Raw genomic sequence first — 55,188 nt, 5'->3', positions numbered from 1 at the left:
AGCGGCGGCTCGGTGACCGCGAAGTTCGCGTACCCGGGCTTGCGTTTCGCGGGCGCGATTCCGAACAACGCCGAGTAGAACATCACTGCGCTGTCGAGATCGTCGACGTTGAGGGCGAGCTGTAGACGAGACATGGCCGGACCACCTTCTGCCTGTGAGATATATGTCGAATTACTGGCACGACCAGAGTGCGCACCTTTTCGACATATGTCAATAGTGTGGGTACTCTGACAGTCATGCCCAAGACATTGCCGGTGGTCGACATCAGTGCACCCATCTGTTGCGAACCGGTGTCGGCCGCTCCGCTCGACGAGGAGGCTGCGCTACAGATCGCGCTGCGGCTCAAGGCAATTGCCGACCCCGTCCGGATCAGGCTGCTGTCCATCCTGTTCGCCGATGCCGGCGGGGACGGCATCTGTACCTGTGATCTCGCTGCCTCCGTCGGGCTGACCGACGCGACGACCAGTCATCATCTGGGTCAGCTCCGAAAAGCCGGGATGGTTGCACCCGACCGTCGTGGCATGAACGTGTACTACCGGGCGCGCCCTCTGGCGCTTCGAGCGTTGTGCGAGGTCCTGGATGTGGGCGCGGAGTGCTGCTGACCGTGGCGGCCGGCTAGGAATCGTGGCGGCGATCCTTTTTGGCCTGCCGCCGTGCGCCTTTGGCGATCGTCGAAGCTTCGTACTTCTTTCGGCCCGAGGACTCACGCGTCGTGTCGACGCGTGCACGTCCGGCAGACGTCACCTTGCCGTCTCCCGAGGCCCCGCCGCCGAGGTCGGGGGCTTCGGTCCGGGCACGAGCAAGCCTTTCGGCCTTCAGTTCCAGTGCGGCGTCGCGGGACACGCGCGCGAGTCGTCGACTCACTCGGCTGAGGGCGTCCTCGAACACCTCCGCCTTCGCGGCGTTGCGCACGTTGGCGGCTTTCGCACTGCCACGGCCGCCCTTGGATTTCACCTTCTCTGCGCCCGCGCGGCGGTACAGGGTGACGTACTTGTTGCGGGCCCGTCGGATTCGAGAATGCAGATCGATGAGACCGTCTTCGTCGAGGCCGGCCATCTGTGACTTCTTGGTCTCTCGGACCAGTACGTACTCGCTCTCGGACAGGGAGTTCAATGTCTTCTTCACGCCGGTTCCGTTCCGTCACGGTGTCACGGGGTCGAATTCGATGGTAATCGGGGTGATCCTACGGCGGGATCGTTTCGGAAATCGGCTCTTGCATGGTGGAGCTCAATTCCCGACGGGCGGTGCCGGGGGAGCACCCATCGGGCGGGCATATGCCCTTTCGACTTCGGGGCGGAGCCGCGCGTCTTCGGCCTCTTTGCGTGCCGCGGTCGTCCACATCTGGGACACCATGGGTAGGTAGTAGGTCGCGGGGGCGCCGAGAATGTAGGTGGCATTGCCCTCGACGAACGTTTTGTTGGCGGGATCGTTGAGACCGATCATGCTGTAGTCGTTGTGTACCGGACGACCCTCTCCGCGGCCGCCGAATGAATTCGACGCGGTGTGATTCCGCTCGGCTGCGTCGTTCAGACGGTCGCGATTCGGCGCGTCGGCCCAGTAGTCGTATTGACGTGCGACGACTTTGACGGTGTATCGAGTGTCATCGGGAAAGTTGTTGCCGCCGTAGTCTGCTCGGCAACCGCCCTGGTTGGCGCAGCCGTTGTACTTGCTCTCCAGGTCTCCGGTGAGCACAAAGGTCACCATCGCTGGGTCGATGTCGCTCGTGGGTCCGTAGGTGCGCAACCAATCGTCTTGGACCTGAGCGCCCTGACTGTGGCCCACCACGATCTTCCGCCCGGGAATGGCGTGCAGCATCTCGTTGAGTTTGTCGCGCCCTCGGTGTGTATTGGTCGCGCCGGGAAAGTTGTTGTAGGGCACCTTGACGACCTCGTTCGGGGCCGCGAACAGCTCGCCTCGCAGCCAGTTCGTCGGCAGTGATCGAAATGCCGGGTCCAGCGTGAGAACGGTCGCACCGCCGGGGCCGGGTATCGCATATGTGGTCGCCGACGTCCAACTCGCCAGGCCGACCGCAAGCAGAAAGGTCGAGAGAATGCACCAGATTCTTGTCATTTGCTGCCGCCTGCATTTGTCGTCTGTGCCAAATCGGTTGGTTCACCGAATTCGCCTACAAACCACACTGACAGAGACGGACGCAGAACGACGACCTTCCGCGAGAAAAGCTACCGCCGCGTCAGGACGCAGCCTCTTCGGGATAGCCGACGCTCTGCAACCGCCGCAGGGCATGTGCTCGCGCGGAGTGCTGCTTGCCCGCGGGTGGGATGTAGACGCCGGCCCAGATCCCGGTGACGAAGCTGGAGCCGTCGAGGGCGAGACGGGCACAGTGTGATCGGATCGGGCAGCGGATACACCGGTCGAGCGCATGTCGGCTCGCCGCGCTACGTACGTCGGCAGCCTGATCGGGGAACCAGGCCTCGGGGTTGGACGAACATGGGGGAGTAACGGTCTCGGGAGCGGTACCGGCGGTCAGGTCGGGCTGGCACTCGCCATTGCGGCAGTCCTGCGCGCAAACACCAGAACAGCGGATCACCGGAGCTCCCACTCGCCTCCCCCTTCAACTGAGAACGTATGTTGTCAGAAAAGAGGGGGTGGCGCAACGGTCGATCGGCTCGGACGTGTCGGTCCGGGTGGGTCGGTTGATCGAATGTCCTGGTTGCCAGGAGTGCACAGTCCCGGGCAACATTCGACTTCGTCCTATCGGCCGAGTGCGCTCGTGAGTGCTGCACGTGCCGACGTGTACCGCGAGAGATGGCAGGGGTGGGTGGAAGTGTCGGCACGGGTGAGGTTGGCGAGCCTGATCGGGATCGCGGGATGTGCGATCGCGGTGTTGTCCGGGTGTGGCAGTGATGACGGTGGCACAGTGGTGCCGCCGTCGAGTGCATCACTGAGCTCGGCGACCTCGGCGGTCGTCGGGCAGAACGGGGCCGACGAGGGCGGGGACGTCGACTTCCACGCGAAGATCGGTGACTGCGTGACCTTGTCGGGAACCATGCTGGACGCGAACATCGACCACGCCGTCTGCGGTAGCAACGAGGCCAACTACAAGGTCGTCGCGAAGGCGCCCACCCAGGACGGCTGCGCGTCGGACGTCGACCAGACTTATTACGTCACCGTGGCCGGTCGTGAGCAGGGCGCGCTCTGTCTGGACATCGACTGGGTGCCGGGCGAGTGCATGACAATTCCCACGGGCAACGACAGTCCGACGCACAGCCCGTGCACGCCCGGTAAGCCCGACACCGTGAAGGTTCTCGAGATCTTGACCGCCACAACTGACGAGAATCAATGCCCGGACAGCACGACGCAGTACTTCAGCTACGACGAACGCAAACTGGTGGTCTGCGTCGCCGAGGTGTGAGTCCCAGGTGGCTGACCGACTCGGCTGCGGTTCAGCGCGGCAGGCGGGTCATGCCGTATAGCCGTTCGACCCGAACCCGCAACAGACGTCGCTGCTCCTGAACCATCGCGGCGCGGTAGTCATCCCAGTCCGGGTGGTCCTCGCCGCGAAACCGGCGGTACCAGTCGACGAGCGTGTCGACGGTTGCGTCGGTGGGGTGCTCGGCGACGGGACTCAGTTCGCCCATGCCCTCTGCCACGGCATATGCGGAGAAGAAGCCGTCGCCCAGCACGTGCAGGCTGACCCGGGGGTCACGCTCGACGTTGCGGGACTTGGCTCGGGTCGCGGTCACCGAGATCAGCGCCGAGGACGTCTCCGGCTCCCAGAGGTGGATGACGTTCGAGGACTGCGGGCGGCCGTCGCGTCGAATCGTGATCAGGATGGACTCCTGATGGTCGGCCACGATGGACTCGAGAGCGGGGTCGAAAGAGTTGGCTGGCGTCGACATACCTCTGCGAACGCGAGGGTCCGGCGAAAGCTTCCAACGTCAGTCGGCTCATCGCCCGGCCTCGTCGGAGCCCGGCCTGAGTTGACGCGTCATGGATCATGAGGGCATGGAAACTTCTTACGAGGCGTGGCCTGCGCTATCGGTCGAGTCGTGGATCGACACCAGGGACACGCTGCAGCTGTGGACCCAGATCGTCGGGAAGACTCGTCTCGCGCTCGGTCCGGAGGTCAACCACTGGTGGGGGGTGGCGTTGTATGTCGACGCGAGAGGACTCACCACTTCGTTGATGGCCGTCGGGAACCGCGGTCTCGAGATCCGCTTCGATTTCCTCGAGCACGAGCTCCTGTTTCTCGTCACCGATGGCAGCAGTCGTCGGATGGCGCTCGAACCGCGCACCGTCGCCGACTTCTACGCCGAGTACACGCGCCACCTCAGTGACCTCGGGTTCGACATCGACATCGTCGCGACACCCGTCGAATTGCCGGACGCGACCCCCTTCGCCGACGACACCACGCACGCGTCGTACGACGCAGATGCCGTGACTCGGTTCTGGCGGTCGCTGGTCAGCGCACAGCGAGTCTTCTCGATGTTCCGCGGCGAGTTTCGAGGCAAGTCATCGCCAGTCCATTTCTTCTGGGGTGCATTCGATCTGGCCGTCACGCGCTTCTCGGGTCGTCCGGCTCCTCAGCATCCCGGTGGCGTTCCGAACTGTCCCGACTGGGTCATGCACGAGGCCTACAGTGACGAGGTCTCGAGCGCCGGTTACTGGCCGGGGGGAGCCGAGGAAGGCGCCTTCTACGCCTACGCGTACCCGCACCCCGAGGGGTATGACACCCATCCGGCGGTCGAGGCTCCCGCGCGGTGGGACAGCACATTGGGGGAGTATGTGCTGCCGTACCACCTCGTTCGACAGGCCCCGGATCCGGACGCGATGGTCTTGAAGTTCCTTCGGCAGACCCACCAGGCGGCGGCGGAGACAGCGCACTGGGAAGAGTGACGACGAGTCAGGTCTGATCCACTCGGCCGGTAATTGCCGTCTACATGGCGATAGCAGTCATCGGACTGGTCCGGGCTGCTCCTGCATTCGGAGGACTCTTCGCGGCGGCGCCACTGGCGTGTCTCGCACTCATCGTGGCAACCGTTGCGCAGCGACACAGCTGATCCGATCAGGCTTTCGGCGGTAGAGCGCGGACTTGTTGCACGGCGTGGGCGACGAGCTCGGGCAAGTCTTCGGTGTCGGCATCGACATCGAACGTGCGCCAGTTGCGCATGGGCCGACCGGGCATCGCTTCGCCGGCCCGCGGATCGCGCGTGGGCCAGTCGGCGTCAGGGTCTATCCGCGCGAGAAGGCCGCCGTCGCCTACTGCGACCGTCATGTGCCCGGCGATGAGGAATGCGAGCCCGCCGAACATGGACTTCTCCTCAGGTGCTTCGGCTTTCATCAGCGAGCGGACTCGCTCGACGAGTTGGACGTTCGGCGCCATCCGTTCACCCTAGATCAGAACGACTACTGGTTGCGTGGACGAGAAGCCCGGTCTCGTCGACGTTCGAGTCGATCCGACGTCGGGCGCTCGTACAAGCAATGGACTCGGGAAGGGTCTCTCCAGAGCTAGTCGGTTTCACTGAGGTAGCCGGTCCGTGGGTCGATGCCGGCCAAGAAGTCGCGGATCGCTTGGCGATGCCGGCCGATCGTTGGCACGGGGAGAGGCAGTGGGGCGGGCGGAAGTCCGTCGTCACTCCGCCAGGCACACCGAGGAGCGCTCGAGCTGAAGCCGTACCCGGGATTGAGCCCGGAGGTCCAGGAGTAATTGCACCCGCCGTCGTCCCGAACCGTCACTTGGAACAGATGATCGTCCACAACCAGGTCGATCGGTCCATCGGCATGTGTCGGACGCCGATCGTCCGGGTGGCTATCCGGCTGCATGAGATGCGTGGTCTTTCCTCGTTCGTGTGGATTCGAGTGTTAGCGGGAACTGTTGCGTCGGTGAAACATAAACTTTCCAAGTCAGTGGCGCACCCGATTTTGTGTCACAGCGAGGCGCGAGTATCGACCTTTCAGAGCTGCCGCTCGACAAAACACCATAACGAGGACGAAACGCGACGCCAGTCTCCACATCGGTCGTCCAATCTGGGCTTCGGCCGATACACTCACCGTCAGCCGGCGCCAGTTCACGGCCGCCGAACGGTGAGGATGGCGTATGGCGGAAACCGGTAAGCCGGCGTGGGTCAAGGGTGTAGCTGTTGTCGTCGGCGTCCTGGTCGTCTACATCGCTGTGCTGGTGGCCTATGCCGCAGGCGATTCCGGCGACGGTTCAGATCCACGGAAACCGGCGGCCAACGAAGTCTTGGTGTACCTCGACATCAATGCAGTCAACGGTGCCGCGTTCGAGATCGCCGGCAATGTGTCGATCTATCCCGGTCGTGATCTGGTCGATGCTCGAGGAGAGCTCAAGGAGGATCTGACCGTCGACGTCTCACCGATGGTTTCGGCCACCGAACTCACGTTCAACGCAGGTACTCGGCCAGGTGTCCTGCCGGTGTCGTTGTACAGCGACGGCGACATCAGGCACTGGCCGTTCGACACCTATGTATCGGAGTCGGTCACGGTGCAGGCGTACGGTCCGAACGAGGCCGAGGTGCCGACTGAGGTTGCGTTCACCAACTCGCTCATCGGCTGGGACGTCAACGCCGGGGATACCAGCGCTGTCGGTGGGAATGCCTTCACGATCACGTCGTCGCGGACGGCCGGATCCCTGACGTTCGATCTCGCGCTCTGCGTGATGCTGGTCGTCCTGCCGGTTTGCACGCTGTTCGTCTCGATACAAACTGTTCGACGCCGCAAGGCGTTTCAGCCTCCGATGGTCACCTGGTTCGCGGTGATGCTGTTTGCGGTGCTGCCCCTGCGCAACATCTTCCCTGGTACGCCTCCGTTCGGGTCGTGGGTCGATTACACGGTGATGCTGTGGGTTCTCGGCGGACTCGTCGCGTCGCTCACCCTGTATGTCATCGCGTGGTGGAAGCAGGCTCCCTGAGCCTGACCGAACGCTGCGAAGGCTCAATGGGGTAGCAGTCTGTGCAATCTCGGTTGCATTCATCAGTGCCGGACCGACGATGTTCTGCGACGATGGGGTGATGCTGCGTCACTCGCTCGACCACAGTGGTCCCACACATCCAGGGTGGGGAGAAACGCCGCTCTCGAGTTGGTCCGGGCGATGAATCGTCTTGCGGCGTCGCAACTGGTGAGGTCGACGCTGCGGGTTCGCACTTCGTTTCGACACGGCATGCCGACAGCCGAATTGCGCATGAGCCTGCCCGTCGAAGCGGTATGGGCGACCATCGTCGATGTGCGCGTGTGGCCGAGATGGGGGCCCACCGTCACGGGTGCACGTGTGGATGGAGGCTTCCGGGTGACGTCCGGGGCGCGCGGAACCGTCACGACTCTCGCGGGGGTGCCCCTGCCCTTCGAGATCACCGAGTTCGTCGAGGGACGGTCGTGGGCATGGAAGGTGGCAGGGGTGAATGCGACGCGACATGAGGTGATTCCGGTCGCCGGTGGTTGCGTCCTCAGCTTCGGAGCGCCGGTGTGGGCGGCAGCCTACCTGCCCGTCCTGGCCGTCGCATTGCCGCGTATCGAACGTATTGCGGCTGGGCTCACAGCGTGAGTCGGCACGCCTGACCGACGTCGAGGACGCGCAGGGCTCGTCCCTGCCCGAGCCACAGAGCGCATGACAACGTGAGGTCTGTGATCTCCTCGTCGCTGAACAACGCGTGCGCGCGTGCCCAGAACTCGTCATCCTCGCGAAGGCTTACATGGTCTTTCGCGAATCGGTAGGCGAATTCGGCAGCGAGCCGCTCCGCCGCCGAGTACCCATCCCAGGTGCGCCACTCACCGGCGTGTTCGTAGAACTCCTCGTCGAGGCCGGCCGCCTCGCCGTCGGCCAATCGAGTGTTACGGCAGACCTCACACTCGTTGTCGAAAGCGACTGTCATGCGCGCGATCTCGCGGACTCGTGGGTTGAGCTGACCGCGGTAAACGGCGTCGGCGTATCCGCCGAGGGCTGCACCGATCACCGGCGAGAGTTCCATCCACCCGATCAGATCGTCCGGTTCGAAGTCACCTATGCGCGACATGGAAGCAACCTTACACCGAACTAGAACCTGTTCTCGTTGTTCGCAGCGGTCACGGTAACTCGTGACCGAGGGAATAACTGCTCGATCAAACGCGTGCGACGCCTTCGTCGACCGCTGAATGCGTGCGACTCGGCTGGAATCGCTTCTGGCCTGCGCGAGTGTTCCTTCGAACGGTGTCTATCCGTTCGGTTTCGGACGTGAAACCATGCGCGGAGGTCGACGCTGGTTCGAAGCGAAGGTGGTGCGCAAGCGGTGTTGTCGGATCTGATGCTGATCGGTAGCCCGGCGTTGCCCTATTCCTCGGTGATCGTGGGTCTGATCCTGCTGGCGTGGGTGATCGGGTTGATCGATGTATTGTGCCGCGACGACACCGGTGTGCGGTTGCTGCCCCGGTGGGGATGGCTGCTGGTGGTGATCGTGGTGCCGATCGTCGGGACGGTGGTGTGGCTGCTCTTCGGCCGTCCCCGTGCTCGGCGGCGAGGCCGCGCGCGACGCGGTCCGGGAGAGCGCCGGGCGTCGCGGGCGGTGGTGTCAGAATTTCCCGAATACGACCGGCCGGGCAGGTTCGTGCCGCAGGACCCCGTCGCCGATGCCGAGTTCTTGCGTCAGTGCCGCCGGCGAGCGGAGGAGCAGCGCCGGGAAGCGGAGATGCAACGCCGGCACCGCGATACCTGACCACCGCTACATGGGGCGGGGTCCTAGGAGAACACCTCTGCCGCGGTGTCGTCGAAAATTCGCATGGTGGTGATGACGAACTCGCGCCGCGACACTCCGCACACGCACACGGCCCGACCGTGGTCGAGCGCGACGACAACGATCACGGCCGCCGCCATGGCACGCCAGATCTGCCTGATCGCGAACCGCGCCGGCGCTGACGTGTCACGGAAGCCGAGGCGAAGGCGCCTGGTCTGAAACGGAACGTGATGCACCTCGTCAGCGAGAATGCGTTCGGACACGTCGACCAGAAGCCGATCGCCTCCGCCGTCGGCCAGCGCACGGTAGTAGCGCAACGCGACAACCTCGGCGATGGTCAGAATCATCAGTTCGAGCCGCAGCCCCAGCAGTCGCCGAAGGCGTACGAAGACGCTGTCAGACCAGTGCCAACGTTTCGTCTGCGCCCCACCGGCGTCCAGCAACAGCGCCAGCATTCGCGCGTGGTTCTGTTCCTCCGCGACGAAGAGTCGCACGGCGGCCTCGTAATCGCGGTCGCCCGCGGCGGCCGCGTTGGCGATCAGATGCGCCCCGTCACCACTCTCGCCCACCTGGAATTTCTGCAGACTCCGGACGATCGCCGGGTCGAGCTCACTGCCGGCCGACCACTGTGGATCGCCATTCTCGGACCGTTGCGCAGCCCGCAGAAGAAATCCCTCTGACCAAACCCCTGGTTCTACCTGTGAACCCATCGGTGCTTCCTCCATTGCTGCGGGCGTACGGACCCAGTCTCCTCACTCACGGCTTCGTGTCAGCGGTTTCGAGCAGTGATGGGCTGATCGGCGTGGCGGCGCGTAGGACGGCGTCGAAGGTGGCGGTGAGTACGGAGCGGTCGATACCCCCGACCCAGCGCGAACCGCGGTCTGTGCGGAACTCGACCATGGTGAGCGCTCTGCTGTCATTGCCGGCCCGCACACTGCTCTGATGCAGAGTCAGCACATCCACGCGCAGACCGTGCGCTGCGAGTGCGGCGGTCAGCGCTTCGACCGGGCCGACACCGCGATGGTGACTGGAGAATTGTTTTCCGTGCAGTTCGAGGGTGACGTCGGTGGCGGCCTGTCCGGCTTCGTCCCGCGAGTCGAAGCGCACCAGTGACACCGAAGCGTCGGCCGGGGGAGCGAGGTAGGTCGTCTGGAAGATCTCCCACAGTTGTTCGACCGACATTTCGGTGCCGGTCGCGTCGGTGTGCCGTTGCACGTGGTGGGCAAGGTCGATCTGCAGTCGACGGGGAAGCTCGATGCCGTACCCGGTTTCCAGGAGGTAGGCGATGCCACCTTTTCCTGATTGTGAGTTGACTCTGATGACAGCGTCGTAGGAGCGGCCGATGTCCGCGGGGTCGATGGGCAGGTATGGAACTCGCCATTCGATGTCGCGGGCAGGCAGGCCCTGCTCGGCGCCGCGGGAGTGGTGTTCGGCCAGTCCCTTCTTGATGGCGTCCTGATGGGTACCGCTGAAGGCGGTGTGCACCAGGTCTCCTACGTAGGGGTGGCGGGGGTGCAGCTCGAGCTGGGTGCAGTACTCGACGGTGCGGCGGATCTCGTCGATGTCCGAGAAGTCGATCATCGGGTCGATGCCCTGTGCGTGCATGTTCAGTGCGAGAGTGGCGATGTCGACGTTGCCCGTGCGTTCACCGTTGCCGAAGACGCAGCCCTCGACGCGTTGCGCACCGGCCAGCATCGCCAGCTCGGCGCAGGCGATGCCGGTGCCGCGATCGTTGTGCGGGTGCACCGACAGGATCACGCTGTCGCGGCGGGCGAGATGGGTGTGCATGTACTCGATCTGGTCGGCGTACACATTCGGTGTTGCCACCTCCACCGTTGCCGGCAGGTTCAGGATGACCGGCCGCTCCGGTGTCGCATCCCACAACGTTGTCATGGCATCGCAGATCTCGAGAACGTAGTCGGGCTCGGTCAGATTGAAAACCTCGGGGGAGAACTCGAACCGCACATTCTCCATACCGCCGGCGAGCTCGAGAACATCGCGCCCGCCGGCGAGAATCAGTGACTGTAGTTCGGCGGCGGGATAGCCGAGAACGACGTCCCGCCATGTTGGTGCGGTGGCTGTGTACATGTGGATCACGACGGGGTTGGTGATGCCGCGAATGGAGTGCACCGTACGTTCGATCAGATCTCGGCGTGCTGGGGTGAACACCACGATGGTCACGTCATCTGGAGCCAGATCGCTGTCGGCGAGCAACCGAACGAAGTCGAAGTCGGTCTGAGACGCAGAGGGGTATCCGACTTCGATCTCCTTGTAGCCCATCGTGATCATCAGTTCGAAGAACCGTCGCTTGCGCGCGGGGTCCATCGGCTCGGGAAGTGCTTGATTGCCGTCGCGAAGATCGACCGGCACCCACAACGGTGCTTGGATCAAACGGCGTGTCGGCCAGGTGCGTTCGACGAGACCGATATCGACTCGCTCGTAGACGTCACGGTAGCGATGCGAGGGCATCTGAGAATGGCGTTGCCGGTTCCAGGCCGGCGCCTCGGACGCAGGCGGCCCGACTGGTGTCGAGATGGTGGGGAATGCAGACATGGCACGTTCCTTCTGTCACTACGGAAACGGGCCGGCGCATGGTTGATGCTCCACGGAGGGGAGCCGACCCGACTAGGCCCCGCCGTGGCAGCTAAGGAGAAGAGCCACCCACGTCTGCACGCGAGCACCGTAACACAACTCCTCAGACAAGTAGAGGAGTAGGGTCATCGCTGTGGAACAGGTTCGACGTGCCTCGCTGGCCGATCAGGCATCCGAGCTGCTGCTCGCCAGAATTCGTGCGGGGGAGTGGCCGCTCGGCGCCAAACTTCCGGGCGAGACGACTCTGGCGCCGCAACTCGGGGTGGGGCGCTCGACTGTTCGCGAGGCGATTCGGCAGCTGGCCGGCCGCGGGATCCTCCACACCCGCCAGGGCGCAGGGGTTTTCGTCCTCTCCCTGACCGCAAAGGATGACTGGGACTCGGTTCTGCGGCGGGCAGACATCAACTCGGTCCTCGAAGCCCGCCTCGCCATCGAGGGAGAGGGGGCCGAGCTCGCGGCCACACGTCGTACACCTGCCGACATCCGCGCGATGCGCGGCGCGCTTCGTGACCGTGGCGAACGACGATCCGACATCGAGGACCACGTCGACGCCGACATGGCCTTTCACCGCAGCATCGTCGCCGCCTCACACAACGACATCCTCGTCGGACTCTTCGACAACATGGTGCCTCGCCTTCGGCAAGCGATGATCGACATGCTCCGCATTCACCATCAGTTCGGCAGCGACGGCGATCAACAGGCCCATGCTGACGTACTCGACGCCATCATCGCCCGCGACACCCACGCCGCCAGGGACCTGAGCCGAGCCCACCTGCAGGCATTGAAAGACGGGCTCGCATGAGCTCTGGGTTGTTGCCGAAAAGGCATGCTTCTGTCCGTCCGAAGGATGGCGGTGAAACGCGGCGGCTTGGCTCAGCCGCACCGGCAGTCCGCTGAATAATGCGATTGCTGACTCCCGCAATGCGTTGAGAGTCTGGTCGAGTGGAGGCCATTGCGTCGAGGGAGAAGAATCAGCCGGCGCCGCCGCATGTGGTTTTCGACGACCTCGTCAGCCCGAATCGGCAACCGTCACGCCCGTGGCTTCACCTCCTCGACGACGAGGTCGCGCCCGCTGTCCTCGATTCTGATCGACCCACTCGTGTGGTGTGGTCGTCGTTGTGGACGAAGCGCCCGGACGCTCAGGTGGTCTTCGACCTGAGCGGAGGGCGCAGTGGTACCAACCTGCGGTGGACGCTGCTCACCGAGCAGCCGTCACCGGATGACCGCCAAATGCGTCATCTGTGTCAACGCATCGGGACCCTGATCAACGCCAACCTGCGATACACCTACGGTCAGTAGGTTCGCCCGCCCGCCGACCGTGACGTCTGTGCCATGGTGGGGTCTGGTCGTAGAACGGTCGAAGCCGGGAGCGGTAGCCGTATACAACGTCGATGTCTTCACAGCGTGCGAGCGCGCGGCCGGCGGTCAGCACCACTACGCGGGGGAGGCTGCACGACTGTGTCAGATCGGCCTCCCGGCTGGCAGCGCCCAGCGCAGACCGGTCGGGCCGGTAGTGTAGTATCACTAATATCATCTGTAACTTAAGCCACTTGAGCACCACGATCCGGAGCTACTGAATGCGCATGCCGTACGGCCGCAGCCCCCGCCGACGCCGCGGCATTCGAACTGTACTGACCGCGGTGGCCGCCGCCGGAGCTCTCGTCGGCGGACTCGCGCAGGCTGGTCAGGCCCAGGCAGCAGACGGATACCCGTATGTGAATCTCGGTGACAGCTACAGCGCGGGCGCAGCAGTGTTCCCCCAGGCCACGAGTGCGGCGACCTTCTGCTCGAACTCGCTTGTCAACTACTCCAACCTCGTCGCGGAGCGACGCGGGACCCCGGTGGTCGACGTCAGTTGCGCAGGCGCGACGACCGATCACCTGGACCGGTCTCAATACCGGTGGCAGGGGCCGCAGATCAGCGCGGTGGGGCCGGCCACCCGTTTGGTCACCCTGACGATCGGCGCGAACAACAACGGGTTGTTCGCCGACTCGACCTCGGCCTGCCAGCAGGCCTGGTTTTCGGCTCCGTTGTCGGCAACCCCGTGCCGCGACAAGTTCGGCAACTCGCTGGTCGACAAGATCAACACCTCGACCTACCCCGACCTCGTGGACGCGTTGCGTCGCATCGATGACGCTGCGCCGCACGCCCGCGTCGTCCTCGTGGGGTATCCGCAGATCTTCCCGGCCGCGGGGACTGCGCTCTGCTCGGCGTCTCTGCTCACGGCGCCCGGAGACATCGCCTACCTGCATCGCGTCTTCGCCGCTCTCGACGCCGCCATGCGCCGCGCCGCAGAAGCCACCGACACCACCTATGTCGACATGACCAAGGTCTCCGCCGGCCACGACGCCTGCGCGGGTGACCGGCGCTGGGTTGAGCCGACATTGGGTGCGGTCGCCTTCCCGGCGATGCACGCCAACGCACGTGGTCAGCAGGCAATGGCAGCTGAGGTCGTGGCTGCGCTGCGCTGACAGTTCGGCATGACGCGCGGAATCGGGACGCGCCGAGCCCAATCGTTGCGCCGTGTCGTTTGCAGTTCTCGTTGTTGGCAACTCTCGCAGACGGGTCGACGGGGTCATCGCCGCAACGGCGTCGTCGAACTTAACCCGCGCAGAGTTGACCAATAGGTCTTCTGCCGTCGGTGATAAGTGCCGGCCCAGCGCTCATTGGGCGGGGCGCCCCAGTCACGCCGAGAGGGAACCGATCATTGCTTGCTCGCCGCCGCCCCTACGATTACGCCATGTCTAAACCGCAGGTCGTGTCGTGGTTCATGATCGGGATCGCTGTAGCGATTGTTGCAGTAGGGGGCTTCAGCAGCCGCGAAATGAGCGACCGATTTCTAGTTGTCGCGCTGGTGGCGGCGGTCGTTTCTGCGTTGCAGGTTCGAGCCAGCCGCGACGACAAAGTGAAGCCTGGAATGTGACCGGTTTCGTGTAGCGGGCAGCAGTTGATCTGTGCGCTTTTCGAACGCCCACGCCCGGGGGCACGCCCCCAAACGGCATGAGCAGACAGGGGAGTAGGCCCCGGGCGGGACGTGAGCGGACTAGGACGGCCTCTCGCGACGCGTCACCCAACGCTTGACCGAGGTACGGAACCCGTTTTGACTAGGGATGTCGCAAACGGCGGGTGCCTATGGCGATCGTGGCGGTTGCAACCCCGACCAAGAGGCCGACCACGGGAAACGATAGGTACGTCGGACTGAGGTCCCATAGCGGCGGCGCGCCGTGCACCAGAAGGTGGCCGTCGAGGTTGTTGTAGTCAATCGAGGGCGGTCCATCGGTGTTGAAAATCCCGATCTTGGGCTGCTGCAGATGAGCAAACACTGCACCGGCCACACCTGTGAGCGCACCGACGACGCCGCACCCCAGCACCGCTCCACCCGCACGCATGCGGGCACTGCGACCTCGGACACAACGCGCGACCAGAATCCCGACGATGAGCCCGGTGGCAAAACCAATAGCGGGTAAGAGCGCGAAAGCCGGCCACCATGTCGGCCCGGTCACCCACTTCAGTGAGTTGATTACGACCATGTACCCAATTTTGCCTTCTGGCACCTGCGGCGGGGCGGTGTCGATAAGCAGACGCGGAACGGTGTAGCGCCATCCAACGGCCGCTAGAAAGCCCAGCGCGAGGCCAAGCGTCGCGAACGGAAGGGACAACCGCAGCGCGGTCAGCACTGACGATCTACTTGCGTCTTGATTCACCAACGGAATCTAGCTCGTCCGGGGTGGGTTGTTGTTTCGGCGGGCGCCATACCGGGTGCTGCTAAGCCTGCATATTCGACCTCTGTATATTCTCAGCAGGGAACGAGGTGGTGCGCCTCAACGGCCGTGGTGCTGCCCCGCGCGTGGCCTCATCGCCGTCGCTTCCGACACCGAGGGCAGATGCATCGGCCAGTGACGCAAACGCTGGGCACAAAGGCATTTGGCAAAGGTTTCCACCTAACTACCAACTATTTTCAGCACCTCAATGAGGCTGGGGGAGAACGGTTCTCGGCGCTGTCTGACGTAAGGTTTGTTGGTCGTGATCCAAGGATTCGACTGTCGGACCTTCATGAGGTCGGGGATCGATCAGTCGGAGTAGCGGGGCACGACGGCGAACACCTCGATGTCGCGCGGTACCCCCTTGGCGCGGAATCGCCGCCGACGAGTGGCGTACCGATCGGCGCCGGCCGCCTCGACGGTCGGTCCGCTGGCCAACAGCTCGCCGGCTCCCGCGGCTGCCGCGACCCGAGCGGCGACGTTCACATCGACACCGAGGAAATCGTCACCGACCGCTCGCGGTTCGCCGGTGTGGAGACCGGCTCGCAGCTGTGGCCGGTAGTCCCCGACCGTCAGGGCACTGACGGCGACGATCACCTCGTGACCGGCCTCTATCGCCTCGACACCGTCGATGAACACGGCCATCGTCCCGTCGCCGAGATGTTTGACGATGCGTCCGCCGCGGCTGCGCACGATGTTCTCGGTGACGTCGTTGACGTCGCGCAGGAGTCGGAGGACCTGGTCGTCTCCGGCATGCAGGGCCCACGTCGAGAATCCGACGAGATCGGTGAACAAGATGGTGGCGGGGACTGGGGTGCGATCGGATCGACGACGCCGTGTGGTCACCAACGCCTGCCACACCTGGACCGATGCGAGGCCGAGCTCTCGTATGGCACTGGGTTTCTCGGGCCGGGACTCGCTGATGAGGCGTGCCACGCGGTCGGATGCGCGCGGCCCGGTGATCGGGTTCTCGTTGTGCGGGATCAGATCTCGTGCGGCGCGAGCCGCCTTGACGACCCCGGCGCTGGAGTCGGTGCGGGCCAGCAGGTCGGCCATCCGGCGCCCGGGTCCGGGACGGTCGGGATCGTCGCGTCGGACGGGAAGCCGGTCGCCCCGACGACGGGTCGATCCACCGGTCCTGTCGTTCGCTGCGGAGGGGTCGCCCGGGCCGTCCGCGGCGGATGTCGCATCGTCGTCGGTCGGACCGGGATCCGGGAGACCGTCGCGGTCGCGGTCACGTGTCGAGTCGTCGGCTCCGGTCACGCCTTGAGTCTAGTGGCCGTGCTCATCGCGAGACCGACACCGCCGCGTCCTAAGTTGCATCAGATGGATTATGCAGTCGTTTACTTGACATAATGTATCTTATCGGCACATCGTCGATCGGCCGCCTGTCACGTGAGCGCACGTCCTCCAACGGCACGCGCTGACCGTGCGGTGTTGTCGGCTCCGCAGAGATATCCAGCGAGCGCTCAGTCCTCGTCGCCGATGGTGAGCAAGACCAGCGGGATTGGGCGGTCTATTTTGGACTGGAAGTCCGCCAGCAGTTGGTTGTTGGCCAGCACCCAGGCGGCGAACTCGTCGTAGTCGGCGCCCTCGAGCACCCTGCCTGTGCCCTCGTGAGTTTCGCCCCGGAACTCGATGGTGACCTGCGGATTTGCCTTGACGTTGTACCACCATGCCGGGTATTTGTCCTCGATAAACGAGCTCACGTACATCGAGTCGCCTCGGTAACACGGTCCCAGTGGAGTCGTGTGCGGCTTTCCGCTCTTGGCTCCCGTGGTGGTGAGCAAGATGAGATCCACGCCCGCGTAAGCGCCGCCCACCTTGCCTGAGTTCTCCCGGAACTCCTTGATCACATCGTCGTTCCAGTTCGCAATGCCTGCCTCTTCGTCCCACGCCTGGTTCCACGGCGCGTTCGGATCGTCGTAGTCGGTGATACTGCTCTGGTCGGGTTGCCCTGCAATCGATTCTGTTCCACTCATGGCTTGAGTGTGCCTCGGAGATAGGACAGATACGGTCCTGATTCGATGGCTGAGACAAACTGTCCGCGTTACAAACAAAAGACAAAGGCATCGAGTTCGCCGTCACTACGCCGCGTCCGCTACACCTTCATACTGGTCGAATCGTCACGTGTGACGATTCGAAGGCCAGGGTTGGGACGTACAGGCTCGCCCTCAGAACCGTTCGCGCTCACGTTCTTGTTCGAGAACTGCCTCGAGGTCGTTGAGCCGGTTCATGTTCGAGACTTGTCTGCGAGTTCGATTGTTTCTCGCAAGGCGGTCCTGATGCTTATGGGTGAAGGACCAGTAGCCCGCGGTGAACGGACAGGCGTCGTCGCCGAGTCGCTTCTTGGGATCGAATTCGCAGTCACCGCAATGGTTCGACATCTTGTTGATGTAGGCGCCACCGGAGGTGTACGGCTTCGTGGCCATCAGTCCGCCGTCTGCGTGCTGGCTCATGCCGACGACATTCACCGGCATGACCCACTCATAACCGTCGACGAAGTTGGCGGTGAACCACGCCGTGAGCTCTCGTGGATCGTAACCCCGTTGCAGCGCATGGCTTCCCAGGACCATCAGACGCGGGATGTGGTGCACCCATCCGCGATTGCGGACACCCGACAAGGCGTCGGAGAGACATCTGGCGGTCACGGCGTCCGCGTCGAGGTCACGGAACCACTCTGGCAGCGGTGCGGTCGCGTCGAGCCTGTTGTTGGTCACGTAGTCAGATTCGAAGTGCCAGTACAGATGCCAGACGTACTCTCGCCATCCCAAGATCTGTCTGATGAACCCTTCCGCGCTGGCGAGGCTCACCTGGTCCTCGCGGGCGGCCTGCTCGGCGGCGTGGACGACGTCCAGCGGATCCAGCAGTGACAGGTTGAGCGGCACGGACAGAAGGGAATGCGACATCGTCCAGTCGTCGGCCATGATCGCATCTTCGTACGGGCCGAAGGTCGCAAGCCGATGGTCGATGAATGTCCGGAGTGCATGGCCCGCTTCGTCGGCGGTCACTGCAAAGAGTCTCGGCCCATCGACGCCCGACCACGGGACATCCATCGAATCGAGGTCAGCGCGGACCGCGTCGTCGATCGCGTCCTCTTCGGGCCACCACGGGTCGTCGACGCCGAGCGTGCGCTGTTTCGGCGGAGGCTCGCGATTCTCATGGTCGTAGTTCCAGGTTCCGCCCGCCGGCTGGTCCCCGTCCATCAGCACGTCGAAGCGCGTGCGCTGCCGGCGGTAGAACGCTTCCATACGGAATGTCGAGTGTTCCCCGGCCCACTGCGCGAACTCGTCGCGCGACAACGCGAACGACGGGTTGGGCAGTATCTCGCTGACGAGACCCTCCTCGTGGAGGCGATGAACGAAGTCGTGCGCAGCCCGCGACGTGGGTTCATGAACAGCAACCGGGCCAGGCAGTTCCTGCAACACGTCGCGGTATCCGACTCCGCGCACATATCGGGCCCGATCGCCGAGCTCGTCCGCCAGGTGCCGCATGCCGGACAACAGCAGGTGTGCTTTCTGCCGGTGTCCGGCTCGCCGGTGCAGTGCGGCGGCCGATTCGATCAGAACGATGTCCCGGTCGATGTTCTTGTCCGACGAATGGATGTGCGGCCCCAATTGGTCGGCGAAGAGCCACAGCGGGGCTGGGCGTGCAGACACTGTTTCAGGTTACGCGGACACGCGTACGACCACCTTGCCGCGCACGTGGCCGGACTCGCTGCGCTCGTGGGCGCCCGCGGCGTCAGCGAGGTCGAACACCTCGGCGATCTCCGGCTTGAGCTCGCCGGTGTCACCCAGCCGGGCGAGTTCGGCGAGGTCTGCGGAGTCGGGTCGCACCCAGACGTAGTGTCCCCCGAACTCGTCGCGGGCCCGGGCATCGGTGATGGATGCGACCGTGCCGCCTTCGCGCAGCACTTCGGTCACCGAGTCGAGTGCGTCACCACCGACATAGTCGAGGACGACGTCGACGCCCTCGGGCGCGAGTGCGCGAACGCGGGCGCCCACCCCGTCGCCGTAGGTGATCGGCTCGGCGCCGAGGCTTCGGAGGTAGTCGTGGTTGGTCTCCGACGCGGTCCCGATCACTCGTGCACCCAGAGATCGCGCGATCTGGACCGCAAAGGATCCGACGCCACCTGCAGCGGCATGAACCAGGACCGTGTGCCCTGACTGCACGCCTGCCCGTCGAATGGTCTGGTAGGCCGTCAGTCCGGCGAGCGGAGCGGCCGCAGCCTCTTCGAACGACCAGCTGGCCGGCTTGCGTGCGACCGTGCGTACCGGGGCGGCGACCAACTCGGCGAACGTACCGCCCGCCACTTCCCCACCGACCACGTCTTTCCGGACATAGCCGAACACTTCGTCGCCGACCTGGAACTCCGGTGTGTCCAGACCGACCTGCTCGACCACCCCGGCGACGTCCCAGCCCGGGATCACGGGGAAGACGGTGTCCATGATCTCGGCGAGATAGCCCTCTCGCACCTTCCAGTCCACCGGATTCACACTGGAAGCGCGTACTCGGATGAGCACGGAGTCGGGACCCACCTTCGGCGTGGGGAGGTCAGTCAGCTTCAGGACATCGGCACCGCCGAAGCGGTCATAAGTGATTGCTCGCATGGTGGCACCAACGGGTGGCTCGACGGAATGATTCCACCAGCACGTGATGTCTGCCCGCGCCACATCGTGACGAAGGCATGCGCGACCGAACGCGCCCCCCGCCCGCCGGGGGCGGAAAAGCGGTCCCACGTGGGAACAATCGATGCAAGTCCCGCCTCGAAGCTGCGGTATGGAACCCGGTCGCAGTATGAAAGACGTTGTGTCGTAGTGTTTTCACCCGTGAATCTCGCTGCTGCCGATGCCATCGTGACCGACCACACTGCCCGCGCCTGCGTGTGGTGCTCATCCAGCGACGACATCGCAGAACTCCGCGGCGAACCGCGGTGCGGGCGTTGCCGCGACGCAGAACAGGCCATCTCGGCCGCCCGCGAGTTCGTGGGGTTCTATGGTCTGCGACCCATAGGCGCGTCTCTGACATCCGACGACGACGACGAACGCGAACACCGGGTGGCGGCTCGTGATGCCAGAGCAGAGCTGAATCGGACCCGCGCACAGCCCCCGCAGCGCGCGCGGTCAAAGCAGCGTGGCAGCGCACGATCCGCATCGACCACCACAGCGGCGGACAGGAAAGCGACGGCCCTCGAAGCCAAGAATGTCGGGTCCGGAAGCGCCCGGTCGGCGGACGTCTCCCGACCCGGCCGCGAGGAACTCCTCAAGCGTGCCCAGTCCTTACTCGTGCAGCTCGCCGAGATCGAGGAACGGCTGGCAGTCGCGCGGGCGGACTCCGGACTGAGCGGCAAGGCCAAGGTGTCCGACCTGACCGCCAGGCGCGATTCGGTTCTGCGTACGCTCGCCGCACTGGAAAAGGCCAAGCGGGCCCTGGAGCCGGCCTGACACTTCACGTGCCAGGACCGTTGTGATCCGAAAGGCAGTGAGCGACTCCGCGACCGGAATCAACCGGGCGCTCGACGAGACCCCGGACACCGTCTCGTCGAGCGCCCGGTTGAGCGTTGCGGCAACCCGTCTCCGCACGCTCAGCCGGTCGATGTGGGTGCGTGTATGCGACTCTTCCGGTTCATGCCCGCACCCCTTCGACCACGCGATACTCCCAGTCCAGTGCGATCCCGCCGGTGACCGATCGCTGGTGCGACTGCGCGAGCGCGATCAGGTCGGCACGGAGCGCTGTCCTGCCGTCGTCGTCGAGCTTCGACGCCGCGGAGAAGGTGGGTCCGTAGTAGCCCAGGAACAGGTCGGCGAATGCGGCTGCGTCGACGAACCGAACGGTCAACGTCCCGGTCCTCGAACCGACGGATTCGACGCGGTTGCCGAACAGCTCCGCGACGTAGGCCTGGTCGCCCCAGCGAGTGGCGGGCCGAGCGCCGGGCGGCGGAGTCACGTGCTTGCCGACGGTCGCGAGCATTCCGCCGACGAAGCCGTCCGCGGTCCAGCTCGTGACCACGATCCGACCGTCCGGGCGGACAACACGCGCGAGTTCACGCGCGGCCTGTTCGTGGTCGGCCGCGAACATGATGCCGATGGTCGAGATGCCGACGTCGAACGCCGCGTTGCCGAACGGCAGGATCTCGGCCGGAGCCTCGACGTAGTCCACGTCGAGGTGCTCGGCGTCGGCTCGGTGGCGGGCTATGTCGAGTAGGGCGGGCACGTAGTCGATGGCGGTCACCACCGCTCCCTGGCGGGCCGCGGCGAGTGCCGAATGTCCCGTACCGGTCGCGACGTCGAGCACACGCTCGCCGGGAATGATCGAGGCCGCGGCGACCGTCGCCTCGTTGACCGGAACGGTCAGTGCCGCGATGCGGTTGTAGTCGCCGCTGCTCCACACCATCTGCTGCTTGGCACGCAGCGAGACGAGGTCCGGGGTGATGGATGTCGTCATGGGATTTTTCCGTTCTCTGGTGAGGAACGACCGGGTGTCGTCCCTGGCCGGTCTCGATCACCGGCTCGTATCCACAGTCGGTGACAGGGCATGGGGAGGGCATCGGTGAGGACCTCCCATCTTTCGCCGCATGGGTCCTCCGAACGCATGAGCAGAAACACCTATGCAACGGCTGGGCGGCCTACACTCGGACGGTGCGCTTGTTGGAGAGGGCGGAGCAGTTGTCGCAGATCACCGCGGCATTCTCCCGCCTGCCGGAGGGAGCGGCATTCTCCATTTCGGGCGAGAGCGGCGCCGGCAAGACCGCCTTGGTCGGACGGGTGTGTGAGGCCGCGTCCGGAGTACGGGTCTTGCACGTCCGATGCGACCCACTCGACATCCCCCGGCCACTGGGGCCCATCAAAGACCTGGGACTGGCGCGCGAACCCACGATGCTCGCCGAGGTGTGTGAGGTCGCGTTCACTCAGTTGCGCTCGGAGCCGACCCTCCTTGTCGTCGAGGATCTCCACTGGGCCGACGCCGCGTCGTGCGATGTGCTGCGCTTCTTGTGTCGGCGCATCGAGTCCATCCCGATGGTCCTGCTCCTCACCCACCGGGAACTCGAGCCTCAGGCGCCGGCGCGCACGCTGCTCGCCGAGGAGGTCGGTCGCATCGAACTGCCGCCGCTGAGTCTCGAGGCCATTGCCGACCTGGTCGAGGGAACCGGCCTCGACCCCGAGCGCGTGCACGCGGCCACCGGCGGCAACCCCTACTTCGCGACCGAGGTCGCCCGGGAACCCGCACTTCCGATTCCGTCGTCGGTACGTGACGCGGTACTCGCCCGGACGACGAAGGTCAGTGCCGCGGACTTCGAGGCGCTTCAGGTCCTCGCCGCGTCGCCGGACGGCGTCGCCGACACCGCCCTGCACGCTCTCCACATCGACTACGCGACCGTGCAGCGGCTCGTCGAGACGGGGTTGTTGGAGTGGGGGGTCGACGGTGTTGCGTTCCGTCATGAATTGGCCCGGCGCGCCATCGAATCCACGATTCCGCCAGGCGGCGTCGTTCGTCTCCACGTACGCCTGCTCGATGCGCTGGAGGAACTGGGCGCCGTCCATCCGTCGGTCCTGACGCATCACGCGGTGGCTGCTCGTGATGCCGACCGTGCCGTGCGACATGCACTTGCCGCCGCGGAGGACGCGATCCGCGGCGGTGCGCACACCGAGGCCGTCGCCTACTACGAGATCGCGAAACGCAACCAGTACAGCGCGTCTCCGCGCGAGCGTGCCGAGTTGTTACTCGCGTTGGCCAACGAGCAGTACATGGTCAGTCGGCTACGCGATGCAATCGCCAGTGTCGACGCGACCTTCCCGCTGTGGACCGAGCTGGGCGACGACACCGGGATGGCGACGGCGCACGTCGCCATCGGCGTGTACGAGTACTACAGCGCGCATCGTCGGAGCGCTGAATCGCACCTCGCCCGCGCGTCGGAGATCGCTCGGCGAGCAGGTGCGAGCGCGGTCTACAGCCAGGCCCAGATCCAGCGTGCGTTTCTCGCCTTCATGCGCGGAGACGCCACCCACGTCAAGACTCTCCTGGCCGACTCGAGCGCGGCATCCGATGAGGAGTTACGGCTGTGGAATCTGGTCGTCTCCGACTCTGCGGCTCTCTCCGGAGGTGACACATCATCGCGGGCAAAGCTACTGGAGCACATGAAGATCGCGCGGTCGCTCGGTTTCGACGAGCTGGCGTCCACCGTCTACTCCCAGGTCGCCAGTCTCGATGTCGAGCAGGGCAGATACCGCGACGCCGACCATGTTCTGGATGTTGCCCTGCCCTTCACCGTCGAGCGCGACATACAGATCTGCCGTCACTGGCAGACCGCGGTCCGCAGCCGGCTACAGCTCACCCGTGGACATTGGGGCGGCGCGCTCGAGGACGCCGGGGCGGTCATCGATGCCGATGGCATGCCGATCGCCACACTTTGGCCGCTCCTGGTCAAGGTCTTGGTGCCCCTTCGGTGTGGTGACCGGTTCGACCGGACGGGAGTTGAGGAGGCATGGACTCTCGCCGACCAGATCGACGAGCCTGCGCGTCGCCTCGCAGTCCTGTCGGCGCTGGCCGAGATCAGCTGGATGACGGGCGTACGGGACCCCAGGGTCGAGGCCGCCATCACCACCGGCGACGACGATGGAACGAGTTGGGCAGCAGGACATCTGGCGGTCTGGAGAATGCGCCTGGGTTTGGACACCGCCACCGTCCGGTTGGCGGAACCCCACCAGATGTCACTCGAGGGACGGCATGCCGATGCCGCTGTGTGGTGGTCCGAGGCTGGCGACCCGTTCTGCTCGGCGATGAGTTGGTTCGACTCCGACGATCCCGGGCGCGGCGTGACGATGCTCGACGGGCTCGGTGCCGTCGGGACCGCCGACCGTGCACGTGCGGTGTTGCGCGACAGCGGCCGCGGCGTCGTACCGCAGCGTCCTCGGCACACCACCCGGGTGAATCCGGGCGGACTCACCAACAGGCAGCTGGAGGTGGCCCGGCTTGTGGCGCAAGGTCTCTCCAACGCGGATATCGCGACCCGGCTCTACATCTCGTCGAAGACCGCCGACCACCACGTCTCAGCTGTGCTGGCGAAACTCGGGTTGACCTCGCGCCGGGAGGTGCTGGCACACAGCGCCGAACTGGGTCTGCGCTAGACAGGAACGGACGCGCAGGCACGAACGTCAGTCCTGGGCAGTCTGACCGTCGAGATGCGCGAGCGCTGCGCGTGCGGCCTCCAGCTCGTGGCTGAGTTCTTCGATCCGCTTCTGCGCCGCCGTACGGGCGGACTCGATGACGTTGTCGACGGCCGCCATCGCGGACTCGTCCCCTAGCTCGCGCATCGCTCGTGCCACCCGATCGGCCGTCACTTCCGTTGGCTTGCCTTGTTTCTTGGCACCGTGGGACACCGACACCGTCCAGGTGCTCTCCCCCGCGGCCGTGACAGTGACACTCACCGGCGCGGTCGGCGTCTTGGGCCGCCGCGATGTCTTGGCCGCCGGTTTGGGGCCGGCCTCGACCGATTGCGTCGATTCTGCCGGCGGGTTCGTGCTGCCTTTCGGCGGATTCGTGCGCGGCGGTGTATTCGTCTCCGGCCGTGAACTCGTCTCTGGGCGAGCCACATCGGTTGTCTGTCGAGTGGTCGTCAACGAGGTGGGTGGTGTGCGCCGCCGAGTAGTGGGCTCTGGGGCGGGTGTCGCCGCGCGGGTCCTGGACAGCTCGTCGGCCTCGAACGGCAACTGGTCGTCGACCCCCTTGGGGCTCACCATCACCGTGGAGCCATCGACGGACACCACCCGCGCCGAGGTGCCGGCCGCAAGATCGAGTGACGGCATGGGATCGCGGAGATAGACGGTGGCTCGCTTGCCGGCCGCGAGCGCTGCGGACAGGGCTTCCAGGTCGCCGGGTGTCAGCCCGGCCCGTGTCTGCGCTTTCACGCGAACAGTATCGCACATGTGTGCGATACTGTTCGACATGCCGCCCGGCGAAATTCGTCGACCACGCGGGCGGGCGCCAACCGTTCAAACCTCTTCAGAACACACCGTGACCATTCTGTGATCGGCTGCTACGGCCGGCATCGGTGCAGCCTCAGCTGCGCGTCGGCGACGGGTCACGCGCGTTGCGCGACTTACTGTTCTGAGGTCGGTGATCAGAGATTTCCAGAGGAGTGCTGCCGGTGACCAGCTCGACTGTGCACACCACCCAGGCGCGGGGCGCCGCCGAAGAGGCCCCGGTCGTAGCCGACCATGCGTATGCGGGGGTGACGATCGGATTGATGCTCTGTGCCACCTCGATCCTCACCTTCACCACCCTGTTCTCGTGATCTCTGCTGATCACACCCACACGTGAAGTGGAAAGCATCACAAGTGCTCATGCCGGTGTGTCACCTGCGTCGACCCCAGGTCCGCAGGTGGCACACACCACTTCTTCCATCCGCGTGGTCAACGGGTCCGGCGCCGCCGGTCGACCCGGATCGCTCGATGTGACAAGGGTTCAGACTCCCCATCGCTGAACCATCCGGTGGCACCGAAATCTACGTCATCGCACGGACGACAATTCATGTCGAACCGTTCACGCTTGAGTCGGCGAGTACGACGACGGAGCGAGGAGGGTGCGCATGCGGGTCAGATCGCTCCCTCCCGTTGCAGTGACCGGCGCTCGCACCGTTCGTGACGTGCTCGTCGCATCGCTCGCACCGACATCCAGACCGCTGGCATACGCGGCAGCGGCCCGAGCCGTGGTCGCGGCCGGGGTGATCGCCATCGTCGGTGCGGTCGTCGGCCACCTCGATGCAGTGGGCGTCGCCTACCTCGGCGCCGCATGTGCGGTCGCGTTCATCCCGCCCGGTACCTACCGCGCACGGAGTACGGCTCTTCTGGCGCAACTCTGCGGTGCGGTGGTCGGCATCGCGATCGGAGCGTGCACCGCCGACCACGGGATGGTCGTGCTCCTGGTGGCCGTCGCAGCCGTCGCGGGGATGGTGTCCGGAATGGTCGGCGGCGTGGGTCCGCACGCACCGGCGTTCGGCATGATGTTGAGCATCGGCGTCGCATTCGGTCAGTTCGGTGGATCCGGCCTCTCGCCACTCGGACAGGCCTCGATGTACTCGATCGGAACCGTGATCGTGGCGGCCGCGACCATTGCCCCATGGCCGTTTCGGCGCGGCACATTCGAACGCCTCACCGTCGCCGAAGTCTTCGATGCCGCAGCGGTCACGTGCGACCACCCCCGATCGTCGAGGGCGCGGGCGGCGCTGGCGGCGGCGTCGGCTGCCGCGCAGATCACCGGACGCGATTCGGTGGCCCGTCGTGTGGCCTACGCTGCGGCGGCTGTCCATGCGGACGGAACGCCTGCGCCCGGTACGGTCGTCGACGCCCTCCGGCAGCAGGCCGACCGACTTCGCCGTGGGGATCCAACCCCCGTCGACATCGCATGGACTCCTGGTACGCCCGCGCTACGGGCCATGGCTGCTGCCCTGGATCCGACTGCTGTGCCAGACCACCAGCCCGGCGGCCGGGCGGCGGGCGCACTGGCCCGTAGCCTCGTGTCCGCCGAAGCGCTGATGAACGGCCTGCGGATCGCGTTGTGTATGGCCGCAGCGACCGCGGTCGCTGCCACACTGCACGAAGCATCGCACGCGTTCTGGCTCCCGTTGACGGTGGCTGTCATCGTCCGGCCCGAGTACGCGACCGTGATGACGCGCACCGTGAACCGGCTCGCCGGGACGCTGGCGGGAGCCTTGCTCGCCGCGCTGGTGCTCGCGATCTGGCCGTCGGGTCTGTCGGTGGCGGCTGTAGCGGCAGCGGCTTTGGGGTTCGCCGTGCTCACCGCCCCGCGGTCCTATGCTCTCGACGTGGTCGGCGTGACCGTGTCGGCGCTGCTCGCGAGCTCGATCGGCGGCCCCGATCCGGTCGGCCCGGAACTCCGGCTGGTCGACACGGTGATCGGCGCGGCTGTCGCCGTGCTCGTCGGACACCTGTTGTGGCCCGACTCCTGGCGTCTGCCCCGTGCCGCGCGGATCAACGACTGCGTCACGGCTGCTCACGCCTATCTGCTCGAGGCGAGCAGGCCCTCGGAGTTGCGAGCGCACTGGATTCGGCGCGGCGACGACGCCTACCGCCTGGCGCATCGCGCGCGGGAGGCCTGTACCGCCCTGCTCGCCGAGCCCCCGCCGGTCGGCCGACTCGCCGAGGATGCGTTACCGCGTGCCGTCGAAGTCGAGGAGATCGTCGACGCCATCACCGCAGTGGCTGTCGCGGTGGATGCCGGTGAGGACGGGACCGGACGCTCCGAACGACTACGCGCACAACTGAATGCGCTGCTGGCACCCGACCCGCCAGCCGACCCCCTTTCCCGAAAGGCTTCTGATGACCACGGAAGACACCCACTCCACGACTGACGCCGACGACACGGTCTCCTACGTCCAGGCGATCCGACGCCGCCTCCTCACCGACGGCACCGGTGTCGTACTCGTCGACGAGGATCGCGGGTACACCGGCCACGAGTTGCTCGGCCTCGTAGCGCGTCTCGCGGGCGCCATGACGACTCACGATATCGGCCGGGGGCATCGAGTCGCGCTGGTCGCGCCGGCCACCGGCGAAGCCGTCGCCGCCCGCTATGCGGCGTCGTCGCTGGGTGCGGCCACGGTGTTCTGTCCGGACGCCGGATCGCCGGAGCGGTTGCGCGTGTTCCTCTCCCGGACCAGTGCCGACTTCGTGATCGTCTTCCCGTCGACGGCGCACGCCGTGTCAGATGTGGTCGACGCGCGAGTGTTGTCCGTCGGGCCGGTCGACGGGTTGCCGAACCTGATGCTCGACGCGGCCGCCGGCGGCATTGATCGCGCTCTGCACGTGGAGATCTCGCCCGACGACGAGTGTGTTCTGGTCGCGACCGGCGGCACCACCGGCGTCTCCAAGGCGAGTGTGCGAACGCAGCGCGAATATCGACGTCTCGTCGACCTGGGCCCGACCCCCGGCAGACGGCAGTTGATCTGCACCCCACTGGCATACATCGCCCAGACGCTCATGGACACGGTTCTCCTCGGCGGCGGGTGCGTCCACCTGCACGACGGATTCGTACCCACGCAGGTCCTCGCGACGATCGCGCAAGCCCGGATCACTCACCTCGCACTGGTCGAGCCGTTGCTCGTAGATCTGATCGACAGCGATGCCCTTCCCGGGACCGACCTGTCCTCGGTGATCGCCATCAGTCATGTGGGTGCCGACGCCGCGGCCTCCCTCCGGCGGCGCCTGGTGCTCCGGATGGGCCGGAGTGCACTCGCCAACCCCTACGGCGCAAGCGAATTCGGAGTGGTGAGTGTGCTCGCGGGTCCCGAATACTCGGCCGGGTCGCCGCACCTCGGCACGTCTGGGAGGCCCCTGCCGATGGTCGATCTCGAGATCCGTGGCGACGACGGCGCACTCTGTCTGTCCGGTGAGCAAGGAGTGATCCACGTGCGGACCCCGGCACAGGCGCACCGTTACAGCGTGGCCCCGCCCCGCCCGGGTTTCACCGACGACGGATGGTTCGACACAGGCGATGTCGGTGTTCTCGACGTCGACGGTTATCTGACCGTGCGGGGACGTTCAGGTGACATGCGACGCACCGACGCGGGAGACACCTTCCCCGTCGACCTCCAAGACACCCTCTGCGCGCACGCGCAGGTTCGGTACGCCGTGGCCGTGCCCGCGCCGGACCGCGCCCCCGGAGCGTTCGGCGTGGTCGTGACGCTGTGTCCCGGCGCCACCGTGACGACTGACGACCTGAAAGCCCATCTCGACCAGGCCCGGCCGGGTCTCGGCGACGTGACCATCGTGATCGTCGACGCCGTACCGGTCACCGAGCAGGGGAAGCCCCACCGCGCCGACATCACCTCGCTGCTCTTCTCGTGACCGCGCACGGTCCGATCGAGGCGTGACGGTTCATCACCGGACAGGTCGCTGACGACTGTGCGTCGCCGCCACCGCACCCGCCAGCAGCATCAGGCCCGCGGTGATGAAGAACCCGACAGCGGTTCCCGTGTCGTCGGGGTGGCCGGCAAGAACCGCCGCGAACACGGCCACGCCCACAATGCCGCCGAGCTGCCGGCCAGTGGTGATGAGTCCGGAGGCCTGGCCACGCCGGTCGGGCACAACGGCGGCGAGTGTGGCGGCGGTCAAGGGACTCAGCAGCGTGCCGATCCCCACGCCGATCGGACAGAGTCCGATCGTCACGACCAGAACCGACGAGTGGGCGAAGCCGAGACCTGCGACTGCCATTCCGCCTGCCATACAGGCACATCCGGCGACCGTGACGCGGCGGAGTCCGTATCTCTCGTAGCGGGCGCCGACGAGCCGGGTGGCGATCAACAACGGCACCACCAGAGGCAGCAGGGCGATCCCGGATTCGAAAGGCTGCAGGTGCATTGCCTGCTGCAGAGCCACCGCACCGTAGATCGTGGCGACCGTCATCGAGAATCCGAGGGCAGCGAGGAGTCCGGTGCCGACAGCGAACGGGGCTTCCCGTAGCAGCGCGAGGTCGAGGACCGGATCGACGGAGCGACGAGAGTCCCAGACGAACGCCGCCAGGGCTGCGCTCCCGCCGGCGAGGAGAGCGAGCACCGCGGGCGAACTCCACCCCCAGGCGGGGCCCTGTAGAAGTGCCGTGACCACCGCGCCCATCCCCGCGACGACTAGCACGATGCCCGCCCCGTCCCAGGACTGCCTGGTGGGTGGGCGGGTGCGAGGACGCGCCATCGAGACAAGCACTAGGGCAGCGACGCCCACCGGGACATTGATCAGGAAGCCGACCTGCCACGTGAGGAACTGTGCGCATACGCCACCCAGAGCAGGACCGATCAGGGCAAACCCCTGGCCGACTCCGGTGTACACCGCCATGGCGCCCGACCGTCGGGTCTCGTCCACCGCCTGCATGATCAGCGAGAGGGAGGCCGGCATGAGCACGGCACCGGCGACACCGGCGACGGCACGGCCGATGATCACCCCGGCGAACGAGGGGACCAGAGCGATGATCAGCGATGCGACGGTGAATCCGATCATCCCGACCCGGAACATGGTGACCGCTCCCCGCGCATCCGCGAGACGCCCACCCACAGGCGCGAACACGGCGAGCATCAACAGGTAGACCGAGACCAGCCACGACGACTGTGCGACATCGAGATCCAGGTCGCGGGTGATGGTCGGCAGCATCACGCCCACGATGCTGGAGTCCAGGACCAGCAGGACCATCGTCGAGGTCACCGCCGTCACGACGAGTTGTTCGCGTCGACGAGGCCTCGGGTCGTCCGCGGCGTGCGTTGTGGAGCCGGTCACCGGCTCTGTTCCGACGCCCGCCCGGTGGCGCCGATGGTCGCCGCCAGTGACCGGGCGACGGCCCGGGTCTCGTCGAAGTCCAGCGGGTGGGTGAGCAGACCCTCGATGACGAAGGTGGCGATGCGGCACTGTGCCTGCACGACATCGGGTGTGAGGCCCGGCGGCAGCATCGCCCGGGTCAGCTCGTCCGCGAGTGTGTGAAACCTGGTGTGCCAGTCGTCGATGAGCGTCGACGAAAGCCGTCGGGTGTGGACGGTGTCCACCAGTGTGCTCATCGACCGGAGTTCGTCGACGACCCAGACGATGCGGTCGGTGGGGTCGGTGTCGGCGAGCTCGTCGAACCGGCCGAGCGAGGTGGTCAGCACACCGTCGAGTACGGCGACGAGCAGCTCGTCCTTACCGGAGAAGTACCAGTAGATCGTTGTCGACGTCACTCCGGCAGCGGCCGCGATCTGCGTGATCGACACGTTGTCGAATCCGACGGCGAGGAACAATTCGCGAGCCGCGTCGACGATCTCGGCACGCTTCTCCTCGCGATCGCGGGGTCGTCGATTCCGGGGCACCCGTCGACCTTATCTTGACTGCTGCTCAAGATGCGCTACCGTCTTGAACGTCGTTCAAGAAGACTGTCGAAGGGTGGCGGAGATGGGTTCCACGGTGGGTGACGGGTCCTTCGCGACCGTCGAATCGGCATTCGAGTCTCGCGGAACCCGGTGCGCCGCGCGCATCTATCTGCCATCCGGCGACGCGTCGGTTCCGGTGATCGTCATGGCGCATGGTTTCGGAAGCGTGCGAGAACTACGTCTGCCCGCCTACGCAGCTCGCTTCGCCGAGGCCGGGTATGCCGTGGTGCTGTTCGACTACCGCACCTTCGGGGACAGCGACGGGACGCCGCGACAGGTACTGGACATCCCGTCGCAGCTCCAGGACTGGCGTGCGGCGATTGCATGGGCGCGCCGGCTCGATCGCGTCGACCCGACAGCGGTGGTCGCCTGGGGCACGTCGTTCGCCGGCGGTCACGTCCTCACGATGGGGGCAGACGGCGAGGACCTGGCCGCCATCATCGCGCAGGTCCCGCACACCGACGGGCCCGCCGCCGTGCGGGCAACCGGGGTCAGGGCGTCGCTGCGACTGCTGCCGGCAGCCCTGCGCGACTCATGGCGCGCGGTGCGCGGAGCCGAACCGGTCTACGTCGACTCCATCGGTGTGCCGGGAAGTGTTGCCGTGATGACGGCACCCGGCGCGGAGGACGCCGTCGATCGGATGGTGGCCGCATCGGGCTATCGGCGCGGAGATCACGCCGAGACGGTGGCTGCGCGGGTTGTCCTGCGGGTCGGGCTGTATTCGCCGGGTCGCCGCGCCGGCACGATCACCTGTCCGACGCTGATCCAGGTCGCTGATGGCGATGACATCGCGCCGGCGCGATCCGCGCGGAAAGCGGCACGACGTATCAGAACGTCAACGGTGATCGCTTATCCCGGCGGGCATTTCAGCCCGTACCTGCCGCCGCTCTTCGATTCGGTGATCGCCGATCAGCTGACATTCCTGCGTGGGGTCGTGCCCACCGGTCGTCCGGACCAGTCCGCCTAGTCGCCACGACCAGCCAGAGCCGGGCCTCAGAAATCGAAGCCGCCACCGCCGAAGTCGCCGAACCCGTCTCCGCCACCGCCAAATCCAGCGTCGCCACCGAACCCACCGTCGCCACCGAACCCGCCGTCGCCACCGAACCCGCCGTCTCCGCCGCCGTCTCCGAAGTCGCCTTCACCGGCGGCATCCCCGCCATCGAGGGCTCCCGCGTCGGAGGCGTCACCCGCTCCGCTCTCGAATCCCTGGGCGTCGTAAGGGACCCCGGCCATGCCGGAGAACATCGCCGAGAACAAGAACATGGATCCGAGTCCCCACGCGCCGGCCACGAGAGCCGGCTTCCACCACGGCTCGGAGTACCAACCGGCAGGTACCGGTCGACCGGCGACACGACCACCGGGGTAATAGTTCGGCGTCCGTTCCGACGGTGTCGGCGACGCCGCCACCTGTCGGCCCTCGAAGTCGACCTCGCGTTCCTCGGTGACCGCTCCGGCGCTCCGCTGACCGTCGAGCTCGGGAATCGCCGGACCGGGATCGAGGTTCATCGCGGTGCGGGCGGCCCGGATGTAGTACAGACCCTCGATCGCAGTCTGCTTGGCCAGTCGGGCCTGCGCAGGCGAATTGGCCTGTTCGATCTGCGAACCCGCGGCAGTGTAGCGCTCACCGGCGTCGGCCAGTGCTTGCTTCGACGCGGGTCCGTCACCGACGAGCATGAAGACCTGACCACCGAGCCGCTCGATCGCCTGCCGCGCATCGGCCTTCGCGTCGTCGAGCGTGCGGGCCGCCGATACGCCTGAGCGCCGTTGCGCGATCACCACCACGCCGACGACCACCAGAACGATGACCGCGATCAAGATCAGTCCATCCATGCCTACCTCCAAGCTCTTCGGTGTCCGACGATCAGCACGGCGACGACGGGCCCGTACCGGCAAACCGGACACTCTCGAGCGTACCGACGCCGGAGATTCGCCAGACGGGGCCGAGGTGGCGAGACGTGACGGGCGTCGCCGCGAGCGGAGCGAAGTCGAGCAGGCCGCTGCGGCGTCTCTCTACGATGATGGGGTGTTCTTCCTCTTCGGCTACGGCCGCAAACAGCAACGACTCGGTGCCGGGCAGACCCGAACGTGTCCGCGTTGCCACAACACCACCCAGTGGACTCGCATGCGCGAGTTCACTCAATTCACCGTCTTCTTCATCCCGATCGCCCGGTGGGGCCGCAAGCAGTTCGAGGCCTGCGGTATCTGCGGGACGGCCGTCGCGATCTGACCACGTCGTCGACCGCGAGCACCATCGTGTGAGGCCGCGTCGTTCCGGGCGGTTTGCCGACCGTCGAACTGGTTACTCTCGACACTGTGGCTGCCCCCGACTCCCCCGCCCGCATCAGCACCGCGATCAGCGGGTTCACCCGCACGTTCGCCGACGCGCTGACTCCGCTGACCGTGCCGTGGCGAAGCGCGGACGCACCTGATCCCACGCTCCTCGTGCTGAACGAGCAACTCGCCGAGTCCTTGGGACTGGAGGTCGAGGCACTCCGCTCCGACGACGGCATCGCCATCCTGTCGGGCGCAGCGGCGCCGGCCGACGCGACGCCCGTCGCCACCGCGTACTCGGGTCACCAGTTCGGCGGGTACACACCGCTGCTCGGCGACGGCCGCGCGCTGCTTCTCGGCGAACTCGTCGACACCCACGGAACGCGGATCGATCTGCAGCTCAAGGGGTCTGGGCCCACGCCGTTCTCCCGGGGTGGTGACGGGTTCGCGGTGACCGGCCCGATGCTGCGCGAGTACCTCGTCAGCGAGGCGATGAACGCACTGGGTATCCCGACGACCCGGTCATTGTCGGTCGTGGCAACCGGACGAGGCGTGCAGCGCAACGGGATCGAACCCGGCGCGGTGCTGGCCCGTGTGGCGGCCAGCCATCTGCGGGTCGGGACCTTCGAGTACGCGGCCCGCAACACCGACCTCGTCCAACCGCTCGCCGACTACGCGATCACCCGGCATTACCCCGAACTGTCGGAGATGCCCGAGACCGGCGGCGGCAATCGTTACCTGAAGTTCTTCGAGGCGGTTCTGGAACGCCAGGCGCAGCTCCTGTCCGATTGGATGCTCGTCGGCTTCGTGCATGGCGTGATGAACACCGACAACACCACCATCTCCGGCGAGACCATCGACTACGGCCCCTGCGCCTTCATCGACGCCTTCGACCCGTCAGCGGTCTTCAGCTCGATCGATCACGGCGGGCGATACGCATTCGGCAACCAACCCGTCGTCCTGAAGTGGAACCTCGCCCGATTCGCCGAGACTCTCTTACCGCTGGTGGGACCGAACCCCGACGAGGCCATCGCCGCGGCGACCGCAGCACTGACGACCTTCGACACCCGCTACGACCGCCACTTCATGGCCGGGATGTCCGCCAAGATCGGACTCTCCGAAGCCTTCACCGACCCCGAGCTGATCGATGACCTCCTCACGCTGATGAAGGAACATCGCGCCGACTGGACCACCACGTTCCGCGCACTGGCCGACGACCTTCGCGGCGACGACGTGCCCATCGCCAGTGCCGTACCGCGTGAGCACATCGGGCCCTGGCTCGAGCGCTGGCGCTCATCCCTGCAACGCATCGGCCGGCCGCCGCAGAGGACCGCCGAGGCGATGGACCGCGTCAATCCGCTCTACATTCCGCGAAACCACCAGGTGGACGCGGCACTGCGAGCCGCAACCGATGGAGACATGGAGCCGTTCGAGCGCCTGCTGGAGGCTGTCACGCGTCCCTACGAGCGACGCACCGAGTTGGCCCACTACGCCGCGCCGGCCCCTCAGGCCTTCAGCGACAGCTTCCAGACCTTCTGCGGGACATGACGTCTTCGGACGGCGCGGATGCATCCGACTCCCCGCGGTTGTCACGGGATGCCCTGACGGCCGAACGTGCTCGGACGGCCGCGCTCATCCATTCGCTGTCGTCGCGGCTGGATGCCGTGATCGAGGCGACCGCGGATGCCGCCGCGGACGACGAACACGACCCCGAGGGATCGACCCTGGCCGTCGAACGCGGCCATCTGGTGGCGCAACTCGAACGTTCTCGGGTGCGCCTCGACGAGATCGACGCAGCCATGGAGCGCCTCGGGCACGGATCGTACGGTCGATGCGAGACCTGCGGCGTTCCCATAGATCCCGAGCGTCTCGAGGTCTTACCGGCGGCACGGCAATGCGTCGACTGCGCAGTCCGGTATCCGATGCGGCGATGGTGAGCGTCGCGACCGCTGGGTGACCGCGCGATATGTGCCCGGAAAATGGGGCGCGCCGGCGAGCCCGTCAGTGGTAGCGTCGCCCACGCCTGACAAACAGTCGACAACGAAGACATCGGAGGTGAGTCGATGACCGTCATGGATCGCACGTGTGTGCGCTGTGCCCGAATCATCCTCATCCCCAGGGCCCTCATTCCAGGCGTCGCAGCCTGATTCGCGCTCGACCCCACCGCCTCGGTGGGTCGGAGACGCCTTGCGAGCCGGGCCCGCTCCGACGAAGGTCTCTACGTTGACTCACTCCGACACCCCCTCATCCAATTCCTCGTCTTCACCGGTTCCCTCTCGCCCGTCGCCGACTCCCACTCCCGCCGAACTCGGGTGGGATGACATGCGAGATGAGGCGTTCGGCCCGTTCCGGGCCGACGGTCTCGTGCCCGGACGGGTCGTCCGCGCCGAACGCGGATTCTGCGATGTCGTCGCCGACGGCCGGCGCCTCCGAACGGCACTTGCTCCGCACTCGGACGACGACAACATGACGCCCTGCACCGGCGACTGGGTTGCCGTGCGACCCCCGACCCCGACGGTCGAGGCGGCCGTCGTCCGAGTACTCGACCGCCGCACCGCGGTTGTCCGGGCGACCGCGTCGCGTAACTCCCGGGTGCAGGTGCTGGCGGCCAATGTCGACACCGTCGTGGTCGTCGCCTCGCTGGCAGATCCGATCACACCCGGCCGGATCGAACGGATGCTCGCCCTCGCCTGGGAGAGCGGCGGCATGCCGGTGCTCGTCCTGACCAAGGCAGACCGTTGTAGCGATGTGCCGCAAGCCTTGTCGGACGTGACGGCGGTGGCGCCCGGCGTGGAGGTCGTCGTGACCAGTGCCGTCACCGGCGACGGATTCGACGCCCTGGCGGCCACCCTGCGAGGCACCGTGGTGCTCATCGGCCCATCCGGTGCCGGGAAGTCGTCTCTCGGCAACCGGTTGCTCGGTGACGAGATCCTGCCGACGAACGCGGTGCGTGAGTCGGATGGCAAAGGTCGACACACGACCACCTGGCGGGAACTGGTGCCGCTCCCTCGGGGCGGGGTGCTGCTGGACACCCCCGGACTCCGCGGCGTGGGCCTGGCGGATGCCGACGACGGCATCGACACCGTCTTCGCGGAGATCACCGAACTGGCCGCACGCTGTCGGTTCACCGACTGCGCACACGCCGGCGAACCCGGTTGCGCCGTCGTGGCGGCCATCGAATCCGGCGCCCTCCCCCGCCGTCGCCTCGACAGCTATCACCGTCTGCAGCGAGAGAACGAGTACGCGGCGTCCCGCTCCGACGCGCGCCTGCGGGCCGAGCGGGAACGCCGCAGGAAGCAGATCTCGCGAATGCAACGAGCCATGTACCGGTCGGATGGGCGCTAGATGCCGCAACGTATGCGAGCTTCACCATGTGCGGGTAGACCGGAGGAGGGGTCGACACGGACGACAGAAATGAAAGGTCTCATTGCATGAAAGCCATCCAGATCGTCACACCAGGTCAAGCTCCCGAACTGCGAGAAGTGGACAAGCCGACCCCGGGCCCCGGTCAAGTGCTGCTGAAGGTCACCGCAGCCGGCGCCTGCCATTCCGACGACTTCGTGCTGAACATGCCCGCCGAGGGCTTTCCTTATCCGCTGCCGATGACCCTCGGTCACGAAGGCGCAGGTGTGGTGGCAGCTGTCGGCAGTGGGGTCACCACGCTCTCGGAAGGAACCTCGGTCGCCGTGTACGGGCCGTGGGGCTGCGGCGTGTGCCACTTCTGTTCGCGCGGTCTGGAGAACTACTGCCCCCGCGCGGCCGAACTGGGCATCGCGCCGCCCGGCCTCGGCAAGGAGGGTGCGATGGCCGAGTACTTGATCGTCGACGACGCACGCCATCTCGTTCCGCTCGGCGACCTCGACCCGGTCGCCGCAGTGCCGCTCACCGATGCAGGTCTGACGCCCTATCACGCGATCAAGCCGTCGCTCGGGAAGCTCGTCGGTGGCACGACGGCGGTGGTGATCGGCGCCGGCGGGCTCGGCCACATCGGGATCCAACTGCTCCGGCATCTCACTCCAGCACGGGTCATCGCGCTCGATGTGAGCGAGGACAAGCTGAGCTTCGCCCGGGAGGTCGGTGCCCACGAGACCGTCCTCAGTGATGCGGATGCCGTCGCCAATGTTCGCAAGATCACCGGAAATGAAGGCGCCACAGCTGTATTCGACTTCGTCGGACTCCAACCGACCATCGACACGGCGATGGGGATCGTCGGCACGATGGGCGATGTGGTGATCGTCGGTATCGGCGACGGTGTGGCCGCGGCGAAGGTCGGGTTCTTCTCGCAGCCCTACGAGGTCTCGGTCCGGGCTCCCTACTGGGGTGCGCGCGACGAGCTCATCGAGGTCCTCGATCTGGCGCGCGATGGCGTTCTGGAGGTCGCCGTCGAGAAGTTCTCGTTGGACAACGGGCTCGAGGCGTACCGGCGACTCGCCGCGAATGAACTGCGTGGCCGCGCCGTGGTGGTCCCCGACTGAGTTCTTCGACCGAGGTCTTCGTGACCCGGGTCTTGGTGACCCGACGACGCCACGGTCGGCCGAACCGGCCGTGGTCCGCACGAACCTACGGTACCGTAACTTAGGTGGACGTCACCCTCCCCGACTCTCGAGCGGTATACGAGCACTACCTGTCCCATCAACAGAACCGGACCCGGGCTCGGATGATGTACGGGTTGCTCGCTGCGCGCATCCGGCCCACGGTCCGCCCGGCCGATCGGGATGCCCTGATGCGTGCCGTGCGGGGTGGTGCGCCGCTGCTCATCGCCGCCAACCACGTCTCCGATCGCGATCCGTTGGTACTGGCGGCAGCCGGATTCCGGTCTCCCCTGCGCGCCCGGATCGGGCGCATGCGGGTCCTGGCGAAGGACGAGCTGTTCGAAGAGCCTCGACAGCGCCGGAAGATCGACACCCTGGGCGGGATCCCGGTCTTCCGGACCAAGGATCACGGGATACGAGCCGCTGCGGACGCGGGACGCCAGATGATCGGGGTCTGCGTCGAACGGATGGCACGCGGTGACAGCATTGCCGTCTTTCCCGAGGGCACATGCAACGAGGTCGACCCGAGACACGTGCAGAAGCTCGGAACAGGGATCGGGCACATCGCACACCGCGCTCTGCGGAACGGTACGCAGGTGTGTCTGGTGTCGGCGGGCATCGCCTACCCGGGCGACCGCCGTGCCCCCGTGGTGACCCTCGGCGCTCCTGTCGACCTGATGCCGCTGGTGCAAGAAACCCCGGCGGCCATCACGCGCAGGATTCAGGCAGACCTCCAAACCACTGTGGATGCGGCCTTTCGCATCGCCGGATGATGCCAGGTTGAGCGTCGGACAAGGCGTCGCCCACCGCGGAAAGTTTGGCGTCGACGTCCCGGGGTTATGACCCTGGGGTGAAGCGCGAAGACGATGCTCCCCCAGTCGACAAGGACGTACGCGACGATCCGGAGTCCGCGGACCCGGACGATCCGCGTAAGCCCGACTCGCCCACCGACCTCACCAAACCGTCGTTGTTGTTCGTCCTGCGGAAGACGGCCCGCGAGTTCTCCCGCGATCAGTGCACAGATCTGGCGGCAGCCCTCACCTACTACGCGGTCCTGTCACTGTTCCCCGCTCTTCTCGCCCTGGTGTCACTGCTGGGCGTGTTCGGTCAGGGAGAGAAGACGACAGACGCCGTGTTGAAGATGGTCGACGACCTCGGTCCGTCGTCGGCGGTGGACACCCTGCGAGGTCCGATAGAACAACTCGTGTCCGCACCGAGCGCGGGCTTCGCACTCGTCCTGGGCCTGGCCGGCGCGCTCTGGTCTGCGTCGGGGTACGTCGGTGCATTCGGTCGGGCGATGAACCGCATGTACGAGATCGACGAGGGCCGTCCGGTCTGGAAGCTACGTCCGCTCATGCTGCTGGTCACCTTCGTGGCGCTGGTTCTCGCGGCGGCGGTGGCGCTGATGCTCGCGGTCAGCGGACCCATCGCGCAGTCCATCGGCGACGCGATCGGCCTCGGTGACACCGCGCTGACCGTGTGGAACATCGTCCGCTGGCCCGTGGTGCTGATCTTCGTGATCCTGATCGTGGCCATCCTCTACTGGGCAACACCCAATGTGCGCCAGCCGAAGTTCCGCTGGATCAGTGCCGGGGCGGTGCTGGCCATCGTCACGTGGATCGTGGCGTCGGCCGCCTTCGCCCTGTACGTCTCGAACTTCGGCAATTACAACAAGACCTACGGCGCACTGGCCGGCGTGATCGTCTTCCTGCTGTGGTTGTGGCTGACCAACCTGGCGTTGCTCTTCGGGGCGGAATTCGACTCCGAGCTCGAGCGCGGCCGGCAACTCCAGGCCGGGATGCCTGCCGAAGAGCACCTGCAATTGCCTCCTCGAGATACCAAGGCGTCGGACAAGAACGACGAGAAGGACCGCAAGTTCGTCGAACAGGCGCGAGAACTCCGCAACCAGCGGGGAGAATGAGCGAGATGACCCACAACCAGGTGACCGGCGCGGTCGACCGCGCCACCGACAGCCCGTGGTTCGAGCGGTTGGCCCGCGCCGGGCACGCCGTCAGCGGTGTCCTGCACCTGCTGATCGCCTATATCGTCTTGCGAATCGCGTTCGGCGACACCGGAAATGCCGACCAGTCCGGCGCCCTGGGCATCTTCGCGGACTCATCGGGCGGCCGGGTCGTGTTGTGGATCGCGGTGGTGGCCTTCGCGGCGCTCGCCCTCTGGCGGCTTGCCGAGGCGATCGTCGGCCCGCATGCCACCGAACCCGGTCAGGACAATGACGGTGCCGAGCAGTGGTTCGACCGCGGCAAAGCGCTGTCGCTTGCCGTCGTGTACGTCGGGTTCGCGTGGTCGGCCATCCGATTCGCGACCGGTCAGGGCAAGTCGAGCGGCCAGGAGAACGCCGGACTCACCGCGCGGCTCCTGCAGTCGGGCGGTGGAAAGTTCGTTCTGGTGGCCGCCGGACTGATCATCATCGGTGTGGGGATCTACCACGTCTACAAGGGTGCGAGCCGCTCATTCCTCGACGATCTCAAGATCTCGGACGACAAGGGCGCCACCCTTGCCGGGATCATCGGCTACTGCGGAAAGGGTGCCGTTCTGGTGGGCACCGGGATTCTCGTCATCGTCGCGGTCGCGACTGCCGACCCCTCGAAGGCGACCGGTATCGACGGTGCGGTGAAGTCTCTGGCCGGGCTACCCGCCGGCCAGGTGCTGATGGTCGCCGCGGCAGTCGGGATCGCCGCCTACGGCGTCTACTGCTACTGGCTCGCTCGGTTCGCCCGGATGTGACCACCGAGCCCGCGTCGTCCCGGAATGGGTCCGAGTCGGCCCCATCCGGGCACGCGGCCCGCTCAGATGTGCGTCTCAGCCGGGGTCCGTGAGCGGTCTCCTGCTCCCGAGAACCGGAGATTGTCGTCGACGACGCTGCCCCGGAACAGTCGTCGATCGGTGTAGTAGCTCATGGACATGACCCACGGGGCCTCAGGACCCTGCTTCGGCAAGGTGTCCAGCGCTCGCTGGACATATCCGGCGCCGAAGTCGAGCAGCGGACGGGTCGGCATCGACGGATCCGCTACCGCCCAGACCGTGTCATGACCGTGAGAGTCCATGTGCGCGAGCAATTTGCAGAAGTACTCGCACAGCAGGCCGATCTTCAGCGTCCACGAGGCATTGGTGTAACCGATGGCGAGCGCGAAGTTCGGGACGCCCGACAACATCATTCCCCGGTAGACGACGGTGTCGGGCAGAAACACGGGATCACCGTCGACGCTGAGGTCGATACCGCCGATGATCTTGATGTTGAGGCCGGTGGCGGTGACGATGATGTCGGCCTCGAGTTCCTGGCCGCTCTCGAGCAGGATGCCGTTCTCGGTGAAACTGTCGATGCGGTCGGTGACGATCGACGCCGTGCCGGACCGGAGGGTGCGGAAGAGATCCGCGTCGGGAACAACACAGAGGCGTTGATCCCACGGGTTGTATGGCGGTTTGAAGTGCTCGTCGACGGGATATCCGGCCGGGAGCTGTGACTCGTTGATCTTGCGGATCAGCCGTCGAGCGACCTTCGGGAAGCGCTGACACAGTTCGAACAGGATCCGCTGCTGCGCGACGTTCTTCTGTCGTGTCAACGCATAGCCGCGTTTGTCGCCGAGGACCTTCTTCAAGGTGTTGGCGATCGCGTCCTCGCGCGGCAACGGGATGATGTAGGTCGGTGTGCGCTGCAGCATGGTGACGTGCGCAGCTTCCTCCGCCATCGCCGGTAGCAGGGTCACCGCGGTTGCCCCGCTGCCGATGACCACCACTCGCTTGCCTGCGTAGTCGAGGTCTTCCGGCCAGTGCTGTGGATGAACGATCTGACCGCGGAACCGCTCCTGCCCCGCGAACTCTGGTGCGAAGCCCTTCTCGTAGTCGTAGTAACCGGATCCGCAGAAGATCCATCTGGCGCTGATCTGGACGCGCTCCGGCTCGTGTCCGCTCCCGCCCTGATCGGTGTCGGTGCGTTCGGTGTCGGTGCGTTCGATGTCGACGAGCCAGCGGGCCCTCTCGGAGGACCACGCCGCCGCCACGACCCGGTGGCCGTACCGGATCTTGCCGGCGAGCTCGTTCTCGTCGATGGTCTCGTGCAGGTAGTCGAGGATGCGCGGTGCGTCGGCGATGGCCTGTTTGTCGGTCCACGGCTTGAACTCGTAGCCGAAGGTGTGCAGATCGGAGTCGGATCGGATTCCCGGGTAGCGGAACAGATCCCAGGTCCCGCCCGCGTTGTCGCGAGCCTCGACGATGATCATCGACTTGCGGGGATGCTCGGTTCGCAGGTAACGCGCTGCACCGATGCCGGAGATGCCGGCCCCGACGATCAGCACATCCACTTCCTCAGGCGTCGTGGCCACCCGGTTCTCCTCTGCTCGACGACATACGTGCTGTGTCCAGGATGCACCACCTCGGAATCCATGGGTACGGACCGGGGCGGGATGACACCGGCCCGCACCGTTCCCGCCCCACTCGCCGTCAGTCCGTGCCGGGACGGAACCGCCCGATGCTCTGCTTGGCCACGTTCTCGACGACGGACGACGCGTCCTCGTCGCCCTTGAGGAGGGACTTCCCGAGGGCCAGGACCTGCTCGCGCGTCGTGTGTGGTGGTATCGGCGGCACCGTGGGATCGCACCGGACATCCAGCAGGGCAGGCCGGTCTGCCGACAACGCGGTGTCCCACGCGGCACCGAGGTCATCGGGGTTGTCGACGTTGATCCCGACGAGTCCGATGCTGCGAGCGAACGCTGCGTAGTCGACATCGGGAAGATTCTGCGAGGGAGCGAATTTCGGGGACCCGGACATAGCCCGCTGTTCCCAGGTCACCTGATTGAGGTCGTTGTTGTGCAACACGGCGACGACGAGGCGGGGGTCGGTCCACTGCCGCCAGTAGTGGGCGACGGTGATCATCTCGGCCAGCCCGTTCATCTGCATCGCCCCGTCGCCCTCGAAGGCGATGGCGGGCCGGGACGGATGTGCCCACTTGGCACCGATGGCGTACGGGACAGCAGGGCCCATCGTGGCGAGCGTCCCCGACAACGAACCACGCATCTCGTTCCGGAACACGATGTGCCGCGCGTACCAGTCCGCCGCGGTGCCGGAGTCCGCCGTCACGATCGAGTCAGCGGGAGCCCTCGCGGAGAACTCGTGGAAGATCCGCATCGGGTTGATCGGGTCCGCGTCGGTCATCGCCTGCTCGGTTGCCGTCGCCCACCACTGTTCGACCGCGGTTTCGACCTCGTCCCGCCACGTCCGGTCGCTCTTGGTCTCCAGCAGCGGGATGAGGGCCTGCAGCGTTGCCCGGGCGTCGCCGACGACGTTGAGCTCATTCGGATATCGCATCCCGATCGTCTTCGGCGAGTGATCGATCTGAACTCCTCGTGCCTGACCGAAGGACGGGAGAAATTGCGAGTACGGAAAGTTCGACCCGACGGTGAGCAGGGTGTCGCACCCGGTCATCAGGTGGTGACTCGCCGTCGTCCCGAGCAGCCCTATCGATCCGGTGACCCACGGCAGCGTGTCCGGTAAGACGTCCCGCCCCAGCAGCGCCTTCGCGCACCCGGCACCGAGTGCGTCGGCGACGGCCGTCAGTTCGGAAACGCAGTCCTTGGCGCCCTGCCCCACCAGCATCGCCACCCGCTCGCCCGCGTTGAGGATCTCCGCTGCCTGCCGGATCGCCGCGGCGTCAGGTGCCTGCGTCGGACGCGTCATCCCGAAACTGGACGGCACCTGCTTGAAGGCCTGCTGCGGCGGCTCGTAGTCCAGATCGAGCACGTCGGAGGGAAAGATCAGCGCGGTGGGCGCCCGCTCGGCGACAGCGACGCGGATGGCCCGGTCGATGAGATTGGGAATCTGCTCGGGCACCAAGCACATCTGGACGAAGTCGCTGCAGACGTCTTTGTACAGCGCCAGCATGTCGATCTCCTGCTGATACGCACCGCCCATCGCCGAACGTTCGGTCTGTCCGACCAGCGCCACCACCGGCACATGGTCGAGCTTCGCGTCGTACAAGCCGTTCAGCAGATGGATGCCGCCCGGGCCGCTGGTCGCGGCGCAGACCCCGACCTGGCCCGAGAACTTCGCGTACCCGACAGCCTGGAACGCACTCATCTCCTCGTGACGCGACTGGACGAACTGCGGGTCGTTGCCGGCGCGGTCCCACGCCGAGAGCAAACCGTTGATGCCGTCTCCGGGGTAACCGAAGATCTGGCGAACCCCCCACTCCCGCAATCGGTTCAACACGACGTCTGCAACGGTGTCGGACATGGCACTCCTCGACGGTGGTGGCTGGTGGCGCCGTCGCCGACACCGTGATCTCGCACGACTACCCGCAGGACGCCACTCTGACACCACGCGCCGCCCCGACAGCGAGCGAGTCCGGGTCTCAGACCGTCGGGTCCCCCTGGCGGGGGTCCCCCAGGCGGTCGCCGGGACCGAACCCGGCCGGAACCCGTCCCTCGACCACGGTCCGTGCGAGGGCTTCGCCGATGACGGGCGCATGTTTGAACATGTTGTGGCCAGCCACCGCGACGACCGATCCCGTGCGCCAGATGGCCATACCGTCGTCGCCCCACGGCAGCCTCGTCACCCAGCAGTGCACGGTCTCGAGCGGGGTGGGATCGAGACCGGGCAGTGCGGTTGTCACATACCGCGACGCCGCAGTTGCCAGATCCCCGAGCCTGCCCCCATCGACGATCGCTCCGTCGTCGAGGGCGTCGACGTCGTCGGCAATCCCCAGGCCGTAGGCCGACCGGTCGGGGTACACCGCGGCATAGACACCTGCGGCACCGAAGCAACCGCTGGCGTCCTGCAGCGTCGGAAGCCGAAGTGTGTTGTCCCGCACTCGAAAAGACACGCGAACGTGCGCGCCCAGGCGCAGCGGGAGCATCAGGCCCACTCCGCGTGCGAGCGCCGCGGTCCCGCCCCGCACACACCACGACTGTGCCGTGTTTCCCCAGTGTGGTGGGTGTCCGGACGGAGACGGCGTCACCGTCCTGGTGGACGGCGATGACCTCCTCGTGGACGAAGTCGTCGCGAAACCTGTTCGCGAGCCCGGATATCGCGGCTCGGGTGTCGATGGAACCGCCGCGGACGTCGAGCATCGCCTCACCGTCGTACTCCGCGAGCACCGGCAGGATCTCCAGAAGCGACGCGGGGTCGAGCGATACGACTTCCACGCCGGCGCGTTCGAGAATCGCGTGTCGATCGGTGACCGCGCCGCCCAGTGCGACGGCACCGTCGGAGGAGATCAGTGGGGTTGGGGTGCCTAGGTAGTCGGACCACTCGTCCCATTGATGGCGTGCTCGAACGGCCAGCTCGACGAGTCTCGGGTCGTCGTGTGCGTGGCGGAAGATGCGGGACTGCCCGGCCGACTGGCCGTACCAGGGCCGGCCCGACTCGTAGAGAGTGACCGAAAGACCCTGTCGGGCAAGGTGATATGCGGTTGACAGGCCGATGATCCCGGCGCCGACGACCGCAGCGTCGGAGGTTGTGGACATGGCCACACGCTACGCCCGTGGCGGGTCAGCGCGCGCCGTGCCAAACCGCGTCGAAGGGGGCGCGAGAGGCGAGGCGCCCGACGATCCCGTCGTGGGTGAACTGCTTGGCGGTCCGGATGGCGTCCAGCACGTCGGCGCCCTTCGTCAGTTCCGCGGTGGTCGCGGCCGCGAACACGCAACCGGCGCCCGACACGCGTTCGTCGCCCACCTTCGGCGCCCGCAGCACGGTCACGTCGGTGCCGTCGAACGCGACGTCGACTGCGTCATCGCCGGGGAGTCCGACGCCACCTTTGACGACCACGACGCCGGGGCCGAGGTCATGGATGCGGCGGGCGGCCTCAGCGAGGTCATCGACCGAGGTGAGCTCGTCCATCCCGGCGAGTGTGGCCGCCTCGAAGAGGTTGGGCGTCACCACGGTGGCCAGCGGCAGGATCTGCGAGCGCAGTGCGTTGTCGGTGTCCAATCCAGCTCCGGGCTCCTGGCCCTTGCAGATGAGCACCGGATCGACGATGACGTGTCGCCACCGCCGGGACGCCAGGGCTTCGGCCACCGTCGCGATCGTCGCCGGGGTGCCCAGCATGCCGATCTTGACCACATCGGGTTCGTGGGCCGCGGTGGCCACCTCGATCTGGTCCGCGATCACCGCCGGGTCGATCGGCACAAAACGATGACCCCAACCCGCCTTCGGGTCGAAGGACACGATGCACGTGATCGTCCCGACACCGTAGGTGCCGAGCTGTGCGAACGTACGCAGATCGGCTTGGATACCGGCACCCCCGGTCGCCTCGGACCCGGCAATCACATAAGACACCACTGACATCGACGGTCCTCTCCCGGGGCGGTCTCGTACTCGGGTTACTTTTGTACACCTCATTCCGAGGCTCGACGAGCCCGCATGCGGGGGTGGCAACCGACCCGGCCACCTCGCCACCAGGTTTGTCGATGTGACGCGAGGGTAAGCCTTCGCGCATGAGTGCTGACACCATGCGGGCGATGGTCTACCGCGGTCCCTACAAGGTCCGCGTCGAGGAGAAGCCGGTGCCCCGCATCGAGCACCCCAACGACGCGATCGTCCGGGTGACCCATGCGGCAATCTGCGGGTCCGACCTGCATCTGTACCACGGCATGATGCCCGACACCCGTCCCGGAATGACCTTCGGGCACGAGTTCATCGGCGTCGTCGAATCGGTCGGGGGTTCGGTGCGCAACCTCGAGGTCGGCGACAGGGTCATGGTGCCGTTCAACGTGTACTGCGGAACGTGCTACTTCTGCGCCCGAGGCCTGTATTCCAACTGCCACAACGTGAATCCGAACGCGACGGCGGTCGGGGGCATCTACGGGTACTCGCACACCTGCGGCGGCTATGACGGGGGTCAGGCGGAGTTCGTCCGTGTTCCGTTCGCGGATGTCGGTCCGACCATCATCCCGGACTGGATGGACCCCGAAGACGCCCTGCTCCTGACGGACGCGTTGTCCACCGGATACTTCGGTGCACAGCTCGCCGACATCCGGCAGGGCGAGACCGTCATCGTCTTCGGAGCCGGTCCGGTCGGCTTGTACGCGGCGCGGTCGGCATGGTTCATGGGCGCCGGCCGGGTGATCGTCATCGATCACCTGCAGTACCGGTTGGACAAGGCGGCGCAGTTCGCGCACGCCGAGACATACAACTTCGCCGAGTACGACGACATCATCGTCCACTTGAAGAACATCACCGACAACATCGGTGCCGATCGTGTGATCGACGCCGTGGGCGCCGAGGCCGACGGCAACTTCCTCCAGCATGTGACCGCCGCGAAGTTCAAGTTGCAGGGCGGCTCCCCCATCGCTCTGAACTGGGCGATCGATTCGGTGCGCAAGGGTGGCACCGTCTCGGTCATGGGCGCCTACGGGCCGATGTTCAGCGCGGTGAAGTTCGGTGACGCGATGAACAAAGGGCTGACGCTGAACATGAACCAATGCCCGGTCAAACGGCAGTGGCCCCGCCTGTTCGAGCACATCCAGAACGGCTACTTCAAGCCGAACGACATTGTCACCCATCGCATCCCGTTGGAGCACATCGCCGAGGGCTATCACATCTTCTCCGCCAAGCTCGACGACTGCATCAAACCCATCATCGTGGCCGACGCCGGCTGAGGAGGACCCATGCCCGCCTATCCCGCAGACCGACCCAACGACCCCGACACCTCCGCCCTCGTCGATCGGATTCCCGGCTGGGGTGTCGACTCGGACCCCGCCGATCGTCCCGCCTTCCCGCAGGAACTCGCGGTGGGCCCGGCGCCCGGCGTCCACTGGGAGGTGCCCGAGGACCAGCCGGAACGATGGCCGCGCGAGAGGTCGAACGAACATGCCTTCCTCACACCGGTTTTCGGCACCTCGACGCCGCCACGTGGCCTGTCCGGAGTGATCCGGCGTTCCGCGTACCGCTTCAGTGAAGCGCGTGCGGCACATTGGCTCATGTTGTTGGGAGCCGATCGGGTGGCGTCCGTCGAGGCCCACCTTGTGTCGCTGGCCACCGGACGTCCCGACAATCCGTTCACCGAGACGGGCATCAAATCCGAACTCAGCCACCACGGTTGGTCGTCACGCGTCGGTCGCAAGCGCGTCGACAACAATCACGCCTGGATCGACCCACTCCTCGTGGGCGGGCCATGGGTGATCACCGGCGCCGTCGCCGGGGTCGCCGTTCGGCGGGCGGTTCGATCGCTACGACGAACCGGCTGACCAGGAGGACCGCTCGGGGCAATTGTTCGTCGGACCGGCCGGGACACTGTTCGACCGCGCCCTGGAGGCCGCCGGCATCGACCGCGAGACCACCTACGTGACGAATGCGCTGATGCAAGTCAGGTTCACCGAGTAGCGGGTCAGAGCGACGGATCATATCTCCGTTCCCCGACGCATGTCTGGACGGCTGTCTATAGTGCCGACAGAGCGGGGCGACGCCGGTACGGGATGTACCCGCGTCGCTGCGTCGCCCCAGTGTTCGGACAGGAGAACGATGGACCTGCAGGAGATCAGTGATCGGTTCGGCATCGCGGACACGTTGTCCCGGTACTCGCGGGCGGTCGACACCAAGGACTGGGGGCTGTGGCGATCGGTGTTCACCGACGACGCGACGGTCGACTACACCTCCACACCGTTCGGACAAGCGGGTCATCGCGACGAGATCGCTGCATGGCTCGAGGAGAGTTTCGCGTTCGTGTCGGTCAGCCAGCACTTCATCACCAACATCGAGTACACCTTCGACGGCGACCGCGCCGAGGTGCGAGCCATGTTCTTCAACCCGATGCGGTTCGTCGGCATGAGCGAACTCAGCACGTGCGGCGGCAACTATCACCACTCGATGGTCCGCACTTCTGAGGGATGGAAGAGCAGTCGACTGCTCGAGGACTGCCAGTGGTTCGAGAACATGCCCGGCGCGACGGACGGGAACTGACGGCCGGCCCGTGGGCAAGGACCGACGGCGACCCGCAGGCTCATCGTTACACTTCCGTGGCCGGCCGGGAACGATCGTGCACCGACCCGCTGCATAACATCTCCCGCTCGGGATGGCACTCCTAGATTGGAGACACCCGAGCGTCAAGGAGTGAAGTGAGCGAGTCTCTGACCTGCCTGGTCACCGGTACGACCGGCTACGTGGGGGGTCGACTTGCGCCTCGCCTCCTGGAGCGTGGTCACCGCGTACGAGCCCTGGCCCGAACCCCGTCCAAGCTCTCCGACGCCCCGTGGGCGAAGGAGGCCCACGCCGAGGTGGTCCGCGGTGATCTCTCGGACCGGGACTCACTGATCAAGGCGTTCGCGGGTGTCGACGTCGTCTATCACCTCGTGCACTCGATGAGTACCGACTCGGACTTCGCCGCCGAGGAGCGTCGCTCGGCCGAGAATGTCGTGGCCGCTGCGAAGCACTGCAAGGTCTCCCGGATCGTCTACCTCGGCGGGCTCCACCCCACCGGCACCGAGCTCTCCGAGCACCTCGCGTCCCGCGCCGAGGTCGGGGACATCCTGATCGACTCGTCGATAGAGACGGTCGCACTACAGGCGGGCACTCTCATCGGCTCCGGTTCGGCATCCTTCGAACTCATCCGTCACCTCACCGAGCGGCTACCCGCGATGACCACGCCACGGTGGGTGCACAACAAGATCCAGCCGATCGCCGTCGACGACGCGCTGCACTACCTCGTCGAGGCGGCCACCGCCTCGGTCCCGTCGTCGAGAACGTGGGACATCGGTGGGCCCGACGTCCTGGAGTACGGCGACATGATGCAGGTGTACGCCGAGGTTGCCGGCCTCCGCCCACGGGTGATGGTCGTGCTCCCCTATCTGACGCCCGCTCTGGCCAGTCGGTGGGTGCGATTCGTGACCCCCATACGCGGCAAGATCGCACGGCCGCTCATCGAATCGCTCGAGTGTGATGCGGTGTGCCGTGATCGTGCGGTCGACGCGATCATCGACAGGCCACGGGGCGGACTCACGCCGTATGCGCTGGCCGTCGCCCGCACCCTCGAGCGATCGCAGCGCGGTGATGGCGCGGCACCGTGGACGAACGCATCCCCGGACATCTCGGCAGCCGAGCCCATCCCCACCGACCCGGCCTGGGCCGGCGAGGAGATGTTCGAGTCGACCACCCGTCGGACCGAACGGGGCACGGCGTCGACGGTCTGGGACGACCTGCGGGCCACGGCACGACGACGCGGCGAGATCGTCGATGCCCGACGGCCCGAGTTCCTACGGGTTCGGTTGTCCGACACGAAGTTCGGTCGTGCTTACGTCGATCACACGGTGGTCGAGAGTCGTGGGTCCCGGACCACGGTAGACATCGTCACCACCACCCGCTATTTCCCGCGCGGTCTGGCCGGACTCGTCTATTGGCGGGTGGGGTCACCTCTCCGAGCCCTCGGCGTGCCCGGGTTCGACCCGTTCCGTGAGGAACCGGCCCGCCGCGCGTGACGTATCCGGCCAGTCACGAGGGATACAGTCGCACCAGCAGTCCTCGCGCACGGGCTCAGCACACGAGGACGGTGGGAGCGGGATCGTCGACAAGGAGGTAACCGGATGTCCTTGACCGAGCGCGTCGACCGATTCCAGCGGCGTCATCCGGCCACCGGATTCCCGCTTGCCGTCATCTACAAATTCGTCGACGACCAGGGTGCCTATCTCGCGGCTCTGTGCGCTTACTACGCCTTCATCTCGCTGTTTCCGTTGCTCCTGCTCTTCGCGACGATCCTCGGGATCGTGCTCGCGGACAATCCATCGCTGCAGGAGAGCATCCTGGACTCGGCGATGAGTCAGATCCCCGTCATCGGAAGCCAGCTCGAAGAGCCCGAGAAGCTCAGCGGCGGTGTCACCGCCATCGTGATCGGCGTGGTGGTGTCCCTGTACGGCGGATTGGGTGTGGCGGTGGCGGCACAGAATGCCATGAACACGATCTGGGCGGTCCCGCGCAACGAACGACCGGATCCCATCTTCGCGAGGCTGCGCGGGCTGCTGCTCCTGTCGACCATCGGTGTCGCGGTCATCGGTCTGACCATCGTGAACGGCCTCTCGGCGGCGTTCGAGCTCGGCATCGTCGGCAGGTGGCTGGCGATTCTCGGGTCGGTGGCCCTCAGCACCCTCGTGTTCACCGTGGCCTTCCGAGTGGGCACGGCTCGCAATGTGTCGGTGCGGGATGTGCTGCCGGGCGCGTTCGGAGCCGCCGTCTGCTGGCAGGTCATCCAGACCTTCGGTGCCGTGTACGTCCAGCACGTCATCGGGAACGCGAGTTCCACCAACGGTGTCTTCGCGATCGTCCTCGGGCTTCTCGCCTTCCTGTACGTGGCGTCGATCGTCATCGTGATCTGCCTGGAGGTGAATGCGGTCCGGGTCGACCATCTCTACCCGCGTTCCCTGCTGACGCCGTTCACCGACAACGTCAGTCTCACCGAGGGAGACGAGGCGGCCTACGCCGCCCAGGTTCTCGCCCAGCGCAACAAGGGGTTTCAGGAGATCGACGTGTCGTTCGACAATCCGCGCGACAACAACGAGCCCGAAGGTCGACGCGACACCCCGGTGGATCAGGGCTGAGTCGAGAGTTCCGACGCAGCAGTGCCGCAGGGCGGCGGTGTCAGTGGAGCGCGCCCAGCTCGACCAGTAGGACGCCGAGGATGATGATGCCGATGCCTGCCACCATCCGACGGTTCAGTCGCTCGCGGAACAGGAAGTGAGCCGCGACCGCGGTGACGGCCACGCCGGTGGCCGCCCAGATCCCGTACGCGACCCCGAGCGGGACGCCGTTGCGCAGTCCCAGGGTCAGGGCGGCGAACGCCACGGCGTATCCGACGACGACAACGGCGTAGAACCGCGGTCGGCCACCGGCTGCGGCACGTAACGCCAGCGTGCCGCTGACCTCGGCGATGATCGCGACGACGAGGAAGACGTATCCCACGGTCACACCTCGCCGGGGTCGGATTGTCCCGACGGCCGGTGTCCGGTCTCGACGAGGACCACGCCGACCATGATGCAGGCGATTCCGATCCCCATCAGCACGGTGAAGGACTCACCGAAGATCCGTGTCGCCAACGCTGCGGTGAGGGCGACACCCGACGCCGACCAGATTCCGTATGCCGCACCGATGCCCATGCCTCGCTTCAGGACGGCGGCCAGCAGCACGAACGCGACCGAATAGCCGACGACCACCACGACGTACAGCGCCGGTACGTCCTGAGAACCCTTCAGCGACAGAGTCGCCGCGACCTCGGAGAAAATCGCGCCGATCAGCATCAACCAGGTCATGTCCCTCACCCATCGACGGAGGCGGCGTGCTGCCGAACCACTATCGTGCCCGCAGGCTCAACGACGACGCCTGCCCTCGGACTGTAGGCGATACCGCCTGAGAGTCGATACGCGCCGCGCAGATACACCGAGACCCCGCACACGCGGTGTGCGGGGTCTCGAGGTTGTGTGATTGTTCCCTCAGCGGGACGCACCGGCGAGGTCGCGCGACCGCGCATCGTCGGTGGCGAGCCAGCCCAGCTTGGTCCCCAATGCGGCGTCGACGCTGAACCGGCCCGCGCCGACGACCGCCAGCAGAAGGGAACCGGCTGCGAGTGCGAGGACGAATTCGTATCCGCCGTCGGAGACCCAGATTCCGCTGTCGACGTGGGCGATGAACAGAGCGCCGACCATGTCGAGGACGAACAGTGCGGCGATGATCGGGGTCAGCAGACCGGCGATCAGGGCGATGCCCCCGAGGATCTCGAGCCACGTGACCACGAAGGCGGAGAACGACGCGGCGGGAACACCCATCGCGTCGAATCCGGTTTGCGGTCCCGACCACCCGTTCTGCTGGAACTTCTGCAACCCGTGCGCCAAGAAGATCACGCCGAGCGCCACGCGTCCGATGAGGATGCCCGCGCTGCGGACGAGGGGGTTGGTCATGACAAAGCCGCCTTAACTGCGAGTGATGTGACTTGATGAATCAAGTGAAGGCTAGTGGCTGACACTTGATGCGTCAACAACGACGGAGCTGTTCACTTCGGATACACTGCGCAGATGCCCACTGCGCCCGAGCCGAGGTGGCTCGATGACGAGGAGATGGATGCCTGGATCCAGATGGCGACCACACTCGCGCATCTGCCCCATGCACTCGATGCACAACTCCTGCGGGATGCTCAGATCACGCACTTCGAGTACGAGGTGATGTCCGCGTTGTCGGAGGCGCCTGAACGCACCCTCAGGATGAGCGAGCTCGCCGAGCTCTCCTACGGTTCGTTGTCGCGCCTGTCGCATGTGGTCGGACGGCTAGAGAAGCGAAACTGGGTGCGCCGGCACCCCTGCCCGGAGAACGGACGGTTCACCAATGCCGTTCTCACCGAGGCGGGTTGGGAGAAGGTCGTGGCGACGGCTCCCGGTTATCTCGCGAATGTCCGCGAACTCGTCATCGACCGGTTGACACGTGCGCAGCTCCGCCAGCTCTCGGCGATCGGCCGCCGGATCAACGTTCGGCCGCCCGGGTCGTCCTCACCTTCGTCCTGACCACATGAAGTGGTCGTCGCCGCGGGGGTTCAGAGCTTCTGCGTCCCTATGACGTTCAACAGCTCGATCTTGCCCGCCGCATCGGTTCGCGGGGCCGCGGTCAGGACGAGCAACACCTGCGACTGGTCTTCGGTGAACAGTGCCTGGCAATCGACTTCGATGGCACCGAGTTCGGGATGCAGCAGGACCTTGTGATCCTCGAAGCGCCGACTGACGATGTGGGTATCCCACAGGTCTGCGAATTCGCCACTGCGTCGGATGAGTTCGTCGACCATCGCCCCCGCTCGTGACGACGCGCCCATCGCCCCGTACGCGGCGCGCAGCGAGGCGACCTGGGCGCGGCTCTGCCGATCGTGGTCGTCCCGCGGATACAGGCCGCGCGTATCGGGGTCGACGAACCATCGGTAGATGGCGCTGCGCTCGAAACCCGTCAGATGTTCGACGTCACCGAACAGCGCTCTCGCGCAGTCATTCTGGGCGAGCGTCTCCCCCAGTGCGGACAAGATCAGCGCTGGTGTGTCCGTGAGACGGTCGAGGACTCGGCGAAGGCCCGGTGCTATGTGGTCCGAACCGGCGACCCGGTCGGGTGCGCTGTGCCCGGCCACGCGGAACATGTAGTCGCGCTCGTCACCGGTCAATCGCAACGCTCGGGCGAGTGCGGTCAGCATCTGTGTGCTGGGTTGCGGACCGCGACGCTGCTCCAGGCGCGTGTAGTAGTCGGTCGACATCGCCGCGAGCTGCGCGACCTCTTCGCGACGTAGTCCGGAGGTGCGTCGGCGGGCACCCGGCGCGAGACCAACATCCGACGGTTGCAGCGAGTGTCGTCGGCTCACGAGAAATCCGGCGAGTGCATCACGGTCCACCAGGCCAGTATCGCGTGGCCGTCGCAGCCCAGCCAGGGATCTGCGATCCCCCGATGTGCACGCTCTGGATGCGGGCGGCACATCGCTCGACACTGAGCGCATGAACATCACCGGAAACACCATCTTCATCCCCGGGGCCACCAGCGGAATCGGTCTGGCTCTCGCTCTGCGCTTGCACGACAAGGGCAACACGGTCATCGTGGGAGGGCGTCGACGCGAACTGCTCGCGCAGATCGAGACCGAACATCCCGGGCTGCACACCATCTCCATCGACACGGCCGACCCCGAGAGCATCACCGCGGCCGCCGCGGCGGTGATCTCCGAGTTCCCCGACCTCGACGTCCTGATCACGATGGCCGGCATCATGCGTACCGAGGACTGGAGCTCACCCGCCGGGTTCCTCGAGACCGCCGAGGCGACCGTCACCACGAACCTCCTCGGCCCCATCCGCCTGATCGCGGCGTTCATCGATCACCTGCGGTCGCGGCCGGCCGCCACGATCATGACGGTGTCCTCCGGCCTCGCGTTCGTTCCGCTCAGGGTCACACCGAGTTACAACGCCACCAAGGCCGCGATCCACATGCTGAGCGAATCGCTGCGACTGCAACTCGCCGACACTTCCGTGGGCGTCGTTGAGTTGGTGCCGCCCGCGGTGCGGACCGACCTCATGCCCGGCCAGCGCGACAGCGACTTCGCCATGCCACTCGACGAGTTCGTCGACGAAGTCGTCGAGATCCTCGACACCCGGCCCGACGCCACCGAGATCCAGGTGGAACGCGTCAAGTTCCTCCGCTACGGGGAGGTTCGCGGAAACTACGCAGACGTCGTCGCAACGCTGAACAGCCTCGACCCTCACGGCTCGTAGGCACGCTCAGCCGAGCCGGGCGATGGTCTCCGCCGCGGGCTCGACGACGGCATCGCGAAAGCCGCTGCCGGCCCACAGGTTGATCCCGTCGGGATCGCTGCTCGCAGCGCGCCGGATGCCTCCGGTCAGCGTGTTGACGGCAGGGTACTCGGCCACCGCGGCGTCGGAGAACCTGTCGGTGAACAGGTTTCGTAGCGCACGCGCGGGTCTGCCGCTGAACGCCCACGTGACCAC

Annotated in this window: 59 protein-coding genes and 1 pseudogene (2 of these 60 only partly in view); 32 read left to right on the top strand and 28 right to left on the bottom strand. The window is 66.1% G+C overall.

Features of this window, described 5'->3' with window-relative positions; all coding sequences use genetic code 11:
• Positions 1-134, bottom strand: the start of a protein-coding gene (locus tag MAY35_RS04770) for an ArsI/CadI family heavy metal resistance metalloenzyme (protein ID WP_238419644.1). It extends 334 nt beyond the left edge of the window; 134 of the gene's 468 nt are visible here — the first part of the coding sequence; it begins with the start codon at positions 132-134; its stop codon lies beyond the left edge, outside the window.
• A gap of 102 nt (positions 135-236) precedes the next feature.
• Here MAY35_RS04770 and MAY35_RS04765 point away from each other — a divergent pair, with 102 nt between their 5' ends.
• Entirely contained in the window at positions 237-602 is a 366-nt protein-coding gene (locus MAY35_RS04765) for an Rv2640c family ArsR-like transcriptional regulator (protein WP_238419643.1), read from the top strand.
• A gap of 13 nt (positions 603-615) precedes the next feature.
• Here MAY35_RS04765 and MAY35_RS04760 read toward each other — a convergent pair whose 3' ends face one another.
• The 3 genes from MAY35_RS04760 to MAY35_RS04750 all read right to left on the bottom strand — a co-directional run bounded on the left by MAY35_RS04760 (position 616) and on the right by MAY35_RS04750 (position 2,548).
• On the bottom strand, positions 616-1,125 hold the full coding sequence (locus MAY35_RS04760) for a hypothetical protein (protein WP_238419642.1): 510 nt from the start codon (positions 1,123-1,125) through the stop codon (positions 616-618).
• Positions 1,126-1,227: 102 nt separating this feature from the next.
• Positions 1,228-2,070, bottom strand: coding sequence for a PE-PPE domain-containing protein (locus tag MAY35_RS04755; RefSeq protein ID WP_238419641.1), 843 nt, complete (start codon positions 2,068-2,070; stop codon positions 1,228-1,230).
• 121 nt (positions 2,071-2,191) lie between these two features.
• On the bottom strand, positions 2,192-2,548 hold the full coding sequence (locus tag MAY35_RS04750; RefSeq protein ID WP_238419639.1) for a WhiB family transcriptional regulator: 357 nt from the start codon (positions 2,546-2,548) through the stop codon (positions 2,192-2,194).
• A gap of 183 nt (positions 2,549-2,731) precedes the next feature.
• On the opposite strand from MAY35_RS04750, the gene MAY35_RS04745 reads away from it, so the two are divergent.
• Positions 2,732-3,373, top strand: a complete 642-nt coding sequence (locus MAY35_RS04745) for a hypothetical protein (RefSeq protein ID WP_238419638.1) — start codon at positions 2,732-2,734, stop codon at positions 3,371-3,373.
• 31 nt (positions 3,374-3,404) lie between these two features.
• Here MAY35_RS04745 and MAY35_RS04740 read toward each other — a convergent pair whose 3' ends face one another.
• Positions 3,405-3,860, bottom strand: coding sequence for a TIGR03618 family F420-dependent PPOX class oxidoreductase (locus MAY35_RS04740; RefSeq protein WP_238419636.1), 456 nt, complete (start codon positions 3,858-3,860; stop codon positions 3,405-3,407).
• A gap of 106 nt (positions 3,861-3,966) precedes the next feature.
• On the opposite strand from MAY35_RS04740, the gene MAY35_RS04735 reads away from it, so the two are divergent.
• Positions 3,967-4,857, top strand: a complete 891-nt coding sequence (locus tag MAY35_RS04735) for a DUF5996 family protein (protein WP_238419634.1) — start codon at positions 3,967-3,969, stop codon at positions 4,855-4,857.
• A gap of 169 nt (positions 4,858-5,026) precedes the next feature.
• Here the strand turns inward: MAY35_RS04735 and MAY35_RS04730 are convergent, their stop codons facing one another.
• Positions 5,027-5,344, bottom strand: coding sequence for a TfoX/Sxy family protein (locus MAY35_RS04730; RefSeq protein ID WP_238419633.1), 318 nt, complete (start codon positions 5,342-5,344; stop codon positions 5,027-5,029).
• 714 nt (positions 5,345-6,058) lie between these two features.
• Between MAY35_RS04730 and MAY35_RS04725 the strand changes: the two genes are divergently transcribed.
• Positions 6,059-6,892 (top strand): DUF4436 family protein, encoded by an 834-nt coding sequence (locus MAY35_RS04725; RefSeq protein ID WP_238419632.1) that lies wholly within the window; start codon positions 6,059-6,061, stop codon positions 6,890-6,892.
• A 249-nt stretch (positions 6,893-7,141) separates the two neighbouring features.
• Positions 7,142-7,522 carry an SRPBCC family protein gene (locus MAY35_RS04720; RefSeq protein WP_238419631.1) on the top strand — a complete coding sequence of 127 codons (381 nt, stop codon included), beginning with the start codon at positions 7,142-7,144 and terminating at the stop codon, positions 7,520-7,522.
• Here the strand turns inward: MAY35_RS04720 and MAY35_RS04715 are convergent.
• The gene (locus MAY35_RS04715) at positions 7,512-7,991 is read right to left on the bottom strand and encodes a carboxymuconolactone decarboxylase family protein (RefSeq protein WP_238419630.1); all 480 of its coding nucleotides are present in this window, start codon (positions 7,989-7,991) and stop codon (positions 7,512-7,514) included. The genes MAY35_RS04720 and MAY35_RS04715 overlap by 11 nt on opposite strands.
• A 252-nt stretch (positions 7,992-8,243) precedes the next feature.
• Here MAY35_RS04715 and MAY35_RS04710 point away from each other — a divergent pair, with 252 nt between their 5' ends.
• Positions 8,244-8,666, top strand: a complete 423-nt coding sequence (locus MAY35_RS04710) for a PLDc N-terminal domain-containing protein (protein WP_308192437.1) — start codon at positions 8,244-8,246, stop codon at positions 8,664-8,666.
• Positions 8,667-8,689: 23 nt separating this feature from the next.
• On the opposite strand, the gene MAY35_RS04705 is transcribed toward MAY35_RS04710, so the two are convergent.
• On the bottom strand, positions 8,690-9,253 hold the full coding sequence (locus tag MAY35_RS04705; RefSeq protein ID WP_238419629.1) for a ferritin-like domain-containing protein: 564 nt from the start codon (positions 9,251-9,253) through the stop codon (positions 8,690-8,692).
• Between the two features lie 187 nt (positions 9,254-9,440).
• Positions 9,441-11,237, bottom strand: a complete 1,797-nt coding sequence (locus MAY35_RS04700) for a 2-isopropylmalate synthase (RefSeq protein WP_308192436.1) — start codon at positions 11,235-11,237, stop codon at positions 9,441-9,443.
• Positions 11,238-11,409: 172 nt separating this feature from the next.
• Here MAY35_RS04700 and MAY35_RS04695 point away from each other — a divergent pair, with 172 nt between their 5' ends.
• From MAY35_RS04695 to MAY35_RS04680, 4 genes are all read left to right on the top strand, one after another.
• Positions 11,410-12,078, top strand: a complete 669-nt coding sequence (locus tag MAY35_RS04695; protein WP_238419628.1) for a FadR/GntR family transcriptional regulator — start codon at positions 11,410-11,412, stop codon at positions 12,076-12,078.
• A gap of 188 nt (positions 12,079-12,266) precedes the next feature.
• Complete coding sequence (locus MAY35_RS04690; protein WP_238419806.1) at positions 12,267-12,575, top strand: hypothetical protein; 309 nt, start codon at positions 12,267-12,269, stop codon at positions 12,573-12,575.
• Between the two features lie 278 nt (positions 12,576-12,853).
• Positions 12,854-13,747, top strand: a complete 894-nt coding sequence (locus tag MAY35_RS04685) for an SGNH/GDSL hydrolase family protein (RefSeq protein ID WP_238419626.1) — start codon at positions 12,854-12,856, stop codon at positions 13,745-13,747.
• Between the two features lie 269 nt (positions 13,748-14,016).
• Positions 14,017-14,199: a hypothetical protein gene (locus MAY35_RS04680; protein WP_238419625.1), complete on the top strand. Its 183-nt coding sequence runs from the start codon at positions 14,017-14,019 to the stop codon at positions 14,197-14,199.
• 181 nt (positions 14,200-14,380) lie between these two features.
• Here the strand turns inward: MAY35_RS04680 and MAY35_RS04675 are convergent, their stop codons facing one another.
• The 5 genes from MAY35_RS04675 to MAY35_RS04655 form a co-directional block, all read right to left on the bottom strand.
• Positions 14,381-14,953, bottom strand: coding sequence for a hypothetical protein (locus tag MAY35_RS04675; RefSeq protein WP_238419624.1), 573 nt, complete (start codon positions 14,951-14,953; stop codon positions 14,381-14,383).
• A gap of 393 nt (positions 14,954-15,346) precedes the next feature.
• The gene (locus MAY35_RS04670; protein WP_238419623.1) at positions 15,347-16,300 is read right to left on the bottom strand and encodes an adenylate/guanylate cyclase domain-containing protein; all 954 of its coding nucleotides are present in this window, start codon (positions 16,298-16,300) and stop codon (positions 15,347-15,349) included.
• A 206-nt stretch (positions 16,301-16,506) separates the two neighbouring features.
• Positions 16,507-17,019, bottom strand: a complete 513-nt coding sequence (locus tag MAY35_RS04665; protein WP_238419622.1) for a nitroreductase/quinone reductase family protein — start codon at positions 17,017-17,019, stop codon at positions 16,507-16,509.
• Positions 17,020-17,211: 192 nt separating this feature from the next.
• Positions 17,212-18,696, bottom strand: a complete 1,485-nt coding sequence (locus MAY35_RS04660) for a cryptochrome/photolyase family protein (RefSeq protein ID WP_238419621.1) — start codon at positions 18,694-18,696, stop codon at positions 17,212-17,214.
• Positions 18,697-18,705: 9 nt separating this feature from the next.
• Positions 18,706-19,647: an NADP-dependent oxidoreductase gene (locus MAY35_RS04655; RefSeq protein WP_238419620.1), complete on the bottom strand. Its 942-nt coding sequence runs from the start codon at positions 19,645-19,647 to the stop codon at positions 18,706-18,708.
• Between the two features lie 219 nt (positions 19,648-19,866).
• On the opposite strand from MAY35_RS04655, the gene MAY35_RS04650 reads away from it, so the two are divergent.
• Positions 19,867-20,481 (top strand): hypothetical protein, encoded by a 615-nt coding sequence (locus MAY35_RS04650; RefSeq protein WP_238419618.1) that lies wholly within the window; start codon positions 19,867-19,869, stop codon positions 20,479-20,481.
• A gap of 181 nt (positions 20,482-20,662) precedes the next feature.
• On the opposite strand, the gene MAY35_RS04645 is transcribed toward MAY35_RS04650, so the two are convergent.
• On the bottom strand, positions 20,663-21,481 hold the full coding sequence (locus tag MAY35_RS04645) for a class I SAM-dependent methyltransferase (RefSeq protein WP_238419616.1): 819 nt from the start codon (positions 21,479-21,481) through the stop codon (positions 20,663-20,665).
• A 194-nt stretch (positions 21,482-21,675) separates the two neighbouring features.
• Between MAY35_RS04645 and MAY35_RS04640 the strand changes: the two genes are divergently transcribed.
• The gene (locus MAY35_RS04640) at positions 21,676-24,162 is read left to right on the top strand and encodes an AAA family ATPase (RefSeq protein WP_238419614.1); all 2,487 of its coding nucleotides are present in this window, start codon (positions 21,676-21,678) and stop codon (positions 24,160-24,162) included.
• A gap of 27 nt (positions 24,163-24,189) precedes the next feature.
• On the opposite strand, the gene MAY35_RS04635 is transcribed toward MAY35_RS04640, so the two are convergent.
• Positions 24,190-24,960, bottom strand: a complete 771-nt coding sequence (locus MAY35_RS04635) for a DUF6319 family protein (RefSeq protein ID WP_238419613.1) — start codon at positions 24,958-24,960, stop codon at positions 24,190-24,192.
• Between the two features lie 221 nt (positions 24,961-25,181).
• On the opposite strand from MAY35_RS04635, the gene MAY35_RS04630 reads away from it, so the two are divergent.
• From MAY35_RS04630 to MAY35_RS04620, 3 genes are all read left to right on the top strand, one after another.
• Positions 25,182-25,328 carry a hypothetical protein gene (locus MAY35_RS04630; RefSeq protein ID WP_238419612.1) on the top strand — a complete coding sequence of 49 codons (147 nt, stop codon included), beginning with the start codon at positions 25,182-25,184 and terminating at the stop codon, positions 25,326-25,328.
• Positions 25,329-25,679: 351 nt separating this feature from the next.
• Positions 25,680-27,404 (top strand): FUSC family protein, encoded by a 1,725-nt coding sequence (locus MAY35_RS23350; RefSeq protein ID WP_238419610.1) that lies wholly within the window; start codon positions 25,680-25,682, stop codon positions 27,402-27,404.
• Positions 27,373-28,896 (top strand): class I adenylate-forming enzyme family protein, encoded by a 1,524-nt coding sequence (locus MAY35_RS04620; protein ID WP_238419608.1) that lies wholly within the window; start codon positions 27,373-27,375, stop codon positions 28,894-28,896. The genes MAY35_RS23350 and MAY35_RS04620 overlap by 32 nt, the downstream gene beginning before the upstream one ends.
• 33 nt (positions 28,897-28,929) lie before the next feature.
• Here the strand turns inward: MAY35_RS04620 and MAY35_RS04615 are convergent, their stop codons facing one another.
• Together MAY35_RS04615 and MAY35_RS04610 are read right to left on the bottom strand one after the other, a co-directional pair.
• A complete protein-coding gene (locus tag MAY35_RS04615) occupies positions 28,930-30,315 on the bottom strand; it encodes an MFS transporter (RefSeq protein ID WP_238419606.1) in 1,386 nt (461 codons plus the stop codon).
• Positions 30,312-30,878, bottom strand: a complete 567-nt coding sequence (locus MAY35_RS04610; protein WP_238419605.1) for a TetR/AcrR family transcriptional regulator — start codon at positions 30,876-30,878, stop codon at positions 30,312-30,314. The genes MAY35_RS04615 and MAY35_RS04610 overlap by 4 nt, the downstream gene beginning before the upstream one ends.
• A gap of 82 nt (positions 30,879-30,960) precedes the next feature.
• On the opposite strand from MAY35_RS04610, the gene MAY35_RS04605 reads away from it, so the two are divergent.
• Positions 30,961-31,905: an alpha/beta hydrolase gene (locus MAY35_RS04605; RefSeq protein WP_238419604.1), complete on the top strand. Its 945-nt coding sequence runs from the start codon at positions 30,961-30,963 to the stop codon at positions 31,903-31,905.
• Positions 31,906-31,931: 26 nt separating this feature from the next.
• On the opposite strand, the gene MAY35_RS04600 is transcribed toward MAY35_RS04605, so the two are convergent.
• Complete coding sequence (locus MAY35_RS04600; protein ID WP_238419603.1) at positions 31,932-32,768, bottom strand: DUF1542 domain-containing protein; 837 nt, start codon at positions 32,766-32,768, stop codon at positions 31,932-31,934.
• A gap of 193 nt (positions 32,769-32,961) precedes the next feature.
• Between MAY35_RS04600 and MAY35_RS04595 the strand changes: the two genes are divergently transcribed.
• From MAY35_RS04595 to MAY35_RS04560, 8 genes are all read left to right on the top strand, one after another.
• Positions 32,962-33,165: a zinc-ribbon domain-containing protein gene (locus tag MAY35_RS04595; RefSeq protein WP_238419805.1), complete on the top strand. Its 204-nt coding sequence runs from the start codon at positions 32,962-32,964 to the stop codon at positions 33,163-33,165.
• Positions 33,166-33,251: 86 nt separating this feature from the next.
• The gene (locus MAY35_RS04590) at positions 33,252-34,757 is read left to right on the top strand and encodes a YdiU family protein (protein ID WP_238419602.1); all 1,506 of its coding nucleotides are present in this window, start codon (positions 33,252-33,254) and stop codon (positions 34,755-34,757) included.
• Positions 34,754-35,146, top strand: a complete 393-nt coding sequence (locus MAY35_RS04585; RefSeq protein WP_238419601.1) for a TraR/DksA C4-type zinc finger protein — start codon at positions 34,754-34,756, stop codon at positions 35,144-35,146. The genes MAY35_RS04590 and MAY35_RS04585 overlap by 4 nt, the downstream gene beginning before the upstream one ends.
• A gap of 385 nt (positions 35,147-35,531) precedes the next feature.
• Positions 35,532-36,554 (top strand): ribosome small subunit-dependent GTPase A, encoded by a 1,023-nt coding sequence (gene rsgA, locus MAY35_RS04580; protein ID WP_238419600.1) that lies wholly within the window; start codon positions 35,532-35,534, stop codon positions 36,552-36,554.
• Positions 36,555-36,640: 86 nt separating this feature from the next.
• Positions 36,641-37,684: an NAD(P)-dependent alcohol dehydrogenase gene (locus MAY35_RS04575; RefSeq protein WP_238419599.1), complete on the top strand. Its 1,044-nt coding sequence runs from the start codon at positions 36,641-36,643 to the stop codon at positions 37,682-37,684.
• A gap of 104 nt (positions 37,685-37,788) precedes the next feature.
• A complete protein-coding gene (locus tag MAY35_RS04570) occupies positions 37,789-38,514 on the top strand; it encodes a 1-acyl-sn-glycerol-3-phosphate acyltransferase (RefSeq protein ID WP_238419597.1) in 726 nt (241 codons plus the stop codon).
• 77 nt (positions 38,515-38,591) lie between these two features.
• The gene (locus MAY35_RS04565) at positions 38,592-39,662 is read left to right on the top strand and encodes a YihY/virulence factor BrkB family protein (RefSeq protein WP_238419595.1); all 1,071 of its coding nucleotides are present in this window, start codon (positions 38,592-38,594) and stop codon (positions 39,660-39,662) included.
• A 5-nt stretch (positions 39,663-39,667) separates the two neighbouring features.
• A complete protein-coding gene (locus MAY35_RS04560) occupies positions 39,668-40,486 on the top strand; it encodes a DUF1206 domain-containing protein (protein ID WP_238419593.1) in 819 nt (272 codons plus the stop codon).
• 62 nt (positions 40,487-40,548) lie between these two features.
• On the opposite strand, the gene MAY35_RS04555 is transcribed toward MAY35_RS04560, so the two are convergent.
• The 4 genes from MAY35_RS04555 to MAY35_RS04530 form a co-directional block, all read right to left on the bottom strand.
• Complete coding sequence (locus tag MAY35_RS04555; RefSeq protein WP_238419591.1) at positions 40,549-42,081, bottom strand: NAD(P)/FAD-dependent oxidoreductase; 1,533 nt, start codon at positions 42,079-42,081, stop codon at positions 40,549-40,551.
• 118 nt (positions 42,082-42,199) lie between these two features.
• Positions 42,200-43,987: a thiamine pyrophosphate-requiring protein gene (locus MAY35_RS04550; protein WP_238419589.1), complete on the bottom strand. Its 1,788-nt coding sequence runs from the start codon at positions 43,985-43,987 to the stop codon at positions 42,200-42,202.
• Complete coding sequence (locus MAY35_RS23420) at positions 43,957-45,219, bottom strand: FAD-dependent oxidoreductase (RefSeq protein WP_245403622.1); 1,263 nt, start codon at positions 45,217-45,219, stop codon at positions 43,957-43,959. The genes MAY35_RS04550 and MAY35_RS23420 overlap by 31 nt, the downstream gene beginning before the upstream one ends.
• Before the next feature lie 25 nt (positions 45,220-45,244).
• Positions 45,245-46,039 (bottom strand): PfkB family carbohydrate kinase, encoded by a 795-nt coding sequence (locus tag MAY35_RS04530; protein ID WP_238419588.1) that lies wholly within the window; start codon positions 46,037-46,039, stop codon positions 45,245-45,247.
• 164 nt (positions 46,040-46,203) lie between these two features.
• Here MAY35_RS04530 and MAY35_RS04525 point away from each other — a divergent pair, with 164 nt between their 5' ends.
• From MAY35_RS04525 to MAY35_RS04500, 6 genes and pseudogenes are all read left to right on the top strand, one after another.
• Positions 46,204-47,352 (top strand): zinc-dependent alcohol dehydrogenase, encoded by a 1,149-nt coding sequence (locus MAY35_RS04525; protein WP_238419804.1) that lies wholly within the window; start codon positions 46,204-46,206, stop codon positions 47,350-47,352.
• Between the two features lie 9 nt (positions 47,353-47,361).
• Complete coding sequence (locus MAY35_RS04520; RefSeq protein ID WP_238419587.1) at positions 47,362-47,940, top strand: hypothetical protein; 579 nt, start codon at positions 47,362-47,364, stop codon at positions 47,938-47,940.
• A pseudogene (locus MAY35_RS04515) lies at positions 47,927-48,067 on the top strand (uracil-DNA glycosylase family protein); the annotation flags it as partial. The gene MAY35_RS04520 and the pseudogene MAY35_RS04515, both read left to right, overlap by 14 nt.
• Before the next feature lie 147 nt (positions 48,068-48,214).
• On the top strand, positions 48,215-48,652 hold the full coding sequence (locus MAY35_RS04510; protein WP_238419586.1) for a nuclear transport factor 2 family protein: 438 nt from the start codon (positions 48,215-48,217) through the stop codon (positions 48,650-48,652).
• A 155-nt stretch (positions 48,653-48,807) separates the two neighbouring features.
• The gene (locus tag MAY35_RS04505; RefSeq protein ID WP_238419585.1) at positions 48,808-50,163 is read left to right on the top strand and encodes an NAD(P)H-binding protein; all 1,356 of its coding nucleotides are present in this window, start codon (positions 48,808-48,810) and stop codon (positions 50,161-50,163) included.
• A 105-nt stretch (positions 50,164-50,268) separates the two neighbouring features.
• Positions 50,269-51,276, top strand: a complete 1,008-nt coding sequence (locus MAY35_RS04500; protein ID WP_238419584.1) for a YihY/virulence factor BrkB family protein — start codon at positions 50,269-50,271, stop codon at positions 51,274-51,276.
• Between the two features lie 40 nt (positions 51,277-51,316).
• Here the strand turns inward: MAY35_RS04500 and MAY35_RS04495 are convergent, their stop codons facing one another.
• The 3 genes from MAY35_RS04495 to MAY35_RS04485 all read right to left on the bottom strand — a co-directional run bounded on the left by MAY35_RS04495 (position 51,317) and on the right by MAY35_RS04485 (position 52,629).
• Positions 51,317-51,637: a multidrug efflux SMR transporter gene (locus tag MAY35_RS04495; RefSeq protein WP_238419582.1), complete on the bottom strand. Its 321-nt coding sequence runs from the start codon at positions 51,635-51,637 to the stop codon at positions 51,317-51,319.
• Between the two features lie 2 nt (positions 51,638-51,639).
• The gene (locus tag MAY35_RS04490) at positions 51,640-51,984 is read right to left on the bottom strand and encodes a multidrug efflux SMR transporter (RefSeq protein ID WP_238419581.1); all 345 of its coding nucleotides are present in this window, start codon (positions 51,982-51,984) and stop codon (positions 51,640-51,642) included.
• 180 nt (positions 51,985-52,164) lie between these two features.
• On the bottom strand, positions 52,165-52,629 hold the full coding sequence (locus tag MAY35_RS04485; protein WP_238419580.1) for a DoxX family protein: 465 nt from the start codon (positions 52,627-52,629) through the stop codon (positions 52,165-52,167).
• Between the two features lie 114 nt (positions 52,630-52,743).
• On the opposite strand from MAY35_RS04485, the gene MAY35_RS04480 reads away from it, so the two are divergent.
• Positions 52,744-53,226 (top strand): MarR family winged helix-turn-helix transcriptional regulator, encoded by a 483-nt coding sequence (locus tag MAY35_RS04480; RefSeq protein ID WP_238419579.1) that lies wholly within the window; start codon positions 52,744-52,746, stop codon positions 53,224-53,226.
• A 29-nt stretch (positions 53,227-53,255) separates the two neighbouring features.
• On the opposite strand, the gene MAY35_RS04475 is transcribed toward MAY35_RS04480, so the two are convergent.
• Positions 53,256-54,089: a helix-turn-helix transcriptional regulator gene (locus MAY35_RS04475; protein WP_238419578.1), complete on the bottom strand. Its 834-nt coding sequence runs from the start codon at positions 54,087-54,089 to the stop codon at positions 53,256-53,258.
• A gap of 100 nt (positions 54,090-54,189) precedes the next feature.
• Between MAY35_RS04475 and MAY35_RS04470 the strand changes: the two genes are divergently transcribed.
• On the top strand, positions 54,190-54,954 hold the full coding sequence (locus MAY35_RS04470; protein ID WP_238419577.1) for an SDR family oxidoreductase: 765 nt from the start codon (positions 54,190-54,192) through the stop codon (positions 54,952-54,954).
• A 6-nt stretch (positions 54,955-54,960) separates the two neighbouring features.
• Here the strand turns inward: MAY35_RS04470 and MAY35_RS04465 are convergent, their stop codons facing one another.
• Positions 54,961-55,188, bottom strand: the end of a protein-coding gene (locus MAY35_RS04465; RefSeq protein WP_238419576.1) for a nitronate monooxygenase family protein. It continues 786 nt past the right edge of the window; only the last 228 of its 1,014 coding nucleotides appear in the window; its start codon lies beyond the right edge, outside the window — the gene reads right to left on this strand; its stop codon occupies positions 54,961-54,963.

This window comes from Gordonia sp. 'Campus', from assembly GCF_022206305.1.
Lineage (GTDB): Bacteria > Actinomycetota > Actinomycetes > Mycobacteriales > Mycobacteriaceae > Gordonia.
The sequence above is the reverse complement of the archived record's forward strand: the minus strand, read 5'-3'. Positions and strand labels throughout refer to the sequence as shown.

Excerpts from the sequence above, each read along its gene's own strand:
- MAY35_RS04725 (WP_238419632.1), top strand. The coding sequence starts at position 6,059 with ATGGCGGAAACCGGTAAGCCGGCGTGGGTCAAGGGTGTAGCTGTTGTC.
- MAY35_RS23420 (WP_245403622.1), bottom strand. The coding sequence starts at position 45,219 with ATGTCCACAACCTCCGACGCTGCGGTCGTCGGCGCCGGGATCATCGGC.
- MAY35_RS04655 (WP_238419620.1), bottom strand. The coding sequence starts at position 19,647 with ATGCGAGCAATCACTTATGACCGCTTCGGCGGTGCCGATGTCCTGAAG.
- MAY35_RS04500 (WP_238419584.1), top strand. The coding sequence starts at position 50,269 with ATGTCCTTGACCGAGCGCGTCGACCGATTCCAGCGGCGTCATCCGGCC.
- MAY35_RS04620 (WP_238419608.1), top strand. The coding sequence starts at position 27,373 with ATGACCACGGAAGACACCCACTCCACGACTGACGCCGACGACACGGTC.
- MAY35_RS04720 (WP_238419631.1), top strand. The coding sequence starts at position 7,142 with ATGCCGACAGCCGAATTGCGCATGAGCCTGCCCGTCGAAGCGGTATGG.
- MAY35_RS04635 (WP_238419613.1), bottom strand. The coding sequence starts at position 24,960 with ATGTGCGATACTGTTCGCGTGAAAGCGCAGACACGGGCCGGGCTGACA.
- MAY35_RS04525 (WP_238419804.1), top strand. The coding sequence starts at position 46,204 with ATGCGGGCGATGGTCTACCGCGGTCCCTACAAGGTCCGCGTCGAGGAG.
- rsgA (WP_238419600.1), top strand. The coding sequence starts at position 35,532 with ATGCGAGATGAGGCGTTCGGCCCGTTCCGGGCCGACGGTCTCGTGCCC.
- MAY35_RS04560 (WP_238419593.1), top strand. The coding sequence starts at position 39,668 with ATGACCCACAACCAGGTGACCGGCGCGGTCGACCGCGCCACCGACAGC.
- MAY35_RS04740 (WP_238419636.1), bottom strand. The coding sequence starts at position 3,860 with ATGTCGACGCCAGCCAACTCTTTCGACCCCGCTCTCGAGTCCATCGTG.
- MAY35_RS04700 (WP_308192436.1), bottom strand. The coding sequence starts at position 11,237 with ATGTCTGCATTCCCCACCATCTCGACACCAGTCGGGCCGCCTGCGTCC.
- MAY35_RS04735 (WP_238419634.1), top strand. The coding sequence starts at position 3,967 with ATGGAAACTTCTTACGAGGCGTGGCCTGCGCTATCGGTCGAGTCGTGG.
- MAY35_RS04470 (WP_238419577.1), top strand. The coding sequence starts at position 54,190 with ATGAACATCACCGGAAACACCATCTTCATCCCCGGGGCCACCAGCGGA.
- MAY35_RS04680 (WP_238419625.1), top strand. The coding sequence starts at position 14,017 with ATGTCTAAACCGCAGGTCGTGTCGTGGTTCATGATCGGGATCGCTGTA.
- MAY35_RS04575 (WP_238419599.1), top strand. The coding sequence starts at position 36,641 with ATGAAAGCCATCCAGATCGTCACACCAGGTCAAGCTCCCGAACTGCGA.
- MAY35_RS04755 (WP_238419641.1), bottom strand. The coding sequence starts at position 2,070 with ATGACAAGAATCTGGTGCATTCTCTCGACCTTTCTGCTTGCGGTCGGC.
- MAY35_RS04730 (WP_238419633.1), bottom strand. The coding sequence starts at position 5,344 with ATGGCGCCGAACGTCCAACTCGTCGAGCGAGTCCGCTCGCTGATGAAA.
- MAY35_RS04480 (WP_238419579.1), top strand. The coding sequence starts at position 52,744 with ATGCCCACTGCGCCCGAGCCGAGGTGGCTCGATGACGAGGAGATGGAT.
- MAY35_RS04530 (WP_238419588.1), bottom strand. The coding sequence starts at position 46,039 with ATGTCAGTGGTGTCTTATGTGATTGCCGGGTCCGAGGCGACCGGGGGT.
- MAY35_RS04600 (WP_238419603.1), bottom strand. The coding sequence starts at position 32,768 with ATGGATGGACTGATCTTGATCGCGGTCATCGTTCTGGTGGTCGTCGGC.
- MAY35_RS04645 (WP_238419616.1), bottom strand. The coding sequence starts at position 21,481 with ATGACGACATCCATCACCCCGGACCTCGTCTCGCTGCGTGCCAAGCAG.
- MAY35_RS04490 (WP_238419581.1), bottom strand. The coding sequence starts at position 51,984 with ATGACCTGGTTGATGCTGATCGGCGCGATTTTCTCCGAGGTCGCGGCG.
- MAY35_RS04520 (WP_238419587.1), top strand. The coding sequence starts at position 47,362 with ATGCCCGCCTATCCCGCAGACCGACCCAACGACCCCGACACCTCCGCC.
- MAY35_RS04765 (WP_238419643.1), top strand. The coding sequence starts at position 237 with ATGCCCAAGACATTGCCGGTGGTCGACATCAGTGCACCCATCTGTTGC.
- MAY35_RS04585 (WP_238419601.1), top strand. The coding sequence starts at position 34,754 with ATGACGTCTTCGGACGGCGCGGATGCATCCGACTCCCCGCGGTTGTCA.
- MAY35_RS04685 (WP_238419626.1), top strand. The coding sequence starts at position 12,854 with ATGCGCATGCCGTACGGCCGCAGCCCCCGCCGACGCCGCGGCATTCGA.
- MAY35_RS04550 (WP_238419589.1), bottom strand. The coding sequence starts at position 43,987 with ATGTCCGACACCGTTGCAGACGTCGTGTTGAACCGATTGCGGGAGTGG.
- MAY35_RS04715 (WP_238419630.1), bottom strand. The coding sequence starts at position 7,991 with ATGTCGCGCATAGGTGACTTCGAACCGGACGATCTGATCGGGTGGATG.
- MAY35_RS04665 (WP_238419622.1), bottom strand. The coding sequence starts at position 17,019 with ATGAGTGGAACAGAATCGATTGCAGGGCAACCCGACCAGAGCAGTATC.
- MAY35_RS04485 (WP_238419580.1), bottom strand. The coding sequence starts at position 52,629 with ATGACCAACCCCCTCGTCCGCAGCGCGGGCATCCTCATCGGACGCGTG.
- MAY35_RS04510 (WP_238419586.1), top strand. The coding sequence starts at position 48,215 with ATGGACCTGCAGGAGATCAGTGATCGGTTCGGCATCGCGGACACGTTG.
- MAY35_RS04605 (WP_238419604.1), top strand. The coding sequence starts at position 30,961 with ATGGGTTCCACGGTGGGTGACGGGTCCTTCGCGACCGTCGAATCGGCA.